This window comes from Pedobacter cryotolerans (assembly GCF_005116475.1).
GTDB classification, from domain to species: domain Bacteria; phylum Bacteroidota; class Bacteroidia; order Sphingobacteriales; family Sphingobacteriaceae; genus Pedobacter; species Pedobacter cryotolerans.
In genome coordinates this window covers 1-57,671 of record NZ_SWBO01000001.1, presented here as the reverse complement: position 1 = coordinate 57,671, position 57,671 = coordinate 1, and the positions used below count along the sequence as shown (strand labels likewise).

Below are 57,671 nucleotides of genomic sequence, written 5' to 3'. Positions count from 1 at the left end.
ATAAAACGATTAAAATTACAAGGATTATATTTTTCATTACAAAGCTTTTATTAAATATGCGATATCTGTTTTATTATGCCAACTACTTAAAACTATCCTGTTAATTTTGGGTCCATCTTTGTCTGGGTAAGCAAACGATGAAACCAAGACGTTTTTTGCGGCTAACTGGTGGCTAAGTTCAGCATTTTTAGATAAATAAACCGGGAAATTATCAATAAAGTGCCAATCATCATTTTTAAGCAAAGCTTGATTAACGATTTCCATACCTTGATTTAGCTTTTCTAATTCGTTTTGATATATTTTTTCTGCCTGCATAAAGGCAAAAAGACCAGCTGCAGCAGGCGGAGAGGCACCGAGAAATTCATGGCTAAGCTTAAGTTGATGAATTCGCTTAGTTGTACCTAAAATAATGCCGGCATCAACCCCGAGCGCTTTTGCCATAGATGCGATTACTAAAACCTCTACGTTTGCACAAGGTGGAATTGTTTTAAATACACCCAATCCTTCATTATTGATGCCTATTCCATGTGAATCATCAATGATTAGCAGTACTTTTTTATTCAATAGCTTGATGAAAGTGAAGTCGTAAATTTCTGGGAAAAGGTTATTCATCGAATTGCTAATGATTACCCAATTTTCTTTTTCGCTATTATTTATTTCATCAACTATGTTTTTTGCCCAAATAGTAAAAGAACCCAATACTTTGGGGATATTTTGATGCCATAAAGCAGGGTGTGTTGCTGGAGCGTACCTCACTTCGCCAAAATTAGCTAGATTTTTAACAGTTAATTGAGCGGCTAAATAACCGCTAGAGGTAATTAATGCCGCAGCAGCACCAAATTTGTGTGCTGCATATTGCTCAACCTCGTTGTAAATACCTAGTTGTACATTATTTGAGCGACTTGTGCCATTGTTTAATCCAAAAAGCGATAGTCCTTTTAGGTAAAATTTTAAAAAAGCCTCGTTTTGTGGAATACCCAAATACGCCGTACCACCAAAATAAAGGTATTCATCGCCTATGGCTATTATTTTGTTTGCCAATGGCGATTTAAGATGTTTATATTTTTCTTGCATTAATTATAGGATCTTCCCAATTGATCATTTGCAGCTTTAATCAATGAATTAGCAGAATTGCTATCATGAGAAAATTCCCAAAACATAATTCCATTACATCTATCTTTAGCTTTTTGTGCTTTAGCTTTAATTAATGTGGTACCATTATAACCATAAGTTTTTCCACTAACAGTTGCCACATTTAAAGTGATATCAGCTCCAGAAGCTTCAATGTCTCTGTAGCCGATGGAGGCACCAGCAGCATCTTTTCCATACAATGGCATTCCTAAGATAGCTTTTTCTTTAGGCATGCCTTTAGTGGTTAACCACATATTTAAGCTGGCATCTGTCATTTTCATAGATGCATGGTTTAATGGTTCTGCAGTATCGTAACCCGCTCCATCATATTGCATAATGTTAAAGAAATCTACGTATTGATAAACGTCTGCCTGTATGGCATCTCTATTTGTTGATGTATAAACTGCAGGTGTAATCGCTGCACTTAAAAATTTATTTAATTTGTGTAGTTCTGTTGATAGCTCTCTCATCAAAGCGGTAAAATCTGTATTTGGACTTCCAGACACAGTTCTTGGATATTCCCAATCCATATCAACTCCATCTAAATTGTTGTTTTTTGCAAAATCAACTATGTTTTTTACAAAATTAGCTCTTGCTGTTGGCGAAGCCGCAATGGCGGCAAAAGTAGCTTCGGTTGTACCAGAAGTAATGCCAACCGAAATACCGAATTTTACATTATTAGCTTTTGCTTTTTGTTGCACTGCTAAAAACCTCGATTGGCTTAGTAGCGGTTGCAGCGAGCCATCTGCACTTGCACTTGGATTTAAAAAAGCATAAAATAAATGCGTTATCATTTTATATTTAGCATCAGCAACAGTAGCAGGATCTCGGTAACTTGGCATATAAGCTATAATTTTAAAGCTATTGTCGGGCGTGTATGGCGTTGTTGAAACAGGCGGAGGAACTGGAGGAGGTGTTACTGGTGGTTCTACTGGAACAACCGTGCTTTTTTTACAAGCACTGAAACTTAGTACTAGTATGCTTAAATAAAGTAAATTTCTCAATTTCATAGGTTTAATTAATTTGACTTTTAAAATAGGCGAATTGTTGTTTGATAGATTTAGTCCAATAAGCCCTATTGTGAGCTCCTGGTTGAGAAATATAAGTTGCTTTCAATTTTAATTCGTCTGCCTTTTTCTTCAAATCATTATTGTAAGCGTAAAAGAAATCTTCAGAACCACAATCGAAAATGAAGGGTTTGTTGGTGTTTTGCAACTTATAAATGTTAGGCACAACAGAATACTCATCCCATATCTTATCATCTTCCTTTGGATTTCCTAGCAAAGCGCTCAAACCATATTTGGCAGAAAAATCTCTCAACATTACGCCTCCACTTGTGCTGCCTGCACTTGTAAATAATGCTGGTTTTTTAATAAACAAGTGAAGCGCACCATGGCCACCCATGCTTAGGCCCGAAATAAAAATGTATCTATCATCAACCTTATACTTTGATTTAATGTCTGGATAAAGTTCATCAAAGAAAAAGTTTTCAAATTGCCACTCTTTTTTAGCAGGGCTATTAATATACCAGCTGTCAAATAATCCATCCGGACATACAATGATAAAACCATATTCGTCTGCATATTTCTGTGCGTCCATTATATTGTTCCATTGCTTATAATTACCGCTATAACCATGCAACAAGAAAATAACGGGCAACTTTTGAACTTCGTTGTAATTTTTTGGTTTAAAAACCCAAGTAGTATCTGGTTTTGGTAAGTTTTTACTTTTGTAAATCAGGTTATCTTGCGCAAAAAGAGAACCACTAAGCAATAGAAGTAAAGTAACTAAGGATAATTTCATAATGTTTAAAACCTGCAATTTTTTGGATCAAAAATTTGTACTATCTAAATTGCACAAAATAATCATAAAAAGCTGCATCTTTTTTCGGCTATTTGTTTAAATCCCGCAATAACCCGCAAATTAAGCCATACTTATATTTTATGATTTCTTTTTTGGTAATACTGCTGTTAATTTGCCAATTGGATTACTACATGGCTAGTAAAAAGAGATGTAAATGATGATTAAAAATTATCGTGTATAAAGGTCATGATTCGAACCATTTCTTTCCTTACATCAGCAGTTGGATTAACGTAATTGTTATTCATAAAAGAAAATAGCAATGTTTTACCTTTTTTGGTTTTAATATAGCCACTTTGATTATGTACACCACTTAAAGTACCCGTTTTTCCATAAATAAAGGGTGCATCAGTTTTAGGATAGGCATTTCTTAGCGTGCCCGTTTTTCCTCCTGCTGGCATCATTTCAAAAAGTCTATTTTCATCACTAACCTCATCATAAATCAACTCCAAAAGCTTAATTATATCTCTTGGTGTAAATAAGTTCCCTCTAGACAAACCAGATCCATCAACCCATTTAGGTTTATCCGGCAAAGCCGATAAATAAGTAGTATTAATGTGGTTAATTACTTTTGTTGTATTTAATTCTACCCCTAAATTATTTGCATAAACAAGCAAAAGATGCTCGGCTACAAAATTATCGCTTGGCAACATCATTTGTTTAAAAACCGTATCGCTTTTTAAGTTGTAAATGGTTTTGGCGTTTAAAGGCATTTTCATGTCTACAACATCAACAAACTTGTTTAAAGTATCTACCAATAAATTAATTGTTGTTGGCAAACTTACTTTATAAGGCACTTGTTGTTCGTATTTAGCTGCGATAACAGCCGTATTGAAACGGAAATTGTTCGTGTTAAAATCTCTTATTACAGTAAAGTTTTTTGCTTTAGACAAGGTATCCTTAACAAAACATGAGGCGAATGTTTGCGGTAAAATATTCATGTTACCTGCAGTTTTTGCTGAGATTAAAACTACGTTGTCAAATAAGGGTAGTTCATTAATTTCTGGTTGATAATAAGCATTATAATCATCCCATTGCCAACCATTACCATAAAAATCTCCTGTATACCTACCTGGTGCAAAAAACAATTTTTTTGAAGATGATTTTAAGAAATCGAAGGCTTTTGTTCCCTTAAGCTGTGTATGTAAAAATGATGGGTCTCCTGTTCCCCAAAAAATTAATGAATCGCCTCTTTCAACATATCTTAATGAAGGAATGGAATCAGGTATCATTTTCAACCCGGCATAAAAAGTAAACAACTTGGTATTAGAAGCGGGCGAAAAATATTTTTCAGCATCTTTCTGAAAAATCATCTCTTTCTTTGTCCTATCATATAGTGCAAATCCAACTTGGTATTGCGCTATTAAGGTCGATTGCTTAAATTCTTTTTTTACTTTTTTGGCTATTTGCTGGTTAGTGCTACATGAGCTAAATAAAATCACTAACCCTAAAAGCAAATAGTTAATTTGAGATCTGTTCGAAAATAGGCAATTTTTCATTTATGAGTTTTAATCTACAAAATATGAGCCCTAATTTATTAATTTAGTTTCATGAAAAGTTGTAACAACCAAATAAAAGCTAGCTTTCTGATTTTAATTGTTACAGTATTAACATATTTAATTGGCTCGACTAATTATTTACATGCGCAAACTTTCTTTTTTGAACACAAAATAAAAAGAGATGCCATCTCTTTTACTAAGGTTAAAAATTTAATAGTTATTCCAGTATTTATCAATAACAAAGGTCCTTACAACTTTTTGCTTGATACTGGCGTAGACCCCTTAATTATTACTGACAGTTTATTGGTTGACGAGCTTAATTTCCAAAATACTAGACAAATAAAAATAAATGGCCTTGGTTCTAACGCCGAAATTGACGCCCTTTTTACTTCAGATAGTTTTGTGAAGATCAATCGAGCCTCCATGGCTTTTGTGCCCACTGTAATTTTAAAAAATGACATTTTCAACCTAGATGGTTATTTAGGGATGAAAATATCTGGATTAATTGGGTTTCATTTCTTTAATAGTTTTGTAGTAAAGGTAAATTATGAAACTAATCGAATAAGTTTCTCGCTTCCAAATTTTAATCAAAAAATAAAGGGCACCAAGGTTGATATTGAAATTTTAGGCAATAAGCCCTATATAAATACTATTTTAAAATCAGAGCAGTTAGGAGAAATACCAGTAAAACTTATTGTAGACTGCGGAGCTGGTCATTCTTTATCATTAGAAACATTAAACGCCGCTCCTTTTCCAATCCCTAAAACAAGTATAGTAGGCAATTTGGGCATCGGCCTTGCCGGAGAAATTAGTGGATACATTGGCAGAATCTTAAGCTTAAAACTCGGCAATTATGAAATGAAAAATGTGGTCACCAATTTTCCAGATTTTAATGATGTAGCTGCAAAAACCAATCAGAAAGATAGAAATGGAAACATAGGCTCTGGGATATTGAAAAGATTTAATATAACCTACGATTATGGTAATAATGCAATATATTTTAAAAAAAATTCATTGTTTGATAGTAAGTTTGAGCATGACATGACCGGAATTGAGCTTTTCGTAACGTCAGATTTAACTCAAAGATTAATCGTTAGTAGAATAGAACCACAATCGCCTGCAGAACTAGCAGGAGTAAAAATAAATGATGAAATTATCAGCATCAACTTTAAAAAAGCTGACACCTATACTTTAGAAGAAATTAACAATTTATTTAGAAATTCTGAAGGACAGACGGTTATTTTAGAGTTGTACAGAAAGGATGGGTTTACGGTTAAATTACTTAGGCTCAAAAGAAGGATATGATGGCCAATTAAAAAGCATTCGTAACATTTCTTTTACGCATACGAAATATCCGTAACACAGCTATACTTTTATGGCTCTAACACCAAATAACTAACAAATATTATGATTAAAACCCAAAAACTATTAACCGTTGCTGGTTTGGCAGTTTTATGTGCAATGGCAACAACGCCATCTTTTGCTCAAAAAAAGTCAGACAAAAAAACACCTCCAGCTACAGCCGCCACTACACCACCTGCTGCTGCAGCAAAAAAAGAAGGCATTAGACCCTATTCAGAAATTATAACCAATAAAGCAAAATCTAAAAAAGGCTTATTTAATACCCACAAAGTGGATGACAAGTGGTATTTCGAAATCCCTGATTCTGTTTTAAACCGTGAAATGCTTGTGGTAACTAGATTGGCAAAAGTACCAGCGGGCGTAAAAGTTGGCAACCAACAATATGGTGGCGAGCAATTAAACGAGCAAGTTTGGCAATGGGAACGTCGCGGTAAGCAAGTTTTTATACGCGTACCGAGTTATTCTATTAAGGCCGATAAAGGAACTGATATGTACGAATCGGTTAAAAACTCAAACCTTTCGAGCATTTTAGCTTCTTTTGATATTAAAGCTTACAATAAAGATACTACAGGTATTGTAATTGATGTTACCGATTTTTACAATGGAGATGTAATGGCAATTGGTGCAACTGATGCATTAAGAAAAGCGTACAAAACTACTACTTACGATGCAACCAGATCTTATTTAGATACGATTAAAACTTTCCCTATAAATATCGAGGTTGTTACTGCAAAAACGTATCGTTCGGTAGAATCTCCAATCGATAATTCTATCGGCGCAATAACCTTCGAATTTAATACTTCAATGTTGTTGTTGCCAAAAACACCTGTTAAAGCTCGTTTAATGGACGCTAGAGTAGGCTATTTTGGTCAAAGACAAACTGATTTTGGTACTGATGCGCAAAAAGCTGAGCAAACTGCTTACATTCACCGTTGGAATTTAGTTCCTAAAGATACTGCAGCTTATATGCGTGGTGAGTTGGTAGATCCTGTTAAGCCAATTGTAATTTACATTGATCCGGCAACGCCGAAAAAATGGGTTCCTTATTTAATTGCAGGTATTAACGATTGGCAAGTTGCATTTCAGGCAGCTGGTTTTAAAAATGCAATTGTAGGTAAAGAAGCACCAACTCCTCAACAAGATCCAGAATTTAGTGTAGATGATTCTCGCTATTCTGTGGTGCGTTATTTTGCATCTGATATTCCAAATGCTTACGGGCCACATGTTTCTGATCCACGTACTGGTCAAATTTTAGAAACACATATTGGCTGGTATCACAATGTGATGAATTTATTAAGAAACTGGTTCTTTGTACAAACTGCAGCAATTAATCCTGAAGCTCGTAAAGCTAAATTTAGCGACAATCAAATGGGAGAGTTGATCCGATTTGTATCATCTCACGAAATTGGACACACTTTAGGATTGCCACATAACTTTGGTTCGAGCTATGCTTACCCTGTAGATTCATTGCGATCTAAAACCTTTACTGATAAATACGCAACTGCTCCATCAATTATGGATTATGCTCGTTTCAACTACGTTGCACAGCCAGGAGACAATGTTTCTAAAATGTTCCCTAGCATTGGCGAATACGATAAATGGGCAGTAAAATGGGGCTATTCTTGGTTCCCGGGCAATTTAACTGCACAACAAGAAAAAGCAAAATTAGATGCATGGGTTAAAGAAAAAGCAGGTAATCCATTGTATTTTTATGGCCGCCAAGGCAACCAATACGATCCTCGCGACCAAAGCGAAGATTTAGGTGACAACGCAATGAAAGCAAGTACTTATGGTATTGCAAACTTAAAACGCATTTTGCCAAACATCGAAAAATGGACTTTTGAAGCGGGTAAAGATTACAGCAATTTAGGGGAGCTTTATAGCGAAGTTATTGGTCAGTTTAACAGATACATGGGTCACGTAACTTTTAACATTGGCGGTTTAAGCGAAAACTTTAAAACTTATGATCAAGCTGGTGCTGTTTACAAATATGTTTCGGAAGCTACACAAAAAGAAGCTGTTGCATTTTTAAATCAGCAGTTATTTACTAGTCCGTTATGGTTAATGAACAGTGAGCAATTAAATAAATTTGACAATGGTTCTTTATTAACCAGAATTAAATCTGTTCAAACGGGTACAATCAATAACATTTTTACTTCATCGAGATTGTTGAGAATGTTAGATAACGAAACCAAAAACGGCGCTAGTGCTTACACTATTCCAGAATTATTTACGGATGTAAGGGGAACTATTTTTGCCGCTACAAGACCAGATGCATTTAAACGTAACCTACAAAGAGGTTATATTGATAGATTAGGAAGCTTAATGGTGGATGCTCCTGCACCAACTGGTTTACCTCCAGGTTTTAGCTTTACGCCAATTAATGTTGGTGTTACAGATATCAGACCGTTGGTTAGAGCAGAACTGAAAACATTGGTAGCAACCTCAAAAGCTCGTGCAGCAGCTGGAGATGCAATGACAAAAGCACATTACGAAGATTTAGCGGTTAGGATTAATGATATTTTAGAGCCTAAAAAATAATTTTAAATTAATAACCAGCCCGCTCTATTTTTAGAGCGGGCTTTTTTATGTTTGTAAGATGTTAAAAAGAATCCTCTTTCTAAGTTTGCTTGCTTTTAGTGGTAATGTTAATGCACAAAATATCGATTCGGTTACTGTTGTTACCGCTAAATGGCAAAAACAAAAAATTGCAGCTAAAACAAAGTTGATTACCTATCATTTTAATGAAAAAAATCTTTTTGCTGTCAATCAGCACATTGCTTATATTGAGGTAAATAGAAAAGGTAATGCTCCATTTTTTGCTTTAGGAGCGGATGAAAAAGTATTAAAAACAACCGAAACTTTTGGAAAAGAACTTAATGCAGTTGCAGCCATTAATGGTACTTTTTTCGATATTAAAAATGGAGGATCTGTTGACTACATTAAAGTAAATGGAAATGTAGTTAATGAGAATAAATTAGATAAAAACGGCAATAGAGCTAGGCATCAACAAGCTGCGGTTGTAATTGAAAATGGTAAGCTTAACATTAAAAAATGGGATGGAAGTAAAAACTGGGAGCAAAACTTAACAGAAAAAGATGTGATGAACAGTGGTCCGTTATTAATATACAACCAGCAAGTTGAAGAACTAGATACCACAGCATTTACCAAGTTGCGCCACCCACGTAGTGCTGTTGGTATAAAAGCAGATGGAAAAGTTATTTTGTTAACCGTTGATGGCAGACAAGAAAATTCTGCAGGAATGAGTTTGCCAGAACTTACCAAACTGATGAAATGGCTTGGTTGTGTAAGTGCAATTAATTTAGATGGTGGCGGTTCTACCACTTTATGGGTTTCATCAGCGCCAGAAAATGGAGTAGTAAATTATCCATCTGATAATAAAAAATGGGACCATCAAGGAACTAGAAAAGTTGCAAATGTTATCCTGCTAAAAAAGAAACAATAATATATTTGCTGCTGTTTATTCTAAACAATTAAGAGATATGAAGCTTAAACATTATCAGATTTTCTTTTTCACCATCATCATGTTAAGCTTTGTTGCCTGTAAATCAGATAGGAAAAGGCAGAAAGAAACTCCAAAAACCGCATTAGAAAAAGCAGAAGATATACCAGCCAACAACCTTCAGTTTAAGGATGTAAATGGAATTCGCTTTTTTGAGGTAAAGCGACGATTTAAAAATGGACTTTCTTTTAATGAAGATGGTTTTCAGCAAGAGCCAACATGGATTATTGAGTTTAAAGCTCCAGATACCATGTTAGCTTACAGTCCAGAAATTAGCGGAATGGAATCTTTTTACCTGCACCATGATCATGGTAGAATTTACAATTTTGCTCGTGAGTTTTTTAGGGTAAGGATAATCTCTAAAGATAGTTTGGTTTTGCAGCGGGTACAGGTAGATGCGATGCGTATTGCAGGCGATGATGATCCTCGTTCTGATGTTTACTCAACTTATTACAGCAAAAAACACATTGATAAGTTAAACACTACCATTGGCGAATTACAAAAACCAACAAAAAGAGACACCGCCTTTATCAAAAAATTAACAGCAAATAGCGATAAAGATCCTGGCAACCCAAAAACGGCTTATCCCGCTAGGCAACCTGTAGTTTTTACACCAAATAGCAAAAATGTTAGCGTAAAGAAAGTGAGTACGATAGATAATTTAAATAACAGAAAATCTGCTGTAGATTATTTTTATCCGCATTACGATATTGAAATTAACAAAGCCTATAAAGATTTTGCCTACAGTTTTTCTGTAGTGGTTGATGCCAAAGGTAAAATGTACGTAACCAAAGGTTATGAATATGTGCTTGAAGAATATAGAGAGCAACGTAAAAGGCTACTACAAGGCATAGCCGATACATATTTGAGTAATCTATTTTACGTAATACCAGGTAAAACTTTAGATATACCTCACTCTAGCGAAATTAGTTTAAGAGTGATAGGAAAAGTTGGTAAATAACCGCTTTAAAACTGCCATTTGCCAAAAAATGAGGGATTTGCATTTATTAAATATTAATTATGTACCTTGCAGCCTTAATTATTAATATACAATACAATGCAAGAAGGAACAGTAAAATTTTTTAATGTAACTAAAGGTTTCGGATTTATCGTACCAGCTAACGGCGATAGCGAAATTTTTGTACACTCAACAGGTCTTATCGACGAAATTCGTGAAAATGATAAAGTTGAATACGATGTTGAAAGTGGTAAAAAAGGTTTAAACGCCGTTAATGTGAAAGTAATCTAATTATTATCATATTTTACCAAAAAGTCTCCCGATTTATCGGGAGACTTTTTTGGTTTTATACCTTTTTATTTCTGGTAAACCCTTACGTAATCTACCTTCATTGTTGCAGGGAAAACGCCATCATCTATGCCTTCTTTTCCTCCCCAATTACCACCAACGGCTAAATTTAGTAACAAATGAAAGTTTTGATCAAATGGCCATTCATCAATTCCTTTTTTGCTATTGTTAAAACTAAAATATTTATTGTCATCCATATAAATATCAATCCGATCTTCGAACCATTCCAATACATATACATGAAATTCATCGTAATGTGTTTCAGATTTAATTTGTTTACCAACCTGAGTGCCAATGGTATGGTTAAATGATTGGGTGTGTACTGTTCCGTGTATCGTATCTGCATCAAAGCCAACGTGTTCCATTACATCAATTTCGCCACTTCTTGGCCAGCTTCCGTATTTCCAATCGGTCGGCAACATCCAAATTGCAGGCCATAAACCTCTTCCTTTAGGTAACATTGCTCTCACTTCTAATCTTCCGTATTTCCAGTCGAATTTATTTTTTGTTGCAATCCTTGCCGATGTGTAGTTGTTGTTTTCTTTATCCGCTTTGAGAGCAGTTATATTTAAAACGCCTTTATCAATTTTGGCGTTTAAAGTGTCTGCATTGGTATAAAATTGTTTCTCATTATTTCCCCAGCCTTTGCCGCCAACATCATAAATCCAATTTTTGGGGCTAGGCAAACCATTCACGCCAAATTCATCTGCCCACTTTAATTTCCAACCTTTGGCAACGGTAGATTTTTTAATTAAATCAAAAACAAGCTCAGGTTCGTTGGTGGTAATAAAATCAGCTTCGTTAGCCAATAAATAATTTATTTCAGTCGGTAAATTAGCCGTCCAGCCATTAATTGAGATGCCTAATTTTTTAAACCTTGCTATATAATCCGGATTTTGTTGATAGATGGAGAAGTGGTAATCTACACCAGTAAAACCATCTGCTTTCATTTTTTCTGGCACAACATCGCCTCTAAGATAAGCAACTTTTGCATTTGGCTCATTTTTAATGATGTAAGTGCAAATGTCGTATCCAAAACTGATGTATTCTATCCATGGTTGGGCTTTATATTTTCTAACCAATTCTAAAGCCTTTTGGGTTAAAATCTGATCTCTATCTTTTCCTAAATTTTGAGGTTTAATCTCCAATATCAACTTTGTTTTTTTCTGTTTTAAGCCAGTTTTTAAAAATTCTTCTAATGTTGGTATCGATTCTCCGTTAGGTAATTTTTTTGCTAGCAATTGCTGATAAGTAGATTTTGAGATATTGATCCCTAAAAAAGTAGCATCATGGTTTACTACTACAATGCTATCAGCAGTTAAATGAACATCAAATTCAGAACCATAACAGTTCAATTTAAAAGCGTGTTTAAGCGATGCGATAGAATTTTCTGGTAAATTTTGTTTTTTCCATGCACCTCGATGTGCAATTACTTGATTTTTATGCCAAGTTGTAATCGGTTTTTGTGCCGTTGAAATAGAGCTGCCAAACATTACCATTAAAACTGCAATTGTTATTTGTTTCATAATTGTGGTTTGAAAATTAAAAGTAAGATTTTGAAACAGTATTTGTATTGATTTATTGTTAACTTATCAAAGTTTAAATGAAAACTATTAAATACTTGAAGCTTTGCATATTTAACCACACAATTTTTACCTTTATATGCGTTAACTTAACATGGGCAGCAACTACGACCTTTTAATTGCCAAAATAAATGAATTTACACAAAAGTTTTACCTCAATAAACTTTTGCGTGGAAGCATTTATGCTGCGGCAACAATATTAGGTTTGTATTTGGTTTTATTTGTGCTAATTTATTACACCTACCCAGGTGTTACTACCAAAACCTTGCTGTTTTTCGCCTTTCTTATAATTTCATTAGCAGCAGTAGTTTTTTGGATTGTTAAACCTGCACTTTCTTACTTTAAACTTGGTAAAACAATTAGTATAGAACAAGCTTCTGAGCTTATTGGCAATCATTTTTTTAACGTAAAAGATAGGTTGCTTAATACGCTTCAATTAAAAGCATTGGCTGATGTTTCTCCGCAAAATAGCGCACTAATTTTAGCAGGTATAGACCAAAAAATTGGAGATTTAAGACCAATTCCTTTTTCAAATGCTATTAATTTAAAGGAGAATAAAAAGCACATCAAATACATTTTATTGCCATTGGCTATTATATTACTGATTGGTTTAGTTGCCCCTGCCATTTTAAAAGAAGGTACAGCTAGTTTTATTAAGTACAACGAAGAAATTTTACCAAAAGCCCCGTTCGAATTTAAAGTTTTAAATAAAAATTTATCGGTAACGCAGGGCGATGATTTGACTTTAAAACTAAAGTTAACTGGCGATGAGTTTCCACAAGATATTTATGTGGAAGATGGCGCCAACACTTATAAATTAGCGAAAGAAAACATTAGTAATTTTACTTACACTTTTAAAAATATCCAAAAAAATAAAACGCTGCGTTTTTCTGGAGGAGGTTTTAATTCTGCTGCTTTTTTGGTAGAGGTTAAACCCCGCCCATCATTACTAAACATGACGGCTAAAGTAATTTATCCCAATTATTTGAACAGGAAAAATGATATTATAAATAATGTAGGCGATTTATTAATCCCGGAAGGAACTAAAATAACTTGGGAATTTAAAACCGAAAACAGCGAAAGTCTGGCTTTTATTTTGCAAAATCAAGCCTACAATTTAAAAGTAGAAGATGATTTGGCAAGCTTTACCTCTACCTTAAAAAAGAATAGCACCTATAGAGTTATTCCAAAAAATAATTATGTAAGCAATGCCGATTCTTTAACACATCAAATTGCGGTAATTGCAGATCAATTTCCTAATATCAACGTGGTAGAAACTGCAGATTCTATTAGCTCAAAAGCTTTATATTTTTCTGGTAGCATAGCTGATGATTATGGTTTTTCTTCATTAAAATTTAAATACAACATTAAGCAAGATGGAAAGCTTGTTGCACAAAAAAGCAGCACCATTGCCATTAAAAATAATGTGCTAGAAAACGCTTTTTTTTTCCTCTGGAATTTGAATGAGCTAAACGTTAAGCCTGGTCAGGTTTTAGAATATTATTTTGAAGTTGCTGATAATGATGGTGTAAATGGAGCTAAAATTTCTCGTTCTGAGGTTAAAACTTATCAAGTACCAACACAACAACAAGTTGCCGAAAAATTAGCGGAAGGAAGCGAAGCGCTAAAGAAAAAGATGGATGCTACCATTAAGTTGGCTCAAAAAATCGAAAAAGACAGCAAGAAACTAACACAAGATTTGCTCGATAAAAAGCAACTCACTTTTGAAGATAAAAAACAAATTGAGCAGCTTTTAGAAAAGCAGAAAGAATTAGAAAACGCGGTAAAAGACATCAAAGATCAAAACAATAAAAACAACCTCGAAAAACAAGAGAACAATAGCTTAAACGATGAGTTAAAAGAGAAACAAAAACAGATTGACGATTTGTTTAACAATGTTTTAGATGAAAAAACTAAAGATTTATTGAAAAAACTGCAACAACTAATGGAGCAGAACAATAAGGATTTAACAAAGGAAGAGTTATCTAAAATGCAAATGGACAACAAAACCTTAAAAAATGAGCTAGACAGAATTTTAGAGCTTTACAAACAGTTAGAATTTGAGCGAAATCTGCAAAATAAAATAGATCGTTTAGAAGAAATGGCTAAACAACAGCAAGAGCTAAGTAAACAAAGCAAAGAGAAAAATGCTGATGTAAACGACATTAAAAATAAACAAGATCAATTAAATAAAGATTTTAAAGATTTGCAGAAAGAATTAGCGAAGCTGGAAGAGAAAAATGAACAATTAGAAAAGCCCAACGACTTTAAAAATCCGGAAGAAGAAACTAAAGAAATTGAAAAAAACCAACAAGAGAGCAAAGAAGATCTAAACAAAAACGAAAAACAAAAGGCAGCCCAAAAACAACAAAAGGCAGGCGAGCAAATGCAACAACTTGCCCAAAAGATGAAACAAAACCAACAGCAGGGCGAAGAAGAGGAATCTAAAACCAATGCCGAGGAGTTACGTAGATTGTTGGAGAATTTATTAAGCACTTCTTTTGAGCAAGAGAAAGTAATGTTGGCTTTACGCCGAATGGCAAGTAACGACCCTGCTTATGTGCCAAACGTACAACAGCAAAACACAATCAAAGACAATATGAAAACCATAGCCGATAGTTTGTTTTCGTTGAGTAAACGTGTGCCCCAAATAGAAAGTACAGTAAATGCTGAGGTAGAGAAAATCAACTTTAATATTAATAAAGCGATAGATTTTTTAGGCGATAGAAGAACTGCAGAAGCCAACCGATCGCAACAGTTTGCCATGACATCATTAAACAATTTAGCCTTGATGATGAACGAGGCATTGGAACAAATGCAAAATGCACAGAAGAATGCTAAAGCTGGGAAGGGTAAAAAAGGTAAACAAAGCATGAAAGATTTGCAGAAAATGCAAGAACAGCTTAATCAGCGGATGCAAAATGCCAGAGATAAAATGCAAAAAGAAGGTAATATGGGTACTGTACCAAAAGGCCAGATGAGCCAAGAATTTGCAAAAATGGCGCAACAACAGCAAATGATTAGAGAGGCCATGCAAAAAATTAATAAAGAAGAAAATAAGGATGGCAAGGGCTCATTGGGTAATTTAAACCAAATGGCTGAGGAAATGAAAAAAACGGAAAATGATTTGGTAAACAAACGCATTAACGAAGAAACCATGAACCGTCAGAAAAATTTAAACACTAAATTACTTGATGCAGATAAGGCACAACGTGAGCAAGATGAAGATTCGAAAAGAGAAAGTAATGCTGCAAAAGAGTTTCCACCATCTTACAAACAGTTACTAGAGAAATTTAAAAAAGAACAGCAAAGTGAAAGCGAATTGATACAGAAATTACCGCCAAACTTAAATTATTACTACAAAAACAAAATCGCCGAATATTTTAAATTGCTAAATTCGCCAACTCGTTAGGTCGTCATTGCGAGGAACGAAGCAATCTCCTTTTTGATGAATCATTAGCGCATTAAGATTGCTTCGTTCCTCGCAATGACGTTTTAAATAAAAATTAAAATGCCAAAAATCAATTTTTTTACCGAAGAAGTTACTTACACGCTTAAACACAAAACCATTATTAAAAAATGGATTGAAGCAACTATTGTAGAAGAAGGTTTCAAATTAGAAGAACTTAACTTCATTTTATGTTCTGATGAGTATTTGTTGCGTATAAACCAAGATTTTTTGCAACATGACGATTATACAGACGTAATTACTTTCGATAACTCAGAAGAGCTTAAAACAATTGTAGGCGATATTTTTATCAGCATAGAAAGAATTAAAGAAAACGCTGCCAATTTTAAATCAGCTACGCTAAATGAGTTGTGTAGGGTAATTATACACGGAACTTTACATTTGCTAGGTTATAAAGACAAAACCAAAAAAGCTAAAACTTTAATGACAGAGAAAGAAGATTTTTATTTGGCAAAACTTTCGCTCATTTAATTTGAAGCAAAAATAAACTTGCCGAAAGTTATAATTCAGCCTTCGACAAGTTAAAATGAATAGGTATTAAGCTAAATTCCTTCCCGCATTAACAATACCATACACGGTTCTTATTGCCAATTTTTCATAGGCTTGGCGCTTTTCATCTGTTAGCTCGTGTTGCAATTTTTCTAAAGCATAATGCTGCACCAATACCAAAGGCATGATAATTTTCTCTCTCACAGCAATTGATCGTTTTTCTACCGGATAATTTTCCATTAAACTATGGTGACCAGCTAATTTCAATAACATCGATTTCGAAAGTTCAAACTCTTGATGTAGCATTTTCCAAAATTCACCGAATTTTTTGTCGTTGGCTAAATATTCGGTTATCGAGAAATCAGATTTGCTCATAGACATCATACAATTATCAATGATGGTTTTAAAGTAGCCCGATTGCTGGTATGTTTTTTCTACCTGAGCCCAGTTGCCAGCTTTTTCTTGGTTTTTTAAAGCTGTACCAATACCATAAAAACCTGGGATATTTTGTTTCAATTGGCTCCAAGAAGTAACAAAACTAATCGCTCTTAAATCTTCTAACTTCAAAGCTTCACCAGAGTTTCTTTTTACTGGGCGGCTACTTATGGTAATTTTAGATAATAAGCTTAATGGCGATAAAGTTTCTAAGTATGATAAAAACAGCGGATGTTTTCTTAATGCTAAAAATGAGTCATAACTATCGCTAGCCATTACTTCTAAAGTATCGTAATTTGCTTTGTCTAATAAAACATTATGTTTCTCTTTAACTCCAGATGAAATTCCGGCATTAATCAATTGCTCAATATTAAAAGCAGCACTATCAATAGAGCCATATTGCGAGCTTATTGTTTGTCCTTGTATAGTTAATTGAATGTTTTTGTTCGCAATTTCTTTACCCATAGAAGCATAAAAACGATGCGTTTTACCACCACCTCGAGAAGGAGGCCCTCCGCGGCCATCAAAAAAGGCTAATTTAATATTGTGTTTTTCGGCAGTTTCGGTTAATTCTACTTTAGCTTTAAAAATAGACCAATTGGCCATTAAATAACCACCGTCTTTTGTACTATCAGAAAAACCAAGCATAATATCTTGTTTTCCACCACGGCTTGCCAGATGTTTTTTATAAAATGGATGCGTATATAAGGTTTCCATAATTTCGGCTGCACCGGATAGATCATTAACGGTTTCAAAAAGAGGTACAAAATCAATTGTTAATTCATCTGCCTCCCAACCGTTCCATAAAAATAATTCAATCAGCTGCAAAATATCACTCGCTTGTTGGCAATTGCTAATAATAAAACGATGACAAGCCATTTCGCCATTGCTTTGTTGCATTTCTTTAATCTGAGCAATGGTTTGAAGTGTATCTTGGGTTAAACTGTCTTGCTCATCGGCATACTTAATTTTAGCATTTCTAAAAGAAAGAGCTTTAATTTTCTCTACCTCAGAAAGCTCATTATAATTTGCTGGAAACAATGAGTTAATAGGTTTTTGCTGACGGCAATACGTATGTACATCACGCAATATTCTACTATCTTGTCTAATATCTAACGATGCAAAATGACTACGGTATAATTCAACTTTTCGGGTTAAGTTGCTCACTAAATCAACAAATAAGCCATCATGTTCTTTAATTAAAGTATCATGAATTTTATTTAAATTTTCAATTATAAAACTCGATATATCTTGTGGTTCTAAATTGCTATCAAATGCATTTTTGTACAACACATCTTGCAAAAGACCCATTGCATCTTCTACACCTCTAAAAGTAATACGGCGTTTAATATTCCTAAAATCACGATAGTAACACCTAAACAAAATTTGGCGCAACATTTTAGAAACTTGCAACGTAGTTTCTGCATGTACATTTGGGTTGCCATCTCTATCGCCCCCTGGCCAAAAACCAAGTTCTATAATTTTTTTAGGGTCGATGTGGTATTCAGACAAAAGATTGTTTAATCCAGATTGAATATTTGCTGCGGCGAAGTAAAAAACATTTTCTAAATACCACGATAAACTTAAAGCTTCATCAACTGGTGTTGGCGCTTTTTTATTAAAAAATGGTGTTTTGCCCAATTGTTGCAATAACTGATTAATGGTGGTAATGTCGTTAATCTTAATTGCAGCAGTTAAATCGTTAATAATTGCCAATACACTGCCCGGATAAAACTGCGTAGGGTGTGCTGTTAAAACCAACCGCAAGGAAAAATCCTCAATCAGTTGATCTACTTTTTCATGTAAAATTTTATCATCATTTGCTTTTAAAAACAAGGCTCTTAAAGAACTTTGCTCATCGGCGATGTTCAGTTTATTAAAGGAAGCATCTTCAACAGCATCAAAAAGCACAACTTGGCGTTCAATGTATTGTATAAATCTAAACAGTAAGTCGATAATATCTTGAGTATTCGTATTTGGTGTATACTTGCCAAAAAAATCTTCAATCAGCTTTGCTGGAGTTTCGTGATTTTTAACGCCATCTTCACAACTTTTAATAAATAACGGTAATAAAGTACCCGTGTCTTTAACCTTATAAAATGGTAAGGTTAAAAACAAACTGTTATATAATTCGAAACGAGATATCACCTCATTATTAAAAACAGATTCTCTTTGACTAGTTGGTTGTAATGATTGCATGCTCAAAAGGTAAGAAAATTGTATCTAATAGCCAAAAAAATTACCAATTTACTTATGTAAATGACAATATGCTATCAATTTTTTAAAATATGTGATAACTATTTAATTCATCTAATTTTATAATTTTCAAATCATTATTTGCTTTGTAGTAATACTAACAAAATTTTTGCGAGGAAAAAGTTTTAAATTTTTGAAAAAAATTCTTACCTTGTATTTCATTAAAGGTTAAACAAATCTTTTAAAAGTATCGCAAAGTTTAGTGTAAGAGTAGCTTTGCAACTAATTGTTAATTTTTTGGGAAAAACGATCCTGGCATTATGTCGGGATCGTTTTATTTTTAAACAGATTTTTTCTTTTGCTACATAACTCTATTAGCTTAAACAGCTGTTCTAAATGTTAGCGTAGCGCATCTCGAGCTTTTGATAACGCGGATTTCAAATCCGTAAGATTACTCATTCAGATGCCTTTCAGAACATCTCGAATTGCTACTTGCCTTTAAGAGCACTAAAAATAGAATAGCTATCTTTAACTAACCAAAACGCAAATTGTAGCTTGATGAAAAATAAACCCTATCTAAAAGCATTGTTATTGATGCTTACATTAACTTCTTTCACCCCAAAACCCAACATCGATTCTACAAATAGTTGGGTAAGAATAAACTTATTAGGTTATCAACCTCAATCTAGTAAAGTTGCCATTTGGGCGAGTAAAACTAATCACATTCCAGAAAAATTTGAGTTAGTTGACCAAAGCGGTAAAGTAGTTCATACTTCAACAAGTGTTAAAACCTTTGGTGCATATGGTCCATTTAAAGCAACTGCTAGATTAAACTTCTCAGATTTTAAAACACCAGGAAAATATTTCATCCGCATTGCGGAAGTAAAATCTCCATTAATAATTATTGGCGATGAAGTTTACCGAAATACGGCAGACTTCGCCTTGCGATACATGCGCCAACAACGAAGTGGATTTAATCCTTTTTTGCAAGATAGCTGCCACACACACGATGGATTTGTAGTTTACGGAGCTAAAGCGGGCATAAAAGACAGCACCTATTTTGATGCAACTGGCGGATGGCACGATGCCAGCGATTATTTGCAATATTCAACAACATCGGCCAATGCCACTTATCACTTATTAATGGCGTATCGAGATTTTCCTCAGGCATTTGCCGATACTAAACAAGCAAATGGATTAGAAGGGAGAAATGGCACGGCCGATGTTTTAGATGAAGCCAAATGGGGATTGGATTGGTTGTTGAAAATGCATCCAAGAGACAACATCATGTTTAATCAACTGGCGGATGATAGAGACCATAGTTCGATGCGGATACCAAAAGAAGATAACCAATATGGAAAAGGTTTTGAGCGACCATTGTATTTAATTACAGGTGAGCCACAACAACGTGGAAAATTTATGAATAACACCAAAGGCACAAGCTCTACTGCAGCAAAATTTGCAAGTGCTTTTGCTTTGGGATCAAATATATTCTCAGCAACTGATGAAGAATACGCAAAAAAACTAACTCAGAAAGCTTTTAGTGCGATGAGTTACTCGCAGATCAAATTAGGTGTAACGCAAACAGCATCTGTAAAATCGCCCTATATTTATGCAGAAGACAATTGGGTTGATGACATGGAACTCGCGTATGCCTCAATGCATCTAGTAAAACCTCAATCGTTACAGAGAAATGTTAACACGGCTTTAACATACGCTAAACAAGAACCCATAACCCCTTGGCTTACAAAAGATACAGCTAATCATTATCAATATTATCCTTTTGTAAATATTGGGCATTATGAGTTGGCTAAACAATCATCGGGCAGTAACAAAAAACAGCTCATTAATTATTATAAACAAGGTATAGCGCAGGTTTGGGCTAGAGCTAAACAAAATGCATTTTATCGCGGTGTGCCGTTTATTTGGTGTAGTAATAATTTAACTGTTGCGTTTGCACAACAATGCATGTGGTATAAAGAGTTATCTGGCGATGAAAGTTTTAATGAACTCGAACAAGCGAATTTCGATTGGATTTTTGGTTGCAACCCATGGGGAACAAGCATGGTTTATGGTTTGCCAAGTTGGGGAGATACACCAACCGATCCGCATTCTGCTTTTACACATTTAAAACAATATCCAATTGATGGTGGCTTAGTTGATGGGCCAGTTTATACCAGTATTTATAAAAACTTAATTGGCATACAATTAACAAAACCAGATGCTTACTCAGATTTTCAGAGTGATTTGGCGGTTTACCACGATGATTATGGCGATTATAGCACAAACGAACCTACAATGGATGGCACAGCATCGTTAATTTACCTACTTGCTGCGTATGATAGTAGAGCAAAACAAACTAGCAACAATTTTAAAACAGAACTAGGCGCTATAACCAGAGGTGATATTAAACAAAAGAAAATTGCCTTAGTTTTTACTGGTGATGAATTTGCAGATGGTGGAGAAAGCATCAAAAAAACATTAATTAGTGAAAATATAAAAGCTTCATTTTTCTTAACAGGAAGATTTTACAATAATCCAAAATTTAAAAGCCTGATTAAAGATCTAAAAGCAAATGGTAACTATTTAGGTGCTCATTCTAATGATCATTTGTTGTATAACGATTGGACAAAAAGAGACAGTTTGCTGGTTACAGAAAATCAATTTAAAAAAGATTTAATGGATAATTACAAGGCTATGCAAATGTTTGGGATTAAAAAAGATGATGCTTCTTATTTTTTACCACCTTATGAATGGTATAATCAACAAATTGCAGATTGGACAAAAAGTATCGATTTACAGCTCGTCAACTTTTCTTCTGGAACAAGATCTAATGCAGATTATACTTATCCAGAATTGGGTAAAAGCTATCGCAGTAGCGATGAAATTTTAAATTCAATTACAACTTACCATAACAGCAACACAAATGGTTTAAACGGATTTGTGTTGTTGCTACATATCGGTACCGACCCAAGGCGTAAGGATAAATTTTACAACAAATTACCCCAACTCGTAAAATTTCTTAAAACTTCTGGTTATGAACTTGTCAAAATCAACGATTTATTAAAACCAGCGCTTTAAAACGTAAAATATTTTTAAATAAATATTTACCTTTGGCATAAATCAAAAAAAAATGAGTACAGAAAATAATAACAATTTTGAATGGGTTTGGTATGTAGTAGGGATTTTAGCAGGTATGTTAGTCGTATTTGCAGTTACTACTCACTTTGGATACATCCTTTTAGGCGGAATTTTCGGCTTAATTTTCGGTGCAGTATTTTTAAATAAAGTTGTAAAAGGGCGCCATTACTAGTTCTTTACCAAATTCTAAGCTTATGAAAAATATAGTTTTAGGTCTGTTTTTGGCGGTTATTAGTTTTTCGGCTAATGCCCAAACTACGGCAACGCCTGTAAAATACACAATTTTAGATGCTAGTCCGTTAGATGTTTTGTATTATCCTTTAAATGCTGTAAAAGTAAAAAAGGGTGATCCATCTATGCCAATTATTAAAATAGTTTACTCTCGCCCAGCAAAAAAAGGAAGAGAAGTATTTGGCGTATTAGAACAGTTTGATAAAGTTTGGCGTTTAGGGGCTAATGAAAATACCGAAATTAGCTTTGCAAAAACAGTTACTATAGGCGATAAAAAAATTAAAGCAGGCACTTATAGTTTGTTTGCTATACCAACAAAAGACAGTTGGACGATAATTGTAAATAAACAGACCGATAGATGGGGAGCTTTTAGTTACGATGAAGTAAATGACGTTGCTCGAGTTGTGGTTCCGATTACTAAAACCGAAAAGGTAGTAGAAAATTTTTCAATGACATTTGCAGAATCTACTGAAGGTGCAAATTTGTTTATGGCTTGGGATAAAACTCAGGTAATGCTGCCAATTGTTTTTAAGAAATAAAATATAGTGGTAACTAATATAATTGAAGGGAGTTTTTAAACTCCCTTTTTTTGTGTTAAACCTTTTCTGAGGTAGTTGTCTATAAAAAGCAAAACGAGAACAACATCTATCATTAAAAACGCCTTAAAAAATGTTGGGGTTATTAGTTTTTCAGTATCAAACTGGAAGTTAATTTTTGAAAATGAAGCCGATAAACTAAAATCGCTTTGCGAAATAACATAACCAACTATACCTAACATTGATACTAAAAAGAATGCCATTATGCTGTAAACAATTCGATTATCAACCTTGGTTTTTAGCGCAATAGGCTTAATTTCTAGGTTAATCTGCTCCATCACATTTCTACTAAAAGACATTGATGGTTCTTCAAACTCAAGATGATTTAAAGCGGCGTTAACAGCCAATAATTCTTGATAAATCTTTTGGTAATGCTCATTAGCTAAAAGCTCTGCTTCAATTTGATGACGCTCTTCTGCAGTACAATTACCATCTATGTAGTTCCAAAGTTGTTCTTCTATCTTGTTCATATCAATTCCTTAACTTCATCATTTAATAAATATTGTAATTTTTCTTTTAATCTTGTCCTTGCCCTATGCAATTTTACCTTAACTGTATTTGGCGCCATATTAAGTGTTTTTCCAATTTCTTCTAAACTTTGTTCGCCTTTATAAAAGAGGGTGATAATAGCTGCGTCATCAGGTAAAAGCATATCAATTGCTTGGTTTAAATAAAAGTAACTAGATTTTTTCTCAGCAAAATTGCTTGCATCAAAATCAGTTCCGTTATTGGCTATTTGCAATACATTTTCATCATCATTTATAGATTGCGTATCTAATCTTTTTTTGCGCAAAAAAGTCATTGCGGTGGTATAAGTTATGGTATACAACCAAGTTGTAAATTTAGCATTTTGCTTAAACGTTCCTAATGCCCTGTATGCTTTAACAAAACAATCTTGTGCTATTTCTTCTGCATCTTCTCTGCTTTTTGCAAAACGAATAGCCAATGTAAACACAAAACGCTGGTGGCGTTTAACCAATACCGCATACTGGGCAGTATGGCCAGCTAGCACAGCATTAATAAGTTCTAAATCGGTTTCTTTCTCTTGCATTTATACAACTAAGACCACATGATTTAATACAAGGTTACAGTAATTTTAAAAATTTTAATACTCGGTTAGGTTTAATGTTTAAAACAAATCACAAAGTTTTAGGGTTATGATGGTATCGCTCTGCCTATCATTTACCTTAAAAATAAATATTATGAAAAATGTAAACACCCCAAAAAACAATCCACATGTGCAAGGTGGTTCAGTTGCTGATAGAGCAAATCACGATGTAAAAGTAGACAAAAAGCAAAATGGCATTACAAATGCTGGCGGACAAAGATCTGATCAGACATCAAATAAAGATAACGAAAGAAAAAGAGGTCAATAAAGAAAGAAAGCCGATGAGTTGTTAAAACTCATCGGCTTTTTTATGCTTATTATGCTAGTGTTTTAATATCCTTTACTTCTACTATTTTTCTTTCATTTTGATAGTTTGAAGTGTTAATCATCGCTAATCCCATTTCTTTTAAGGTTACAAAGCTATTTTTATTGATGGCTTTTAATATGGGAAATAACCACATAAAAGCTTTGTAGTAAGGTTGTGTGTATTTTAATCCTTTGGTTGGCTTAATAATGCCTGGTCTAAAATTGAAAACCTGTTTAAAAGGTAATTTTATTAAATTGTTCTCTGTTTTTCCTTTTACAATTGCCCAGTTAATGCCTCCTTTTTCGCTGCTATTTGTACCTGCACCAGAAACATAACAGAAAGTCATATCGTTATTTAACCTGCTTAAAGTTTCTGCTACATGCATGGTTAGGGTGTAAGTCATTTTAAAATAAATATCTTTTGCGGTACCAACCGATGTAATACCTAAGCAAAAATAGCAAGCGTTATAGCCTGTCAATTCATTTTCAATAGCAGAAATATCAAAAAAATCTTGATGAATAATTTCCTTTAGTTTCGGATGAGTATAACCACAAGTTTTACGATTAATTACCAAAACTGACTCAACTTTTTCGCTTTGTAAACACTCATGTAAAACGCCCTCGCCAACCATTCCTGTTGTGCCTGTAATAATGGCTTTTATTTTTTCTGACATTAGCTAAAGGTAAGTATTACTTAGTGTTTAAACCAACATCCTCAATCTTGGTTGGCTTATTAAAACCCTTCATCTTGGTTATTGTTTTTTAAGTAGATGTTTACCTTTACAAAATGCCAGAGTTAATCCTTTTATCCGTGCTTTTAATCCCTCAATTAGTTGCGGGTATTTATGCAAAAAGTATAGGTAAAAGTTTTTGGTTCTGGTTTTTTATCTCCTTTCTTATTCCCATAATCTCCTTAATAGTACTTTTATACTTAGATAAAGATAAAAAAGGGAAAAGAACGAGCTATCAATTGGCGGATCATGTTAAAAAGCTAAAAGAAAAGGAAACGCTTTAACAAAAAAAATGCCGCCAAATAATTTGACAGCATTTTTTGGTTAGTTTTATTCTTAGTTTCTAGCTGCACCCATTTTATAATCATAAGGTGGCGGCGCATTTAGCAAATGTTGTACAAAATAATCCCAGCGCCTACGCATCATATAAGGTGAGTATGGCCCAAAACCATGTGCGCTATTTGGAAATAACAATAAATCGAAGGTTTTATTGGCTTTAATTAATGCATCAACAACTAACATCGTGTTTGATGGGGGTACGTTATTGTCCATCATTCCATGAGCCAACATCAGTTTTCCTTTTAGATTTTTAGCATAAATTTGATTGGCTTGTTTTTCGTAATCAACATTTTCGGCTAAACCATTATAGCGTTCGCCCCAATCATCCTCATAGTTTCTATTGTCATGATTTCCCGATTCGGCTATGCCTACTTTAAAGAAATCGGGAAACCTAAACATAGCCGCTGCGGTTGCAAAACCACCTCCAGAATGGCCCCAAATACCTACTTTATTGGTATCTATCGGATAAGTTTTAGCCAATTGCTTAATTGCAGTTATCTGATCAGGCAAAGTGTTTTCTGCCATGTTTCCATAAGCCATATCATGAAAACTTTTAGAACGAAATGGATTGCTTGTACCTTCAATTACAACCACGATAAAACCCAATTCGGCCAATGCCTGATGATCTCCTCTTGAAGCGTTAAAAGACCAACTGCCAACACTTCCGCCCTGCGGACCAGGATAAATGTAATCGATAACAGGATATTTTTTATTGGCATCCATTTTGGTAGGTGTAAAAACTAAGCCATAAATATCTGTAGTGCCATCATGCGCTTTTACGCTAACTGGAATTGGTGCTTTCCAACCTGTAGCAGCTAATCTCGAAACATCGGTTTTACCAACTTCAGTAATTAATTTACCTGCTAAAGTTCTGTAATTCATTACTGCAGGTATATTTGGCTGCGAGTAAGTATCGATAAAATTATTACCTGATGGAGAAAATGCAATGCTGTGATTACCCTGTTCTGGAGTTAACAATGTTAAGCCTTTTCCATCAAAACCAATTTTGTATAAGTATTGGAAGTATGGATTGCCGGCTTCTCTACCACAACCCATAAAATAAAGTAATCGATTTTTTTCATCAACCCTAAGTAAACGCGTTACTAACCAATCGCCTTTGGTAATCTGATTTTTTAATTTGCCACTTTGCGAATCATATAAGTACATGTGGCCCCAGTTATCACGTTCAGAATACCACAAAATTTCTTTTGTATTCGGTAAATAACGCCAGTTAATTGCTCCTCTACCAGATTCGAACTGCGTCTTAACGGTTTCTTCAAAAACTTCTCTAACGGTTCCGGTTGTTGCATCTGCAATACGAAACTTAGAATTTTTATGATCTCTAGAAGTGGATAAAAAAGCCATTTCTGAGCCGTCAGCTTTCCAATCAATGTCATCAAAAGTGCCGCTGCTTGCAATATCATCACTTAAACTAGCACGATGTGGATCTGCAGGAATGTTTAAACTGATTACTTTTGTATTCTCTACATCAATAATCACCCTTCTAATCGTCGGGATAACTTTATCGCCTGGCAAAGGATATTTCCAAGCTTCTAAAACCGGAGCACCAACGTTTGTTGTAACCAAATACATATCGCTCACTTCGCGTTGATCTTGCTGAAAAGTAGCAATTTTTTTAGAATCAGGAGACCATCTAACAATTGGGCCATCACTCATTGTCCAGCCAGCATTATCAGTAGCGTAACCGTAATTTTTTATGCCATCAGTGGTTAATTGAGTTTCTTTTTTACTTTCAACATCCCTTACGTATAAGTTCCAATCTTTAATAAAAACAGCTTTTTTGCCATCGGGCGATAAAACTTCATTTCTATTCCCGAAACGTCTTCCGCCTGTTGATGCCGTTTCTTTGTATTCGGTTGTGAGTGTTTTAGTTTTCTTTGCAGGGTCGATTAAATAGGTTTCTGTTCCGGTTTGAATTTTTACGGTAAACCAGAATTGATCGTTAGCTAACCAGTTTATTCTGCCGGGTGTGCCATCAATATATTTTTCTGTGTTATAGCTCATAAAGCTTTCTGCTCTTTCGTAATCTTGGGCAGTAATGCTTACTTGGGCATTTGCTGATACCAAAAAAGATAAACCAGCAAGGGTAAGTAGATATTTATTCATATACTTTAATTTTCATTAAGCCTAAAATTAATATCTTTTAGCCATTTGCATTTTATCGTATTAGTAATAATACAGAATAGAATTATTAAAGTAGTCTATTTGCAATTTATCTGCATAAATTTTTGAGTACTTACGCATCATTACATTGATCCAAGAATGAATTATATTCAGTAATTTAATCGTAAAATTAGGGTGTAATTAATCTTTAAGAATTAGCTCTCAAATTTCGTATTTGCTCAAGTGCTAATACATCAAGTTGGTCTTTTGGTCTATTTACAATCTTTTTATTTTGGATTAATTGATTGATGTGGAGGAATGGGATATTAGCATCTTCGATATTGGCAACTGAGGCCATTTCTAAACATTCATCGAAAGTGTAACCTTCAAGTCCTTTCATGTTGATGAGTATGTCTAATCTCAGCCCATTATTTAGATGAAAATCAGTCCATCCAGGAATAAATTGCATATAATCGATCATTGGATAGTTTCCCATTCCGCATTTTATGAAGCGCTGCGTAAGGCTTTTCTTTTCTCTAAATCATCCTTAAGCCAAATGTCTAAATCTCCTGTAAATCGTTGATAGCCATGTAAGTTTATGGCATAACCCCCGACTAAAATATATTTAACATTAAATTCTTCAAGAGCTTTCCAGAAATTTAAAATTTCCTCATCAAATATATCCACAAACTATTTGCTTATAAACGGTTTATGAGTAATAGTTGCCTTGCTCATCGTTTTCTGAATTTTATAAAGCAGCGTTGCCATTTCAAAGCGTTCTTTATAACTACGGTTTAATCCTTCCTTTAAAAGATCTAATTCAGCTTTATCAAATGATTTTTTACTTTTTTCCATGGATATATATATATCTCGAAACTAACTCAAATTTATGCAAAATGTTTGCTATTAACAATCTGTTATTTTTAGGGAAAATTAAGAGTTGAATAAATAGCTTTAATCAACTCTTTGAATTTCAAATAGCTATTTTTTAGCTGGTATAATTGTAGTTGGTAATACTTGAGTAGTTTTATTCATTACAGAAGTTATACTAGAAATTACGCCGGCAATATCAGATAAATCTGCAGGTACTATCATGGTATTGTTGGTTTTAGCCAATTTACCAAACTCATTTAAATATTGCTCGGCAACACGTAAATTAACCGCATTCATACCGCCTTCTGCATTTATAGATTTAGCAATTTCTGTAATACCTTTTGATGTTGCTATGGCAACCATTTCAATTTCTGATGCAGTACCACTCGCCTCGTTAATTTTACGCTGTTTTTCACCTTCAGATCTGGCAATCATTTCTTGTTTATCACCTTCTGCACGGTTAATTTTTGCTTGTTTATCACCCTCAGATTCTGCAATCATCGCTCTTTTTTCTCTTTCGGCACGCATTTGTTTCTCCATCGCATCTCTAATGCTTTGTGGTGGTGAAATATTTTTTACCTCGTAACGAGATACTTTTATGCCCCAAGGCTCACTCGCTTTGTCTACAGCACTAACAATGGTTCCATTTACAGTTTCACGCTCTTCAAAGGTTTTATCAAGCTCCATACGGCCAATTACACTTCTCATGGTGGTTTGAGAAATTTGTATTACTGCAAAGCGATAATTATCAATTCCGTAAGAAGCTTTTTGAGGATCCATTACCTGCAAGTACAAAATACCATCAACCTCTACAGCAATGTTATCTTTAGTAATACAAATTTGTGAGGCTACATCAATAGCTTGTTCTTTTAGGTTTTGCTTGTAAGCAATTTTATCAATAAAAGGAATAAGAATATGGAAGCCTGCTTCGAGCGTACGGCTATATTTACCTAATCGTTCTACAATAAAAACGGATCTCTGTGGTACAACTTTAAAAGTAGATAAGAAAGCTACTAATACAAATAATATTAATACGATTAAAATAATTGTTGATGACGTCATAGTTTTAGATTTGTTTTACAATTAATAAGATACTTCTGGTTTCGATAATTTGTACTTTTTGTCCAGGGACAATGTAGTCATCAGATTTGGCATCCCAGCTGGCGCCTTTAAATTCTACCTTGCCATTGTCTTGAGGTGTTATTGCTGTTTCTGCTAATGCAATTTTGCCTATATATTCATCTTCGAGCACACGCGGACCTTCTCTGTACATGCCTAGTTTGTCTTTTAATACCTTTCTTAAAAGAATTACACTAACAATTGCAGTTATTAAAAAAATAATCAGCTGGGTATTTAAGCCTATATCCGTAAAAAGAGTGAGTATAGCCACTAGCCATGCGGCAATGCCAAAAAAGAATAAAATAAAGCCAGGTACAATAAATTCAAGTAGAAAAAATATAAATCCTACAATGAACCAAAGTACGGTAATGTTCATAAATTCATCCATATTTAGAGAGTTTGATTTGTTGTAAAATACGGCTAAATAGTTGTATTTCAAAATAAAAACGTATTAAAAGCAACAGGGTTAAACAAAAAATGCCCAAGCTTTCGCAAGGGCAGATTTAATTAACTTTTAGTTATAATCTTATTCTACAACGGTAACTTTAATCATATTAGTTTTACCTTTTGCTTGCAATGGAATAGAAGCAGAATTGATAATGATGTCACCTTTTTTAATTAATTTATTCTTTTTCAACACATCATTTACATCAGCAATAGTATCATCAGTAGTTTCAAATTTATCGTAGAAAAACCCTCTAACACCCCAAATTAAGCTTAAAGTATTTAAAATAGTTTTATTACTTGTAAAAATAAAAATTGGTGCTTGTGGCCTATGACTAGATAATTCGAAAGCAGTATAACCGCTTGATGTCATAGAAACAATACCTACCGCATTAGTTTGTTTAGCTAAGAAACAAGCCGAATCGCAAACAGCATCGCTTAAAAAGCTTTTAGAGCTTTTGTTTAAGTATTTTTCTACGTGAAAAGAATAATTGTTCTCTTCAATGTTATTGATGATTTTTTGCATCGTTTCGATAACGATCAAAGGAAATTCGCCAACTGAAGTTTCGCCACTTAACATTACTGCATCAGCGCCATCTAATACTGAGTTAGCTACATCATTTACCTCTGCACGTGTTGGGCGAGGAGTAGTGATCATGCTTTCTAGCATTTGTGTCGCAATAATTACAGGTTTAGAAGCTGCTCTACATTTTTTAACAATCATTTTTTGCAACAAAGGCACTTCTTCCATCGGCATTTCTACCCCAAGATCTCCACGAGCAACCATAATTGCATCAGAAACAGCAATAATTTCGTCGATATTTGCAATTGCTTCTGGTTTTTCAATTTTTGCAACAACTCTCGCTGTTTTGCCTCTAGCTTTAATGATATCTTTTAACTCGATAATATCTTCGGCGTTACGTACAAAAGATAAACCAATCCATTCTACATCATTTTCTAAAACAAATTCTAAGTTATTTCTATCTTCAGGGGTTAAAGAAGGAATAGAAACTTTAGTATTTGGTAAGTTTACTCCTTTTCTAGAAGTTAAAATACCACCATGTACAATTTCACATACAACTTCATCTTTGTAATTGGTTTCAATTACACGCATTTGCAGTTTACCATCATCTAAAAGGATAATTTCTCCTGCTTTCACATCTTGTGGAAAGTTTTCGTAAGTAATGTAAATACGCTCTTCGTTACCCACACATTCTTGTGTAGTAATTACAGTTTTTGCTCCGTTAACTAAGTGAATACCACCATCTTTAACGGTTCCAATTCTAATTTTTGGGCCTTGTAAATCTGCTAGTATACCAACATTGTAATTGTATTTTTTGTTGATGCTGCGAATAGTATCTAAAACTTCTTGATGATCTGCTTGTGATCCATGAGAGAAATTTAATCGACAAACATCTAATCCAGCGTTAAACATACTGTATAAAACATCTGGCTTAGCAGATGCAGGGCCTAATGTGGCTACAATTTTAGTTCTTGAATGAAAAGGTTTCATTTATTATTTTGTTTATTGAAGATAAAATCAAAAAGCTCGAATTAATATAAAACAGCGCTGTTTTATCTTTTTGTTTAAATTATTTTCAGTTTGATATAAGATTCAAATATAGTGTATTTACTACACTAACAATATAAAATTTACATTACTAAATTCTCTTTCGATTTTAGTTTAAGCGGATTTATTTGTGCAGCTACCTGAATATCAGGTAGTTTGTTTAATCTGGTTAAAATAAAATTGAGATCTTCTTTATCAATATATTGATGAATTATGATAAAAAAATCTACCTTATTCATTTCAGGAATTAAAAACCCTTCTGGATTTCTGTTGTTTACTAAATAATATTCAATTTCGCCTTGCTCAACAAAATAATAAAACTTAGAAAATGCCAAAGGATCTTCGTCAATATTATAGTAAACCTCGTGATCATCAGTCTTTTCGAAATCAAATTCTAATGCTTTGTTTATTTTATGGCAAAGGATATAATCCTTTGCAGCAGCTGTTATGGCTATTAAAACAAAATCAAGGTCTAACGATAGTTTTAGGTAAGTTTTATTCAAATCGAAATATTTTTTTAGAATTACGAAATTATAAAACTAATTTTACATAAAGTTTGAAATAAAAAGATTAAAATTGATTGAGAAATAAAAACATTTGAATTTGTTCAAATTTTATTTTTCTTTGCACAGAATTATTTAACCATTAAATTATAAAATTATGTCTGATATTGCTTCAAGAGTTAAGGCTATTATCGTAGAAAAACTAGGTGTTGATGAAAGCGAAGTTACGCCAGAAGCGTCTTTCACTAACGACTTAGGTGCAGATTCTTTGGATACTGTAGAATTGATTATGGAATTCGAAAAAGAATTCAACGTTGCAATTCCTGATGATCAGGCTGAAACTATCGGTACTGTAGGTCAAGCAGTTGCTTATTTAGAAAAAAACGTTAAGTAGTAAATACGCTTTACGTACAATACTTATAAATGGAACTAAAAAGAGTAGTAGTTACAGGTTTAGGTGCGCTCACTCCAATTGGTAATACAACCCAAGAATTTTGGGAAGGATTGATCAATGGTGTGAGCGGCGCTGGACCAATTACCGGTTTTGATACTGAAAAGTTCAAGACAAAATTCGCGTGTGAGCTTAAAAATTTCAATGCAGAAGATCATTTGGACAAAAAAGAGGCTCGTAAGTTAGACCCTTTTGTACAATATGCCCTTGTCTCTACAGCTGAAGCTGTAAAAGATGGTGGCTATGATTGGGAAAAAATTGATACCAACCGAGTTGGTGTAATTTGGGGCTCAGGCATTGGCGGATTTAAAACTTTTCAAGAAGAGATGAAAAATTTCTTTTTGGGTGATGGTACGCCTCGTATTAATCCTTTCTTTATTCCAAAAGTAATTATTGACATTGCTCCAGGTCATATTTCAATGAAATATGGTTTACGTGGTCCAAACTTTTCTACTGTTTCGGCATGTGCATCTGCAACAAACGCTATGATTGATGCTTTTAACTATATTCGTTTGGATATAGCTGACATCATTATTAGTGGTGGTTCTGAAGCCATTATTAACGAAGCTGGAATTGGTGGATTTAACGCAATGCATGCCCTTTCGACAAGAAATGATGATCCAAAAACTGCTTCGAGACCATTTGATAAAGACCGCGAAGGCTTTGTTGCTGGTGAAGGTGCAGGTACAATTATTTTAGAAGAATTAGAGCATGCGAAAGCACGTGGTGCCAAAATCTATGCAGAAATTGTAGGTGGAGGTATGAGTGCTGATGCAAATCACATTACAGCACCACACCCTCAAGGTTTGGGCGCAAGATTAGTTATGGCTAATGCCTTACGTGATGCAAAATTAACCACTGCTGATATTGATTATATCAATGTTCACGGTACTTCAACACCTCTTGGTGATGTTAGCGAAAGCAGAGCGATTGTAGATTTATTTGGCGAAGATGCTTATAAATTAAATATCAGTTCTACTAAATCGATGACTGGTCACTTATTGGGTGCAGCGGGTGCTATTGAAGCTATTGCTACAATTTTAGCGGTTAAAAATGACATCGTTCCACCAACAATTAATCACTTTACTGACGATCCTGAATTTGATCCGAAATTGAATTTTACATTCAATAAAGCTCAAAAACGCGTAATTCGTGCTGCTCAAAGTAATACTTTTGGTTTCGGTGGTCACAATGCATCCGTAATTTTCAAAAAATACGAAGGTTAATCTAAAAAACTATCTTTGTTGATATTTGATTGTATATTAGATTTACTTTTATACCTTATTTTTTGTAGATTAAATTAATGCCATTTTTCGATTTATATAAGCTTTATTTATCACCGCACAAAGAGTTTGTTGTAAAACTCAAAAATATACTGGGTTTTGTACCCGGTAATGTCGTGCTGTACAGAATGGCTTTCAGACATCGCTCTGTGGCAAAAGTTTTAAAAAACGGAAGTAGAAGCAGTAACGAAAGATTAGAATTTTTAGGTGATGCCATTTTAGGATCTGTAATTGCAGAGCTGTTGTTTAAAAGCTATCCTTACAAGGAAGAAGGCTTTTTAACAGAAATGCGCTCAAAAATTGTAAATAGAGCTAATCTAAATCAACTAGCTCGCAAAATGGGTTTCGATCAGTTGATAGTATTCGATCAAAAAACAGTTAGCGTACAAAGCAAACATCACTCTATGCTGGGTGATGCTTTTGAAGCTTTAATTGGTGCCATTTATCTCGATAAGGGCTACAACTTTACCAAAAACTTCCTACTTAAACGCATTGTAAAACCTTACATTGATATCCATACTTTAGAAATGACGGAAACCAATTTCAAAAGTAAATTGATAGAATGGTGCCAACGCCATGGTAAGGATATTTCTTTTGATATGGTGCAAAATGGCGAAGGCGAAAGCGCTAAGCTCTTTACCGTACATGCTATTGTTGATAGTGAAAACCATGGAATAGGCAGAGACTACAATAAGAAAAACGCAGAAAAGTTAGCTGCAGAAAAGGCTTGTGAGTCGCTAGCGATTTAATTAGTAATTAATATTTACCAGTTTTGGGTTCAGAACTGTAAGTTGAAAACAGACTAATTTTTCTTCAACGTATCTGTGTATTCCTTATACGAATCCTTTATCCACTTTGTGGCATCATAAACCGTCCAGTTTTTGGCTTTATCGTAATCAGGGCGATAATTAACCATAAAATTTTCAAGCTCTTTTCCCTCTAAACCAGTATTTTTATTAATGGTTGATTTATTAAAAAGCTGGTCTACCTCATTATTTTGTAATTCGGTAACATACATTTTATTAAATCGGCGAGCATTATTAGGCGTGCGACCAATCAATTCGTACAAAGCGGTTAATGGTGTAAAAAAATAGGAAAGTAAAGGCGGCTTGCCGGCATAATATGACCCTTTATTTCTAAAGTCTTGTCTAATGGCGTCTAAGGTTTGCTTTTTACTTTGTCCATTAATAACCACCTCGTTTAAGGTAGTTTCACTTCTAGTTAAATTTACAATAACATCTTTTGTTTCTGTTATAACTACTGTTTTATCTCTAAAACCTCTTTTTGATATAATTAAGGTATCTCCAACTTTTGCTCTAATTTGAAATATGCCCATATCATTACTGCCTACACTGTATTTATTTCGTGTATTGTAAACTTCAGCTAATGCCAATCTAATTTTAGCTCCGTTTTCTAAAATAGCTCCGTTTAGCATAAATTCTTGTGCTAAAACTGGCGAAGCAACAAAAATAGAAGCAAAAAAGATGAATAAAAGAGTTAATCGAGTCATCTCAATACAGAGTTAGATTTTAATTTTGTAAACTTAAGGATTGTTTACTATTGATTTAAGTTAAAAAACGTTAATTGATGAGGAAAGTTTTAACCGCATTGTATCTTTTATATGCTGCGTTAATTTTTATTGGACTAATGCTTATTGTGCTGCCGCTAGTTTTAATTGCTTCGGCGGTATTTAATCAACATACGACTAAAAAGATCATTTTATTTTTTTTGCGCTGTTGGGCTTTTGGCTTTAGTATCCCAACTTTCTTTTGGGTAAAAACCATTAATCAGCACATCATCAACCAAAACCTTCCTCATATTTACGTAGGTAATCACGGATCTTACTTAGACGCAATTGCGGTTTGTTTAAGCATTCCGCAATATTTTAGTCCGCTAGGTAAAGTAGAAATGACTAAAATCCCCGTGTTCGGGCTAATTTACAAACGAATTGTTGTTTTAATTGATCGGAGTAGTAAAGAAAGTAGAGCGCAATCGGTAAATGCGCTAAAAGAAGATTTAGTCAAAGGTGAATCGATTCTCATTTTCCCGGAAGGAACAATGAATAAAACAAACCAGCATTTGAGTGAATTTTACGACGGCGCTTTTAGAATTGCCATTGAAACGCAGACCACTTTAATGCCTTTTGTAATGATTAATAACAGCACATTATTGCCAAGAATAAATCCTTTAAAAGCACGCCCAGGTATTATTAAAACTGTTTTTATCACCCCTGTGGATGTAAAAGGGTTAACATTGGATGATTTACCAATGCTGAAACAAAAAGTGTTCGATTTAATGGAAGAAGCCATGATAAAGCATGCGTAATATGGGGTATGCTAAGCCTTAAACCTTTTGCCTTTTAACCCTCTACCTTTTTTGCTATCTTTGCACATGATAAAATCAATGACAGGCTTTGGCTTGGCGGCTACTGATTATGAAAACGTTAAGTTTGCCGTAGAGATCAAATCTCTAAACTCAAAATTTTTAGAGTTAAATTTAAAATTACCGAGAGCATATTCAGATAAGGAGCTTTTATTGCGCAATGTTTGTAGTAAAGATATTGAGCGTGGCAAAGTTAATGTATCAATAAACATTGAACGTAGCGACGACACCCAAAAAGGCGCTACCATAAATACTAAACTATTAACAAAATATTACAAACAGTTAGAAGAAATCAATGCTTCATTAGGAGCGCCAAATGCAGCTAACTTACTACAAACTGTGTTAACTTTTCCAGAAGTTATTACTTATACAGAAGAACAGGCTGATGAGAATGAATGGAATGTTTTGCAGGAAACTTTTTTAAAAGCATTAAGTAATTTTAATCAGTTTAGGGCAGATGAAGGTAAAGTTTTAAGAACCGATTTAGAACTTCGTATCCAGAACATTTTAGATTTTTTTGCCGAAATAGACAAACTTGCACCTTTAAGGGTACCACAGGTTAAGGCAAGATTGTTACAGTTTTTAGAAGAAACGGTTGGTAAAGTAAACTACGATCAAAACCGTTTAGAGCAAGAGCTGATTTATTATATTGATAAATTAGACATTACCGAAGAAAAAACCCGCTTAAAAAGTCACTGTGATTATTTTATGGAGACTTTAAAAAGCAAAGATGCCAACGGTAAAAAACTAGGTTTTATCTCTCAAGAAATTGGTAGAGAAATAAATACCATGGGTGCAAAAGCTAATGATGCCCATATACAGCAGTTGGTTGTGGGAATGAAAGAAGAATTAGAAAAAATTAAAGAACAGTTATTGAATGTGTTGTAGCGATAAGCGTTAGGCGATAAGCGCCCAACGCAGAACGCCCAACGCAAAACACATATTATGCAAGGCAAACTCATTATATTTTCTGCACCATCAGGAGCTGGTAAAACCACTATTGTTAGACATTTATTAAAGAAATTTCCCTCTTTAAGTTTTTCTATTTCGGCTACTACCCGCGAATTAAGAGGAAGTGAAACTCATGAAAACGATTATTATTTTATAAGTAAGGAAGACTTTTTGCATAAGATTGCTCACCAAGAGTTTGTAGAATTTGAAGAGGTTTATTCAGGTACTTTTTACGGTACCTTACGTTCAGAAATACAACGTATTTGGGATGAAGGCAAGCATGTAATTTTTGATATTGATGTAGAAGGTGGATTACGTTTAAAAAGAAAATATGAAGATGATGCTCTGGCTATTTTTGTACAACCACCATCGTTGGAGGTATTAAAAGAACGTTTAACGGGTAGAGGAACTGATAGCCAAGAAAAATTGCAAGAGCGTTTTGTAAAGGCAGAGAAGGAACTTTTATATGCAGATAAGTTTGATATTGTTCTAAAAAACTATGATTTAGAAACTGCTTGTGCCGAGGCAGAAAAGATTATTGGAGAATTTCTTTCAGTTGGCAGTTAACAATTTTCTGTTCTCAGTTATGGATTCATAACCTATATATTTAATAAAACATTGATTTTTATGGGTGATTTCAACGATCTTCTAGTTTACAAAAAATCATTTGATTTAGCGATGTCAATTTTTGAGTTGAGTAAATTTTTTCCAAAAGAAGAAATGTACTCATTGACAGATCAAATTAGACGGTCATCAAGGTCTACAAACATATGCTTGGTTGAGGCTTACAGAAAACGAAGATATAAAGCTCATTTTATTAGCAAACTAACCGATAGTGATATGGAAAATAGCGAAACAAAAGGTTGGCTTAAATTTGCTTTATCATGTACTTATATTTCACTAGATAAATATAATGAGCTGGTTGGGCAAAGTGAAGAAGTTGGAAGGCTACTTAACCACATGATTAATCATCCTGAAAAATACGGAGTTTTATAGTTTATTGTAAACTGAAAATTTTAAAAATGTTAATTAGGACACAAGAACTGAAAACTGAAAACCGAAAACTGAAAACAGGCCTCTTTTTCGGTTCTTTTAATCCAATTCATATAGGGCACTTAGTTATTGCCAATTATATGGCAACTTTTAGTGGGTTAAAAGAAGTTTGGTTGGTGGTTTCACCGCACAATCCATTAAAGCTTAAAAGCGGCTTAGCTAACATGTACGATCGTTTAGAAATGGCTAAACTTGCTACAGAAAATGCACCTCAAATAAAAGTTAGCGATATTGAGTTTAAGCTTCCACAACCATCATACACCATAGATACGCTTACGTACCTACACGAACGTTACCCAGAAAAGGAGTTTGTGCTCATCATGGGAGCGGATAATCTAGTATCGCTAAAAAAATGGAAAAACTACGAGCTGCTTTTGCAAGATTATCATATTTACGTTTATCCTCGCCCAGGTGCAGATGTTAGCGAATGGCAAAATCATCCATCAATTACATTTACTGATACACCAGAAATGGAAATCTCATCAACATTTATCCGCAAAGCGATAAAAGATAAAAAGAATGTTCAATTCTTCACGCCAGATGCGGTGTTAGAATTTATTGAGCAGAAAAATATGTATCGATAAGTCTTCGAGTAACAAGCTGATGCAAGCAAGCGCTCAATGTTATTAAGCAAAGATTGTTAAAATGTTGGCGGGAGGCCAACATGAGAAAACTCCAACGTTGGCGTCACCGCCAACGCTTAAATTAGTATTACAATAATAATCTTTGTCATTCCGAGGAATCTCCTTTGTAAATTTATTGTAGAGATCCTTCTCCGCCGCGGCGGATCTGGATGACAAAGCGAGTTAAAAGTCTTTTACCAAATCAAATTTCCTTAATACAACAGAGAATTACAACCCATTACCCTTTATAAATCAAAAACACAGTTGGCTTTTTGTGTAGATCAATTCTTTCGCCTTTCCAAGCGCCAACAGTCATGGTTTTAATAAATTCATTTTCACCGTTAATATTACAAGCCACACAAAGCTGAGTGCTACCACTGCAGTTTTTTAATACATCTTCAAACAAATGGTTGTTTCTAAAAGGTGTTTCCATAAACAACTGTGTTTGTTTATTTTTTAGAGATAGCGCTTCTAATTCCTTAATCCTTTTTGCCCTATCAGTTTTATCAATTGGCAAATAACCATGAAAAGTAAAACTTTGTCCGCTAAAACCAGAGGCCATTAAAGCTTGTATCATCGAATTAGGGCCAACTAAAGGAACAACTTTAATCCCACGTTTGTGGGCTTCGGCAACAATTTCTGCACCTGGATCTGCAACGCCAGGGCAACCGGCCTCACTCATTAAACCCACATCTATACCAGACATTAATTGCGTAAAGTAGGGTACCAAAGAGTTTCCACGCTTATGTTTGCCAAAATCATGGATCAACAATTCACTTTGTGGTGTTTTTAACCCAGCCTCCTTTAAAAACTTACGAGCTGTTTTCTCATTTTCAACAATGTAGGTTTTAATTACATTAATGGTGTCAATTAAAAAGGGAGTGTAAGATTTATTTTCGGCATTTTCTGCCAATGGTACGGGTATTAAAAACAAGGTGCCTCTTTGCATAGCAATAAATTAAGCTACAAAAGTAAGGTTTTAAGCTTATAAGTAATGCTTTTAAAATTTAGTAAAGGTTTTGCCAAACAGTTGTATAGCAAAATTGTTTTAATGGGTTTTGTAAATTGTAGCAAATTTAGTTCTGCCCGACTTATTTTTTACACATTAACGGAGTTGTTTATTTAGCATTATAAAACACTTAATTGTCAAGAAATGCGTTAAAACAGGTAATTGATAAACATTATGGTTTTACGATTAATCCTTTTAAAAAAATGGTGTTCAAATTGATATACACAAAGCGTTAGGTTAATTATAAATTTAAAACACACACAAAATGAAAACCATGATCAAATTGCCAGCAATGCTGGTAGGTCTCATGCTCCTTTTCGTTGGAACCACACAAACAGCAAAAGCACAGCAAGAAGACGTTTCACTACAATCGTTTTACGATGAACTTTCTCCCTACGGAACTTGGATTCAAGATCCGCAATATGGATATGTTTGGCGTCCGGATGTAGACCAAAATGAGTTTAGGCCATATTACAGCAATGGTAGATGGGCTATGACAGAGTACGGAAATACTTGGGTAAGTAATTACGAATGGGGATGGGCTCCTTTCCATTATGGCCGTTGGGTTTACAACCGTTACAATAACTGGGTTTGGTTACCAGATACCGTTTGGGGACCAGCTTGGGTAAGTTGGAGAAGCGGCGGTGGAAATTATGGTTGGGCGCCTTTAGGACCAAGCATTAACATCGGAATAAATATTGGCAGAGGAGGATATAGAGTGCCAGATATGTGCTGGAATTTTATTCCGTACAACAACATCTATGTCAATAACTTCCCACGTTACAATTATGGTAGAAACAGGGTATATATCCAAAATACGGTAATTATTAACAACACTTATGTTCGTAACAATAGAACCTATTATACTGGGCCACGAGTTGATGATATTAGAAGACATACTAACCAAAATGTAACTGTTTACAATGTAAATAGAAGCAGCAGACCAGGTGCGTCGAGAATTGATAACAATTCGGTTAATATTTATAATCCTCGTCCGAGTAGAGGTTCGGTTAATAACGCACAAGCTGCGCCAAGAAATGCAGTACAAGGCAGCATTAACCGAGGTGTAATTGCCAGTAGAGATGGTAGTGTGCCTACAAGCAGAGGCGAAAGAGGAAGTAGCAATAATGGAAGCTTTAACCAAGGTGATAGAAACGGAGTGAGTGGTAGAGGTGATGCTAATGTTTCAAACCGTCCATCAAGAGGAGAAGGGAATACGGTACAAGGCAGAGATAACAACCGAGTTGGTGCAACTCCAAATACAGACAGAGGTACAGTTGGACAAAGACCAAGCACTTTTGAGAGAAGAGGAGAGAACAGCAGTTCACCATCTAGGGAAAATAGCAGAGTTAGCGTAACGCCAAATGCAGATAGAAATGCAGTTGGACAAAGACCAAGTACTTTCGAAAGAAGAGGAGAAAGCAATAGACAGCCTCAAAGAGTAGAAAGAAATCAAAGCGAAGCACAACCTCAACAAAGGGTAGAGCGAAGCAGAGAGGTGCCGCAACAAAGAATGGAACGCCCTCAGCCACAAGTTGAGCGTCAACAACAAGCGCCACAACGTATGGAGAGATCTCAGTCTCAACCTCAACGTGTTGAGCGTTCTCAACCACAAAGAACAGAACGTGTGCAATCTGCACCGCAAAGAAGTTCAGGTGGTTCTGAAAGTAGAGGCGAAAGAGGTAGCGGTGGTAGACCAGGAAGAGGTTAAATAAGTATATAGAAGGAGAGAGTCGGTTTTTAATCGGCTCTTTTTTTATGAAAAAATATTAGCGCGAAAATGATAAACTCGTACTGCTTTACATTTCAAGCCTTTCTCCGCCTAGGCAGAGAAAGGCTTTCATTAATATAAGGTTTAAAAAAACAGCGAATTATGGCACTATTAAAGGTTGGTCTATGCTGCTTTCTAAATTGAGAGGCTCAAAAAATTAACGTAATGAATTTTTCTATTGCAAAACGCTATTTTCTTAACTCCAAATTTTTCAGTTCGTCCCAATACTCAACAGCTCTTCTGTAATGCGGAATAACAATTGAACCGCCTACTAAATTAGCAATCATAAATACCTCATTTATTTCTGCATTATTAACGCCTTCATTATGGCATTTTTCTAAGTGATATTTTATACAATCATCGCAACGTAAAACCATTGATGCTACCAAACCCAGCATCTCTTTTGTTTTTACATTTAAAGCACCATCTGCATAAGTTGTAGTATCTAAGGCAAAAAATCTTTTGATATTTGTATTCGCAGTTTCCATAATTCTATCGTTCATTTTTGTACGATAGTCATTAAACTCTTCTACTAAATTTCCCATAATAAATATATATTAAATCTTTTTAATGTGTTTCGTTGTTTTAAATTAAACGCAAAATTATGAAAGTCATCTCTCCAAAGTTACATGCCGTATTAGATTATCTTACCGTTATTTTTTTATTCGCTTCACCTCAAATATTCTTTCTATCTGATGTGGCAAAAACAATTACCTATTTATTGGCAGGCTTGCACCTTTTAATTACCATTTGCACTAACTTTTCGGGGGGCTTATTTAAGGTTATACCATTTAGAGTTCATGGATTGATAGAGTTTTTTGTAGCACTCGGTTTAGCAACAGCATCATTTACCTATTTTAAGCATAATAAGGTCGATCAAATCTTTTTATCTAGCTTAGGTATTGTAATTTTGGTTGTATTTTTATTAACAAATTATAGCCAAAAGCAGGTTAAATAAGTTCTTCTAACGGGTTCCAAAATACAGTTTTAAAGTTTTTTACTCTATCATCAATTACAATAACACCCTCATTTTCTAATAACTCTTGCATTAGTTCTGGTGGCGAAAAATGAAACTTGCCAGTAAGTAAACCACTGCCATTAACCACTCTATGTGCCGGAACTTTTGGGTGTGCAATTCCTGCATTACTCATGGCATAACCTACCATCCGAGCCGAACCAGCCGAACCCAATGCTTTTGCAATTGCTCCATAAGAAGTTACTCTTCCTTCTGGTATTAAACGAGCAATTTCAAATACTTGTTCATAAAATGAATCTTTCATTAACTAAACGAAAATTGAATATAATTGATGTTTTTATCGTGTTTCAAATAAATTCTTTCGTAGTGTGTTTTTATAGATAAAACCTCATCCGCAAATTCAGATTGATAAAGATGATTGGTTTTTTTATGGATGATTAGCTTATGTTCATCAACTTTTTCGCAAGTATAATCGTACAAACCATCGTTATCAGTTTTTAAATTTACTTTACCGCCATTTTTTAATAAAATCTTGTATTTCTCTAAAAACCCAGGGAAGGTTAGTCTTTTCTTCTCTCTACTTTCTTGCGGTTGTGGGTCTGCAAAAGTGATCCAAATTTCGTCTACTTCTCCAGCTGCAAAATACTCTAATATATCTTCAATCTGAATGCGTAAAAAAGCTAAATTTTTAATGCCTTCATCAACTCCAGTTCTAGCTCCACGCCAAATTCTATTGCCTTTTAAGTCTACGCCAATAAAATTTTTTTCTGGAAATAATTTAGCCAAATTAACGGCATATTCACCTTTACCACAAGCCAACTCTAGCACAATTGGTTGTTCATTTTTAAAATGTTCGCTTGCCCATTTACCCTTCATTACCTTGCCTAAATGTAATTGATAAACATTCGGAAAAGTATCAATTTCAGCAAACTTTCTTAACTTATCTTTACCCACTTTTTATTTTTTAAAGCACAAAAGTAAGATTTTTAATCATCAGAAATTAGTAACATTTTAAATTGGCATTAGCTTTAACCTAAGGGTAACATTTTTTGAAAAGCAATTGCAGTGATCAATCGAAAAAATCAGCCCTGCTGTCCGTTTTACTACAGGTCAACCGCGAGGGTTGCCCCTACGTGTTCACTGCCATCAGGTTTAGCTAAATTAGGTTTGTACAATTATTTAGGGTTGCAAAGTCTTTTAAGAAATAACCACATAGAAAGATAGGTTACATAGAATTTTATCTATGTTAACCATGTGGTAGAAATAATTTAAAGTTCCAACCAACACTAAATAAGAACACATTTAATCAAAGTGCTAGATAAAAATATTGATGTATTAATTGATTAAAATTTCTTAACTTTAATTTATGAGTATATCAGAATTGAAAGAAATTATTCAGCAAAAAATCATGCAAACTAATGACGAACAGTTGTTAGCTGCAATCGACACAATTTTAACTAAAAGCGACCCTGTTTTTGTTATATCAGAAAAATGGCAAAAAGAAATAGAAAGTGCAAATGAAGATGTAAAAAAGGGGAATTTCTATACTTTAAACGATTTCGAAGAAAAATATAATACGTGGTTAAAAGACTAATTATTTCTCAGGCTGCATTTGCAGATATTGATAGAATTGTAATCTTTAATAACGAAAGAAATCAGTCTGATTTGTACTCTAAAAAATTTATTAAATCATTGTTCAACAGATTTAATAAAATTTTAATTACTCCAAAACTAGCAAGAAAAACAAACCTAAATAATCAATTTGTAATAATCTGGAATGATTATTACATCTTCTATTATATTGAAAAAGAATATATTATAATCTCTAAAATATATCACCAAAAAGAAGATATTTCATTTTAAGTTATATTTATCTATTTAGTAAAATTATAGTTGTGCCACAAATTCTTTTATCGCTTTACCCGGATCATCAGTTTTCATAAAATTTTCGCCGATTAAAAAACCATTATAGCCAACTGCTTTTAATTCTTTAATAACTTGTGGATTATCAATCGCACTTTCAGAAATTTTTAAAAACTCATCAGGTATTTTATTTACCAAATCGAATGAAGTTTGAATGTTTACCGTAAAATCTCCTAAATTTCTGTTATTTACACCAATAGCATCCAAATGTGGGCAAATTGATCTTTCCAGCTCTGCTAAATCATGTACTTCTAACAAAACACTCAAGCCTAAACTTTGCGCCAACTTGCCAAAATCTACAATTTGCTTCGGCGTTAATATAGAAGCAATCAATAAAATAATATCTGCACCCCAAGCTTTGGCTTCCAAAATTTGGTATTCATCAATCATAAAATCTTTACGCAAAATAGGAATTTGATTTACCGCTCTGGCTTTCAGCAAATCATCGGCTTTGCCACCAAAAAAATCAGTATCTGTTAACACTGAAATGGCAGAAGCACCAGCTAAATTGTAAGCTTGTGTAACTTGTGCAACATCGGCTGTGCCGTTGATTAAACCTTTAGATGGCGAACGCCTTTTAAATTCAGAGATAATTCCCGTTCTACCTTTATCCAATAAAAAATCCTTAAAAACTAATGGTTTTCTATCAAAATTTGGGTTAGCTTCTAACTCAGCAACCGAAACTTTTTGTTTTGCCTCGGCAACTTCTTCTAATTTACGGGAAACTATTTTACCTAGAACCCCTAAATCCCCTAAAGGGGACTTTTCCGTTCCAGTTTTCATATCTTTTTGCATCATAGTTATTTTAGGTTTTCAACTCCCCCTTCAGGGGGTTGGGGGGTTAACCAATTCTTCATCATTTGTTTTCCATCTGGTGTAAGTACACTTTCTGGGTGAAATTGTACACCACAAACATCGAACTCTTTGTGTCTTAATGCCATAATTTGGCCATCGCCATCAATTGCAGTAACAGTTAGGCTTGCTGGTAAATCTGCAGGATTAACCACCCATGAGTGGTAGCGGCCAACTTCAATTGGTGCAACACATCCTTTAAAAGCAGCATCATTTTCATCTAAAACAGTAATTGGTGTTGCAATGCCATGCATTGGTCTACCCAAATTTAATAAACTTCCGCCAAAAACTTCAGCAATTGCCTGCTGACCTAAACATACGCCCATGATACTTTTTGTTGGTGCATAGGTTTTTATTACCTCCAACAGTAGCCCAGCTTCTTCTGGTATGCCTGGTCCGGGCGATAACAAAATTTTATCAAAAGCCTCCACATCTTCAATTGCGAATTTATCATTTCTCCATACCACAGCTTCATAACCTAATTCGTTAATTAAATGCACTAAATTATAGGTAAAGCTATCGTAGTTATCTATTACTAAAATTGTCCCTTTGTTATCTTCTCTTTTCATTTTTATATCCTATCGCTTCGCGGTTGATTTCACTGATTAAAATGATTTCACCGATAAGCATTATTATCCACATATTACAAAGCTCCCAACTGAAAACTGTTGACTGGAAACTAGATTTCCTCTCCCATTACAATTGCCTTACGCAATGCCGCTATTTTGTTATTTACTTCGTTTAATTCATTTTCGGCGATAGAATCTGCTACAATTCCTGCACCTGCTCGGTAATGTAAATGGTTATTTTTGCTCATAAAAGTTCTAATCATAATAGCATGGTTAAAATCTTCGTTAAAGCCCATGTAACCTATCGCCCCTGCGTAAAAATTACGGCCTAATTTCTCATATTGATCTATCAATTGCATAGCCTTATATTTTGGCGCACCGCTTAATGTTCCGGCTGGATAGGTATCTGCAACTACTTTAAAAGCACTTACATTTTCCTTTAAGTTTCCGCTTACTTTAGAAACCAAATGTATTAAATGCGAATAATATTGAACTTCTTTAAAAGATTTAACCTCAACAGCGCTGCAATGTCTGCTTAAATCATTTCTAGCCAAATCTACCAACATTACATGTTCTGCACTTTCTTTTGGATCTTCTTCTAGCTTTTTGGCTAAAGCTACATCTTCCTCATCGTTTCCAGTACGTTTAAATGTACCAGCAATAGGGAAAATGTTTGCTACATTATTGTTAATTGTAATTTGTGCTTCTGGCGATGAGCCAAAGAGTTTAAAACTTCCATAATCAAAATAAAATAAATATGGAGATGGATTGATGGAACGTAAACAACGGTAAACATTAAATTCATCACCCAGAAAAGACTGACTAAAAGCTCTTGATGGTACAATTTGAAAAACATCGCCACGGTAAATGTGCTTTTTCATTTGCTCTACAATGTCCATAAAACCTTGATCGGTTAAATTAGATTGCTCATCACCGTTAGTTTTAAAACTGTATTCAGGGAAGTTTTTATTTTGGATGATGTATTCAATTTTCGATAAATCTTCATTTTCATCTTCATTAAAAACATTTTTAACCAAAGTTATTTCGTTCTTAAAGTGGTCTATCGCGATGATATATCTGTACACATGATATTGCATTATCGGAATTTTATCTTCATCTGGCGTAGCCGAAGTAAATTTTATATCCTCAAAATGCTGAACGGCGTTCCATGTAAAATATCCAAACAAACCAGTTGAGATATGTTTTTCTTTGGTTTGTTTTAGCGGATTAAACTTTGTTTTAAAAGCTGCAATCTCTTCGGTTAATACAAATTCGGTTTTGCTGTCTTTTGTACCATCAGGATAATAAGTCTGTAACAATCCATCTTGCAAAATTATACCAGCCACTGGCTCGGCACAAACGTAACTTGTTGCATTTTCCCGACTGTGGTAATCCGAACTTTCGAGTAAAATAGTGTTTGGAAAAACATCACGCAGGCGTAAGTAAATGCTAACTGGCGTTGTAGTGTCTGCTAATCGCTTTTTGGTGTGTGATTGTATGTTGTACAGCCCCACCCCAACCCTCCCCAGAAGGGAGGGAGTGCCTAAATTAGATTTAATATCTTCTTTCATTTATTTTGCTTTTTGTCATCCTGAGCGAAGTCGAAGGGTCTTATATTAAGATTGCCTGCGGTAGGCAGGCTTCGCTTTGCTCGCAATGACGAATTAATTTATAAATAAAAAAACCCGGCGTGTGGTTACGTCGGGTTTTTAAATGTGGTTTAAGTTTAGGTTGATAAACTATAATGTGCACAAAGCTACGACGAAACTCTTTTCAGAATAACCACGCCATTGCCAAGTGTTTGTTTTATTGCTAATCATTGTGCAGCAAAAATATACAAAAAGTTAAGAAATCAAAATATTTTAAACTTTTTATTAAAATTAAGACATTCCAAAAAACGAAGCAATCTGCCCAGTTTTAACAATCATAAAAATACCAACAATTAATAAAACTAAAGCAACGCCGAAAAACACAGCAATGTTTTTATGTTTAGCAACTGAATCTGTTACTTTTTTAGATTTGGCATTACCAATTGTGATTAATACAATGGCAATAATCATGATGCTAATGTGTTCTACTTTCCAATGGCGGTAAATTGGATCGCTCATTGGCCCTTTAGTTAGCGGACTTAAAAAATACAATATCGCACCAAATACCAATTGAATGTGTGCGCTGATTAAAGTAAAAACATTGAGCTTTCTATTTCCTTCGGTGTAAGCTTTTTTACCAAACCAACCAGATAAAGCTTGCACAACTGCAAAAACCAATAATGCTAAAACCAAATATCTCCAGCCAGAGTGGGCACTTTTTAAAATCTCGTACATATTCTTTAATTTTTTATTTCAAAAATAGCAAATAATTAGATTTAAAGGAGAGCTAAAAAATCCTTAACATAATTTATATTCTTTCTTAACATAACCTTAGTTTAAAGTACAAAACCAATGATTCGCTTTACAATTTGATAACTAAAAAATGTAATCAACTTCATTTTTAGAAAGGACTTTTGCGACAAACAAAATATCCCATATCATGATTAAACGATTACTCTATTTTTCTTTTTTCATTTTGTTGTTTGTAAGCAATACTAATTTATTTGCGCAAACTACACAAGCATCAATTTCTGGTGTAGTAACCGATGAGCAGAACAAACCTATTCCGGGTGTTGCCATTACGGTTCGAAATGAATCTACTGGTTTTACCACTAAAACCGGAACAAATAATCAAGGCGCATATACTTTTAAAGAACTTCCATTAGGTGGGCCTTACACAGTAAAAGCAGCATATATTGGTTTTGGCGAGCAAACTCGTTCTGGCTACAACCTAAACTTAGGCGATTTAGCCAAAGTAAACATTAAAATGACTGAAGGTTCTCAAACCTTATTAGCTGTAGAAATTAATGGTAATGGATTGAAAAACAAATCTCAACAGTTTGGTGCTTCTACAGAAGTTTCATCAAAAACGATGAATCAATTGCCAATTAACGGTCGTAATTTTTCTAGTTTAACAGATTTATCGCCATTAAGCAACGGCGGAGGAATTTCTGGTCAACTAGGTTCATCAACAAACTTTACAATTGATGGGATGACGGCAAAGAACCCTACTTCTGCCGGATCTACAACAAGTAGAAGTGGTGCGCCATATTCAATCTCTATTGAAACTGTGCGTGAATTTAAAGTAGTCACCAACCAATACGATGTAACTTTAGGCAGAGCTGGTGGTGGTACAATTAGTGCGGTAACTAAAGCTGGTACCAACCAAATTACTGGTAGCGCTTTTGGTTACACTCGTGCAGATTGGTTATCTAGTCCGAATGACATTAGAGGCAACAAACGCGTTAACGATTTTTCTACTAGCCAATACGGTTTTACTTTAGGAGGCCCGATTATTAAAGATAAACTACATTATTTTGTAGGTTGGGATCATCAAAGAGATGCTCGCCCATTGATTATTGCAGATATCAATTCTGCTGCTGATGAAGCAAGATTTAACATTACCAACGCAACTTTAGAAAGCTTTGCAGCTATTGCGCAATCAAAATACGGCGTTGCCAGTACGCCACAGTACGGTTCATTTAATAAAAAGCGTGGTTCTGATGCAGCATTTGCTCGTTTAGATTATCAAATTAACGATAGAAACTTATTAACTATTCGTGATAACTATACCAATGATAGAAATCCGTTAGGTTTGGGAGATAACACTGCGATTAATTTTTTAGAGAGTTATGGTGATGATAAAAACGTTGATAATAGTTTGTTAGCAACCTTACGTACTACGGTAAACAGCAAAATTACCAATGAGCTAAAAGTTCAGCATTTATATACTTATCAAGCGAGTACACAAGGTGATCAATTGAATTTTGATATTCCTAGAGCGGTTGTTGGAAACATTGGTTCAACTATTGGTGGTGCCAATAGAACTACTGCTATTCAAATTGGTGGGCATCGCTTTGCGCAAGAAGGCTTTACCAATAATGTTTTCCAGTTAGTTGATAATTTTTACTACAACACAGATAAAGTAAAATATACATTCGGTGCTGATGTAATGTATACAGATGCTAAATCATTATATGGAAGTGAAGTAAATGGCCGTTTTGAATTTACCAATAGCGGAACTGGTGCTACTGCACAAACTTCTTTGCAAAACTTTAATAATTTAATTCCTAACCGTTTTTATCGTGAAGTGCCATTATTGGCAGATCCGACTGTTAATGCAGGTATTTGGAATGCAGCAGTTTACGGACAAATGCAAACTAAATTGGGTATTGGATTAGATTTTACTGGAGGTTTACGTTTAGATTATAGCAGTTATCCAAAATCGCCTTTAAACCAAGAGCTATTTAATGCAATTGGTGTAAGAACGGATCATGAATTAAAACAATTGGTATTACAACCACGCATTCAATTTGATTGGAATATTAATGAGAAGAATACTGATTATTTACGTTTTGGTGCGGGTATTTTCGGGTCTGATGTAAATAATTATGTTACCATTAACAACTTAAGTTTTGATGGTAAGCACTTTGCCACAGTTGATGTTTTTGGGGCAGATGTGCCAACACCAAACTTTGCAGGTTATAGAGATGGGACAGTGAGCTCGCCAACATTGGCTGCATTCCAAGTGCCAACAATTAATACTTATGCCGAAGATGCTAAACTTCCGGTAGTTTACAAAGCTAACTTATCTTACAGTAAATTAATTAACCAAAAACTTCGTGTAGGTATTACTGGTTATGCAACTTTAGCTCGTAATAACTATATGTATGTTGATAGAAATATGGTTGCAAATCCTTTCTTTACTTTAGCAAATGAAGATAATAGAGGGGTATTTGTACCTGCTGTTGGATCAAATGGTGTTTCTGATTGGAAAACAGGTCGTTTAACGAATGCTTTTGGTCGTGTTTTAGAATTGAATAGTAAAGGTAAAGTAAACCAATTTGCAGTAGTGGTTGATGGAACTTGGCAATATTTTAAAGATGGAGAAATTTCTGCAAGTTATACCTGGAATGACTCTAAAGATAACACTTCATTTAACGGTAACGTAGCCAACTCTGCTACGCTTTCTTTACCAGTGGTTGATGATCCAAGAGATTTAAGCAATATCAGTTATTCGAATGGTCAGTTCCGTCATAAAGTAGTTATTTATGGTACTTTACCAACATTTTATGGCGTAAAAGTAGGCTTTAAATACTCAGGTATTGGCGGTACAAGATATAGTTTGCTATCGGGAGCTAACAATAACGGCGATTTTGTAACCACCAATGATTTGGCTTATGTTTTCGATAGAAGTAATACCAACGTTCCGGATAGAGTTAGAAATGGTTTACAAGCTTTGTTAGACAATCCATTAGCAAGCCAAAGCCTTAAAGATTATATTTTAAAATACGAAGGGGCTATTGCAGAGCGTAATGGTGGTATCAATAATTTCTTTGGTCAGGTTGATTTAAGAATAAGCAAAAAAATTAATTTAGATAAAAGACACAATGTTGAAGTTTCTGCAGATTTCTTCAACTTCGCTAATTTGTTAAGCAAAAAATGGGGTGTAACCGAAACCTTAGGTACACAAGCACTTTATGGTTTGGGTGTACCTAATGCAAATCCTGCGTTAGTAATACCAAATTATGATACTGTAAACAGACAATTCAATTACCGTATCAATAATACTGGTGTTGTAAATCCATCTGGTAATCCATGGCAAATACAATTAGGATTGCGTTACGGATTTTAATAACATAACCTACACAAAAAAGCTATTCATTGCAAAATGATTAGCTTTTTTAGTTTTAAAACCTTGTTTCACATCAATATATTGTTTGTTTAATGTTGTTTTTAGCCTGAGTTTGATTTCTACTCAACGAAATTACCGCTATAGGATGTCAATCTTGCCTCGGCTTGTCATGTTGAAGAAGAATAATTAATTGCAGGCGCAAGGTTTCTTTTGGCAGGTGCAAGATTTCTTTTGGCAGGCACAAGAATTCTTTTGGCGGGTGCAAGATTTCTTTTTGCAGGCGTAAGATTTCTTTTTGCAGGAGTTTACTTTCTTTTAGTCTTGTGGTTGGTGATAACACCATTAGTGTTCGGGAGATTAAAAATTAAACACATAGGCACATAGTTAATATAGGAAATGATGCGCTAGCCTATGTTTTCATTGTCTATTTATGGTTAGAAAATTAAACGAAGGGTTAAATTATCCCAGCGGGATAACATCTGTATAGCAATTGCAAGGCATACATTCGACCCCAGCTGGGGTCGCACACCATAATTGCACATTAGCTATAGATATAAGACCTCTCTGAGGTCTAAAAATAACTTCTAATAAATATTAATTGCACTCGTAGTCCGTGTTTTTATCAATTTTTCTAAATCTCTATATGATAAATAATCATTAAAAAATTTGTTCCGAACAGTTATGGTGATAACACCAACCAGAAAGTTAATTAAAATATAAAGATGCATTACGATGCCCAGTCGAGCTACCATTGACGTTATTTGTTAAGTGTTTATAAATCAAAATTTTATAAAAATTATAAACTCCTAGTTTTGTCATTCCGACTTCGGAGGAATCTCAAATAATAAATACTATCATAGAGATCCTTTGCTGCACTCTGGATGGCAAAACGAGCTAAAATTAGCGTCATTTATATTGATTTTTATAAAATAAATTACCCCTGGGTATGACGACCTTTCAGCATATTTTTGCAGGCACTAGCTTTATTCTTGTGGTTGGTGTTATCTTGTTCTATTGCTTGTATCCTTAGCCAATTGAATGCTGTAGCTGCTCAATTTTGTAATATCTAAGATAGAATTTATTTAAATCTGTATTTATCAATAGATTTAGGGAATAAAACAACCCTAAACATTATGAAGAAAATTCTACTAGCGTTAACGTTGGTGTTTTCTACTACATTTTTGTTTGCTCAGCAAACTTATCCTGTTAACGGTTCTTACGATGTAAGATCTGGGCAGTATGCTTTTACTAATGCAACTATTGTAGTTAACGCCAACCAAACCATTAGCAACGGTGTTTTGCTAATTAAAGACAAAATTATTCAATCTGTAGGCACAGGAACTTCCATCCCGAAAGGTTATGTAGTAATTGATTTAAAAGGAAAATATATTTATCCTTCGTTAATTGATGCCTTTACCTCTTATGGTATAGCAGAAGCGCCACGTGCTGCAGGAGGTGGTTTTGGTGGCGGACGCCAATCTATTTTTACCTCAACAAAAAAAGGTGCTTACAATTGGAACGAAGCCATTAGACCAGAAACTGAAGTAAGAACTATTTTTGCTATCGATGCCAAAAAAGCAGATGATATGCGTAAAGCAGGTTTCGGAAGTGTAAATGTAGTTAACCGTGATGGTATTGCTCGTGGCACATCTGCTGCGGTAACTTTAAACGATGCAAGCGAAAACCTCGTTTTACTTAAAGACCAAACTGCAGCAAATTATTCGTTTAGTAAAGGAACATCTTCAAATGACTATCCAACATCTTTAATGGGTTCAATCGCGTTGTTACGCCAAACTTATTTAGATGCAAATTGGTATAAAAACCAAAAAGAAGAATACAATATTTCGTTAGAAGATTTTAATAAACAACAAGCTTTACCTCAACTTTTTGAGGCCGATGGCTGGCAAAATATACTTCGTGCGGTTAAAATTGCAAAAGAGTTTGGTAAAGAATATATCATCAAATCTAATGGCGATGAATACCAACGAATTGATGCTGTAAAGGCAACTGGCGCAAGTTTAATTATACCAATTAACTTTCCCAAAGCTTTTGATGTTGAAGATCCGGCAGAAGCTAGAAGCATTAGTTTAGGACAAATGAAAGCTTGGGAGTTGGCGCCAACTAACCCATCTGTTTTAGAAAAAGCTGGTGTTAACTTCGCATTAACTACTTTTAGCTTAGACAACCCTAGAGAATTTTGGACCAACATCCGCACTGCGATAGAAAATGGCTTAACTGAAAAACAAGCTTTACTTTCTGTTACAGATGTGCCTGCAAAAATGTTAGGCATTAGCGATAAAGTTGGCTCGTTAGAAAAAGGTAAATTCGCTAATTTTTTAATCACCTCAGATAATTTATTTAAAACAGGAAACATTATTCACGAAAACTGGGTACAAGGAAAACGTTTTGTAGTTAGCAAAATGGATGTAACCGATTTACGTGGCGTTTACAATTTAAATGTTGATGGAATTGGTGCTTTAACCTTAAAAATTACTGGTACTGGTGCTGGTACTGCAGCAGCTATTGAAAGAACTGGTGTTGATAGTGTTAAAACTACTGCAACTTTTGTGCGCAATGGCGATTGGGTAAGCATCAACTTTAATTTAAAGAAAAACCCTAAAGGTGATGTTCGCTTAAGCGGATATTTAACTTCGGCAAGCCCAATTGCATTTAAAGGCGAATTTGCTTTAACCGAAGGTACAACAGGTAAATGGACAGCCACGTATAAAGAAGCTAACAAAGAGACGCCGAAGCGTGAAGAACCTAAGCCTGTAATTGCCAATGGTACTTTAATCTATCCTATGGTTGCTTTTGGTAACGCCATACAACCAAGTGTTGAAACTGTGTTGTTAAAAAATGCAACCGTTTGGACTAACGAAAAAGAAGGTATCCTTAAAAATGCTGATGTACTTTTAGAAGGTGGAAAAATTAAAGCAGTTGGCACTAATTTATCTGCTGGCTCGGCAAAAGTAATTGATGCAACAGGCAAACACATTACCGCAGGTTTAATTGATGAACATTCGCACATTGCAGGTACAGGAGGCATTAATGAAGGTGCTCAATCTTCGTCTGCAGAAGTTCGCATTGCGGATATCATCAACTCAGAAGATGTAAATATTTATCGCCAATTGGCTGGTGGGGTTACCACATCTCAAATTCTACATGGTTCAGCTAATCCAATTGGTGGGCAATCGCAACTGATTAAATTGCGTTGGGGTAAATTACCCGAAGAATTGAAATTTGCAGGTGCAGATGGTTTCATCAAATTCGCCCTTGGCGAAAACGTGAAACAAAGTAATTTTGGCTCTGGTGCTCGTTTTCCAGTAACACGTATGGGTGTTGAGCAAAGTTTTGTGGATGGTTTTACTCGTGCCAAAGAATACCAAAAAGCATTAACTGTAAAAGGCAACAATGTGCGTAGGGATTTAGAATTAGATGCTTTGGTTGAGATTTTAAACAACAAACGTTTCATTACTTGTCACTCTTACGTACAAAGTGAAATTAACATGTTAATTCATGTTGCAGATAGCTTAGGTTTTAAAATTAACACCTTTACGCATATTTTAGAAGGGTATAAAGTAGCTGATAAAATGAAAGCACATGGCATTGCTGCATCAACCTTTTCTGATTGGTGGGCTTACAAAATGGAAGTGCAAGAAGCAATCCCGTACAACGGTAAAATTATGCACAACGTAGGTATTACTACAGCTTTTAACTCTGATGATGCTGAAATGGCTCGTCGCTTAAACCAAGAAGCTGGTAAATCTGTTTTATATGGTGGCGTTTCTGAAGAGGATGCCTTAAAATTTGTAACCTTAAATCCTGCAAAAATGCTGCATATTGACAACAAAGTTGGCAGTATAAAAGCTGGTAAAGATGCAGATGTGGTGGTTTGGTCAGAACATCCATTATCAATTTATGCAAAAGCAGAAAAAACTTTTGTAGACGGTATTGCTTATTGGGATTTGGAAAAAGATGCTCAAGTTCAAAAAGCACAACAAACTGAAAAAGCTAGATTAATTCAAAAAATGTTAGACAGTAAAAACAAAGGAGGCAGAACACAACGCCCAGTTGGAGTTGCAACTACATTATACAACTGCGAAACTTTAAGTGAATATACAATGGATGCTTATGAAGCAGTAGAAGGAGGACATTCTCATGAATAAATATATTTTAACACTGTTTTTTGCTTGTGCCGCAACAGTTTCTACTTTTGCTCAAGCAAATATTTCGCCAGCAAAACCTCAAACTAAAAGAACAGTAATTTTTGGTGCAACAGTACATGTGGGCAATGGTCAGGTTATAGAAAACGGCTACATCATATTCGATAAAGGCAAAATTACAGGTGTTGGTGATGCAACCGTGGTTAAACTAAATTTAACCGATGCTGAAGTAATTACAGCAAATGGTAAACACGTTTATCCAGGTATAATTGCACCTATAAACAACCTAGGTTTAACAGAATTCGAATCGGTTAAAGCTACTTTAGATTTTACGGAGATTGGTAATATGAACCCACATATTCGTTCTATTGTGGCCTATAATACAGATTCTAAAGTACCAGCAACATTACGTAGCAATGGTATTTTAATGGCTCAAATTACGCCGCAGGGCGGAACAATTTCAGGAAGTTCATCTGTTGTACAGCTTGATGCTTGGAACTGGGAAGACGCAGCTTTAAAAATTGACGATGCACAGCACATGAGCTGGCCAACAACACCGCGTTTTAGAGGTGGCTTTGGCGGTGGCCGACCAGGTTTTTCTGCTGATGCTATTGCCGAAAGAACGCAAAAAGCAATTGCAGATTTAGAGGAGATTTTTTCGCAAGCACAAGCTTATGCCGAGGGCGAAAAACCCGCAACAAGTAATGCTCGTTTAGCAGCAATGCAAAACCTATTTAATGGTAAACAGAAATTGTTTATTACTGCAAATAGCCAAAAAGACATTATAGCAGCTTTTAATTTTGCAAAAAAATATAAAATTACACCCGTAATTGTTGGTGGCGATGAAGCATATCTGATAACAGATTTTTTAAAAGACAATAATATTTCAGTTGTAGTTAAACAACCTCATGCTTTGCCAAACAATGTTGATGATGATGTAAATATGCCTTACAAAAATGCTTCAATTTTAGCAAATGCAGGTGTTAATGTTGTAGTTAGTATAGATGGTTATTGGCAACAAAGAAACTTGCCTTTTATGGCCGGTACAGTTGCAGCTTGGGGTTTAGGAAAAGAAAAAGCTTTGCAAACCATTACTTTAAACACGGCAAAAGTTTTAGGTATAGATAAAACTACCGGAAGTATAGAAATGGGTAAAGACGCAACTTTGTTTATTTCTGCTGGCGATGCTTTGGATATGAAAACCAATAAAGTAGAACAAGCTTTTATACAAGGTAGATCGGTTAGTTTAGATAACTTACACAAACAATTAGACAAAAAGTTTAGCGATAAATACGGCATCAAATAGCCAATAATTTAGCAAAGTTTAAGCCGCTGATTTGCAGATTATAAATCTGCAAATCAGCGGCTTTTTTATTTTAAAAATTGCGTATTATTTTAAAATTAGAAGCGCAATTACAGAGGAGCTATTTAAGTTAGTCCCGTTTTACGCTATATCTTTTTTTGATGTCCTTCGACAAGCTCAGGATGACATCAAAAAAAAGGATATCGCTCCAACCGGGGCTATATAACAAAGGGCGGTGCAAATCAAACCCCTCATAGCTGTACAAGCTTGAGTAAAATAGACCCGATAGAACGAATGCTATTTTTCATAGCAGCAGAGATAGCGGGAGTACTATAGCTTATGAATCACTTCAAATGCTTTTCAAATATTCAGTTAAATTTTATATAAAATCCGCTGTAATCTTGGATCAAGCGTAAAAGTTGGGGAGGATTTAGCCATATATCTTTGATAGCCTGAACAGGAAGAATTTTACGTTTCTAACCCCTCTAAATTGAGACCTGAAGGCTTTGATTTTAGCATTAAAAGATTCTGCTGATGCGTTTGTGGATTTATTATCAAAGTAATTTAATATCGTTTCGTAGTTATTTTGGATAGTCCTTGCTATTGTGTTAAATGATTTAAAACCTGCCTCTTCTATCTTGTTGTACCATAAAGCCAGTTTTTTAAAGGCAATCATTCTAGACTTGGAGTGGCTGAGTAT

56 protein-coding genes (1 of these 56 running past the window's edge) are annotated in these 57,671 nt (G+C 34.5%); 27 read left to right on the top strand and 29 right to left on the bottom strand.

Annotated features, from left to right (window positions below; genetic code table 11):
- From FA045_RS00270 to FA045_RS00250, 5 genes are all read right to left on the bottom strand, one after another.
- Positions 1–37: the beginning of a phosphoglycerate mutase family protein gene (locus FA045_RS00270; RefSeq protein WP_136873245.1), read on the bottom strand. 518 nt of this gene lie to the left of the window's left edge; 37 of the gene's 555 nt are visible here — the first part of the coding sequence; it begins with the start codon at positions 35–37; its stop codon lies beyond the left edge, outside the window.
- Positions 37–1,074 carry an aminotransferase class I/II-fold pyridoxal phosphate-dependent enzyme gene (locus FA045_RS00265; RefSeq protein ID WP_136873243.1) on the bottom strand — a complete coding sequence of 346 codons (1,038 nt, stop codon included), beginning with the start codon at positions 1,072–1,074 and terminating at the stop codon, positions 37–39. The genes FA045_RS00270 and FA045_RS00265 overlap by 1 nt, the downstream gene beginning before the upstream one ends.
- Positions 1,074–2,141: a glycosyl hydrolase family 18 protein gene (locus tag FA045_RS00260; RefSeq protein WP_136873241.1), complete on the bottom strand. Its 1,068-nt coding sequence runs from the start codon at positions 2,139–2,141 to the stop codon at positions 1,074–1,076. Before FA045_RS00260 ends, FA045_RS00265 begins: the two co-directional genes overlap by 1 nt.
- 4 nt (positions 2,142–2,145) lie before the next feature.
- On the bottom strand, positions 2,146–2,934 hold the full coding sequence (locus FA045_RS00255) for an alpha/beta hydrolase (RefSeq protein WP_136873239.1): 789 nt from the start codon (positions 2,932–2,934) through the stop codon (positions 2,146–2,148).
- A 221-nt stretch (positions 2,935–3,155) separates the two neighbouring features.
- Positions 3,156–4,490, bottom strand: coding sequence for a D-alanyl-D-alanine carboxypeptidase/D-alanyl-D-alanine-endopeptidase (locus FA045_RS00250; RefSeq protein ID WP_136873237.1), 1,335 nt, complete (start codon positions 4,488–4,490; stop codon positions 3,156–3,158).
- Positions 4,491–4,541: 51 nt separating this feature from the next.
- On the opposite strand from FA045_RS00250, the gene FA045_RS00245 reads away from it, so the two are divergent.
- The 5 genes from FA045_RS00245 to FA045_RS00225 all read left to right on the top strand — a co-directional run bounded on the left by FA045_RS00245 (position 4,542) and on the right by FA045_RS00225 (position 10,624).
- Positions 4,542–5,795, top strand: coding sequence for an aspartyl protease family protein (locus tag FA045_RS00245; protein ID WP_136873235.1), 1,254 nt, complete (start codon positions 4,542–4,544; stop codon positions 5,793–5,795).
- Between the two features lie 102 nt (positions 5,796–5,897).
- Positions 5,898–8,393 (top strand): zinc-dependent metalloprotease, encoded by a 2,496-nt coding sequence (locus FA045_RS00240; protein WP_136873233.1) that lies wholly within the window; start codon positions 5,898–5,900, stop codon positions 8,391–8,393.
- A gap of 58 nt (positions 8,394–8,451) precedes the next feature.
- A complete protein-coding gene (locus FA045_RS00235) occupies positions 8,452–9,318 on the top strand; it encodes a phosphodiester glycosidase family protein (RefSeq protein ID WP_136873231.1) in 867 nt (288 codons plus the stop codon).
- Positions 9,319–9,355: 37 nt separating this feature from the next.
- A complete protein-coding gene (locus tag FA045_RS00230; RefSeq protein WP_136873229.1) occupies positions 9,356–10,336 on the top strand; it encodes a hypothetical protein in 981 nt (326 codons plus the stop codon).
- Positions 10,337–10,432: 96 nt separating this feature from the next.
- Positions 10,433–10,624, top strand: coding sequence for a cold-shock protein (locus FA045_RS00225; protein WP_055133843.1), 192 nt, complete (start codon positions 10,433–10,435; stop codon positions 10,622–10,624).
- 65 nt (positions 10,625–10,689) lie between these two features.
- Here FA045_RS00225 and FA045_RS00220 read toward each other — a convergent pair whose 3' ends face one another.
- Positions 10,690–12,207 (bottom strand): family 16 glycosylhydrolase, encoded by a 1,518-nt coding sequence (locus FA045_RS00220; RefSeq protein WP_136873227.1) that lies wholly within the window; start codon positions 12,205–12,207, stop codon positions 10,690–10,692.
- Between the two features lie 151 nt (positions 12,208–12,358).
- Here FA045_RS00220 and FA045_RS00215 point away from each other — a divergent pair, with 151 nt between their 5' ends.
- Entirely contained in the window at positions 12,359–15,676 is a 3,318-nt protein-coding gene (locus FA045_RS00215) for a DUF4175 family protein (RefSeq protein ID WP_136873225.1), read from the top strand.
- Positions 15,677–15,775: 99 nt separating this feature from the next.
- The gene (ybeY, locus tag FA045_RS00210) at positions 15,776–16,204 is read left to right on the top strand and encodes an rRNA maturation RNase YbeY (protein ID WP_136873223.1); all 429 of its coding nucleotides are present in this window, start codon (positions 15,776–15,778) and stop codon (positions 16,202–16,204) included.
- A 66-nt stretch (positions 16,205–16,270) separates the two neighbouring features.
- Here ybeY and FA045_RS00205 read toward each other — a convergent pair whose 3' ends face one another.
- Positions 16,271–18,856 carry a phosphoenolpyruvate carboxylase gene (locus FA045_RS00205; protein ID WP_136873221.1) on the bottom strand — a complete coding sequence of 862 codons (2,586 nt, stop codon included), beginning with the start codon at positions 18,854–18,856 and terminating at the stop codon, positions 16,271–16,273.
- 555 nt (positions 18,857–19,411) lie between these two features.
- Here FA045_RS00205 and FA045_RS00200 point away from each other — a divergent pair.
- The 3 genes from FA045_RS00200 to FA045_RS00190 are packed head-to-tail and all read left to right on the top strand — an operon-like array spanning position 19,412 to position 22,764.
- Positions 19,412–21,934, top strand: a complete 2,523-nt coding sequence (locus FA045_RS00200; RefSeq protein WP_136873219.1) for a glycoside hydrolase family 9 protein — start codon at positions 19,412–19,414, stop codon at positions 21,932–21,934.
- A gap of 52 nt (positions 21,935–21,986) precedes the next feature.
- Positions 21,987–22,166, top strand: a complete 180-nt coding sequence (locus tag FA045_RS00195) for a hypothetical protein (protein ID WP_136873218.1) — start codon at positions 21,987–21,989, stop codon at positions 22,164–22,166.
- A gap of 22 nt (positions 22,167–22,188) precedes the next feature.
- Positions 22,189–22,764, top strand: coding sequence for a DUF2911 domain-containing protein (locus tag FA045_RS00190; protein WP_136873216.1), 576 nt, complete (start codon positions 22,189–22,191; stop codon positions 22,762–22,764).
- A 35-nt stretch (positions 22,765–22,799) separates the two neighbouring features.
- Here the strand turns inward: FA045_RS00190 and FA045_RS00185 are convergent, their stop codons facing one another.
- Positions 22,800–23,291, bottom strand: coding sequence for an anti-sigma factor family protein (locus FA045_RS00185; RefSeq protein WP_136873215.1), 492 nt, complete (start codon positions 23,289–23,291; stop codon positions 22,800–22,802).
- Positions 23,288–23,872: an RNA polymerase sigma factor gene (locus FA045_RS00180; protein WP_136873213.1), complete on the bottom strand. Its 585-nt coding sequence runs from the start codon at positions 23,870–23,872 to the stop codon at positions 23,288–23,290. The genes FA045_RS00185 and FA045_RS00180 overlap by 4 nt, the downstream gene beginning before the upstream one ends.
- 151 nt (positions 23,873–24,023) lie before the next feature.
- Between FA045_RS00180 and FA045_RS18780 the strand changes: the two genes are divergently transcribed.
- Entirely contained in the window at positions 24,024–24,197 is a 174-nt protein-coding gene (locus tag FA045_RS18780) for a hypothetical protein (protein ID WP_169304992.1), read from the top strand.
- 49 nt (positions 24,198–24,246) lie between these two features.
- Here the strand turns inward: FA045_RS18780 and FA045_RS00175 are convergent, their stop codons facing one another.
- The gene (locus FA045_RS00175) at positions 24,247–24,909 is read right to left on the bottom strand and encodes an NAD-dependent epimerase/dehydratase family protein (RefSeq protein ID WP_136873211.1); all 663 of its coding nucleotides are present in this window, start codon (positions 24,907–24,909) and stop codon (positions 24,247–24,249) included.
- A gap of 113 nt (positions 24,910–25,022) precedes the next feature.
- On the opposite strand from FA045_RS00175, the gene FA045_RS00170 reads away from it, so the two are divergent.
- Entirely contained in the window at positions 25,023–25,250 is a 228-nt protein-coding gene (locus tag FA045_RS00170) for a hypothetical protein (protein ID WP_136873209.1), read from the top strand.
- 52 nt (positions 25,251–25,302) lie between these two features.
- Here FA045_RS00170 and FA045_RS00165 read toward each other — a convergent pair whose 3' ends face one another.
- The 8 genes from FA045_RS00165 to FA045_RS00135 form a co-directional block, all read right to left on the bottom strand.
- Positions 25,303–27,432 (bottom strand): S9 family peptidase, encoded by a 2,130-nt coding sequence (locus FA045_RS00165; RefSeq protein WP_136873207.1) that lies wholly within the window; start codon positions 27,430–27,432, stop codon positions 25,303–25,305.
- 205 nt (positions 27,433–27,637) lie between these two features.
- Positions 27,638–27,925 carry a hypothetical protein gene (locus FA045_RS00160; protein ID WP_136873205.1) on the bottom strand — a complete coding sequence of 96 codons (288 nt, stop codon included), beginning with the start codon at positions 27,923–27,925 and terminating at the stop codon, positions 27,638–27,640.
- Between the two features lie 8 nt (positions 27,926–27,933).
- On the bottom strand, positions 27,934–28,116 hold the full coding sequence (locus tag FA045_RS00155) for a hypothetical protein (RefSeq protein ID WP_136873203.1): 183 nt from the start codon (positions 28,114–28,116) through the stop codon (positions 27,934–27,936).
- A 3-nt stretch (positions 28,117–28,119) separates the two neighbouring features.
- On the bottom strand, positions 28,120–28,284 hold the full coding sequence (locus FA045_RS18775) for a hypothetical protein (RefSeq protein ID WP_169304991.1): 165 nt from the start codon (positions 28,282–28,284) through the stop codon (positions 28,120–28,122).
- Positions 28,285–28,410: 126 nt separating this feature from the next.
- The gene (locus FA045_RS00150) at positions 28,411–29,364 is read right to left on the bottom strand and encodes an SPFH domain-containing protein (RefSeq protein ID WP_136873201.1); all 954 of its coding nucleotides are present in this window, start codon (positions 29,362–29,364) and stop codon (positions 28,411–28,413) included.
- Between the two features lie 4 nt (positions 29,365–29,368).
- Positions 29,369–29,860 carry an NfeD family protein gene (locus tag FA045_RS00145; RefSeq protein ID WP_136873199.1) on the bottom strand — a complete coding sequence of 164 codons (492 nt, stop codon included), beginning with the start codon at positions 29,858–29,860 and terminating at the stop codon, positions 29,369–29,371.
- A gap of 87 nt (positions 29,861–29,947) precedes the next feature.
- On the bottom strand, positions 29,948–31,378 hold the full coding sequence (gene pyk, locus FA045_RS00140) for a pyruvate kinase (protein ID WP_136873197.1): 1,431 nt from the start codon (positions 31,376–31,378) through the stop codon (positions 29,948–29,950).
- Between the two features lie 140 nt (positions 31,379–31,518).
- A complete protein-coding gene (locus tag FA045_RS00135; RefSeq protein WP_136873195.1) occupies positions 31,519–31,938 on the bottom strand; it encodes an IPExxxVDY family protein in 420 nt (139 codons plus the stop codon).
- Positions 31,939–32,095: 157 nt separating this feature from the next.
- Here FA045_RS00135 and FA045_RS00130 point away from each other — a divergent pair, with 157 nt between their 5' ends.
- The 3 genes from FA045_RS00130 (at position 32,096) to rnc (ending at position 34,421) form a co-directional block, all read left to right on the top strand.
- Entirely contained in the window at positions 32,096–32,332 is a 237-nt protein-coding gene (locus FA045_RS00130) for an acyl carrier protein (protein ID WP_031266521.1), read from the top strand.
- 29 nt (positions 32,333–32,361) lie between these two features.
- A complete protein-coding gene (gene fabF / locus FA045_RS00125; RefSeq protein WP_136873193.1) occupies positions 32,362–33,615 on the top strand; it encodes a beta-ketoacyl-ACP synthase II in 1,254 nt (417 codons plus the stop codon).
- Between the two features lie 77 nt (positions 33,616–33,692).
- Positions 33,693–34,421 carry a ribonuclease III gene (gene rnc, locus FA045_RS00120; protein ID WP_136873191.1) on the top strand — a complete coding sequence of 243 codons (729 nt, stop codon included), beginning with the start codon at positions 33,693–33,695 and terminating at the stop codon, positions 34,419–34,421.
- Positions 34,422–34,474: 53 nt separating this feature from the next.
- Here rnc and FA045_RS00115 read toward each other — a convergent pair whose 3' ends face one another.
- A complete protein-coding gene (locus FA045_RS00115) occupies positions 34,475–35,182 on the bottom strand; it encodes a peptidase associated/transthyretin-like domain-containing protein (RefSeq protein WP_136873189.1) in 708 nt (235 codons plus the stop codon).
- A 77-nt stretch (positions 35,183–35,259) separates the two neighbouring features.
- On the opposite strand from FA045_RS00115, the gene FA045_RS00110 reads away from it, so the two are divergent.
- The 5 genes from FA045_RS00110 (at position 35,260) to nadD (ending at position 38,642) form a co-directional block, all read left to right on the top strand.
- Positions 35,260–35,997, top strand: coding sequence for a lysophospholipid acyltransferase family protein (locus tag FA045_RS00110; RefSeq protein ID WP_136873187.1), 738 nt, complete (start codon positions 35,260–35,262; stop codon positions 35,995–35,997).
- Between the two features lie 78 nt (positions 35,998–36,075).
- Positions 36,076–36,942 (top strand): YicC/YloC family endoribonuclease, encoded by an 867-nt coding sequence (locus FA045_RS00105; RefSeq protein WP_136873185.1) that lies wholly within the window; start codon positions 36,076–36,078, stop codon positions 36,940–36,942.
- Between the two features lie 54 nt (positions 36,943–36,996).
- Entirely contained in the window at positions 36,997–37,572 is a 576-nt protein-coding gene (gene gmk, locus FA045_RS00100; protein WP_136873182.1) for a guanylate kinase, read from the top strand.
- A 60-nt stretch (positions 37,573–37,632) separates the two neighbouring features.
- On the top strand, positions 37,633–38,001 hold the full coding sequence (locus tag FA045_RS00095; RefSeq protein ID WP_136873180.1) for a four helix bundle protein: 369 nt from the start codon (positions 37,633–37,635) through the stop codon (positions 37,999–38,001).
- Between the two features lie 68 nt (positions 38,002–38,069).
- The gene (gene nadD, locus FA045_RS00090; protein ID WP_136874368.1) at positions 38,070–38,642 is read left to right on the top strand and encodes a nicotinate (nicotinamide) nucleotide adenylyltransferase; all 573 of its coding nucleotides are present in this window, start codon (positions 38,070–38,072) and stop codon (positions 38,640–38,642) included.
- A 277-nt stretch (positions 38,643–38,919) separates the two neighbouring features.
- Here the strand turns inward: nadD and FA045_RS00085 are convergent, their stop codons facing one another.
- On the bottom strand, positions 38,920–39,630 hold the full coding sequence (locus FA045_RS00085) for an SAM-dependent methyltransferase (protein WP_136873178.1): 711 nt from the start codon (positions 39,628–39,630) through the stop codon (positions 38,920–38,922).
- Positions 39,631–39,955: 325 nt separating this feature from the next.
- On the opposite strand from FA045_RS00085, the gene FA045_RS00080 reads away from it, so the two are divergent.
- Complete coding sequence (locus tag FA045_RS00080; RefSeq protein ID WP_136873176.1) at positions 39,956–41,401, top strand: DUF6600 domain-containing protein; 1,446 nt, start codon at positions 39,956–39,958, stop codon at positions 41,399–41,401.
- Between the two features lie 248 nt (positions 41,402–41,649).
- Here FA045_RS00080 and FA045_RS00075 read toward each other — a convergent pair whose 3' ends face one another.
- Entirely contained in the window at positions 41,650–42,006 is a 357-nt protein-coding gene (locus FA045_RS00075) for a carboxymuconolactone decarboxylase family protein (RefSeq protein WP_136873174.1), read from the bottom strand.
- A 59-nt stretch (positions 42,007–42,065) separates the two neighbouring features.
- On the opposite strand from FA045_RS00075, the gene FA045_RS00070 reads away from it, so the two are divergent.
- Positions 42,066–42,419 carry a hypothetical protein gene (locus FA045_RS00070; protein WP_136873172.1) on the top strand — a complete coding sequence of 118 codons (354 nt, stop codon included), beginning with the start codon at positions 42,066–42,068 and terminating at the stop codon, positions 42,417–42,419.
- On the opposite strand, the gene FA045_RS00065 is transcribed toward FA045_RS00070, so the two are convergent.
- A complete protein-coding gene (locus FA045_RS00065; RefSeq protein ID WP_136873170.1) occupies positions 42,412–42,741 on the bottom strand; it encodes an MGMT family protein in 330 nt (109 codons plus the stop codon). The two genes, FA045_RS00070 and FA045_RS00065, sit on opposite strands and share 8 nt — an antisense overlap.
- Positions 42,741–43,391, bottom strand: a complete 651-nt coding sequence (trmB, locus tag FA045_RS00060) for a tRNA (guanosine(46)-N7)-methyltransferase TrmB (protein WP_136873168.1) — start codon at positions 43,389–43,391, stop codon at positions 42,741–42,743. The genes FA045_RS00065 and trmB overlap by 1 nt, the downstream gene beginning before the upstream one ends.
- A gap of 412 nt (positions 43,392–43,803) precedes the next feature.
- On the opposite strand from trmB, the gene FA045_RS00055 reads away from it, so the two are divergent.
- The gene (locus tag FA045_RS00055; protein WP_136873166.1) at positions 43,804–44,031 is read left to right on the top strand and encodes a hypothetical protein; all 228 of its coding nucleotides are present in this window, start codon (positions 43,804–43,806) and stop codon (positions 44,029–44,031) included.
- On the top strand, positions 44,016–44,300 hold the full coding sequence (locus FA045_RS00050) for a type II toxin-antitoxin system RelE/ParE family toxin (protein WP_136873164.1): 285 nt from the start codon (positions 44,016–44,018) through the stop codon (positions 44,298–44,300). The genes FA045_RS00055 and FA045_RS00050 overlap by 16 nt, the downstream gene beginning before the upstream one ends.
- A gap of 24 nt (positions 44,301–44,324) precedes the next feature.
- Here FA045_RS00050 and trpC read toward each other — a convergent pair whose 3' ends face one another.
- From trpC to FA045_RS00030, 4 genes are all read right to left on the bottom strand, one after another.
- Positions 44,325–45,158, bottom strand: a complete 834-nt coding sequence (gene trpC, locus FA045_RS00045) for an indole-3-glycerol phosphate synthase TrpC (RefSeq protein ID WP_225871228.1) — start codon at positions 45,156–45,158, stop codon at positions 44,325–44,327.
- 2 nt (positions 45,159–45,160) lie between these two features.
- Positions 45,161–45,781 (bottom strand): anthranilate synthase component II, encoded by a 621-nt coding sequence (locus FA045_RS00040; RefSeq protein ID WP_136873162.1) that lies wholly within the window; start codon positions 45,779–45,781, stop codon positions 45,161–45,163.
- Positions 45,782–45,891: 110 nt separating this feature from the next.
- The gene (locus FA045_RS00035) at positions 45,892–47,352 is read right to left on the bottom strand and encodes an anthranilate synthase component I family protein (RefSeq protein ID WP_136873160.1); all 1,461 of its coding nucleotides are present in this window, start codon (positions 47,350–47,352) and stop codon (positions 45,892–45,894) included.
- A gap of 309 nt (positions 47,353–47,661) precedes the next feature.
- Complete coding sequence (locus FA045_RS00030) at positions 47,662–48,105, bottom strand: cytochrome B (RefSeq protein WP_136873158.1); 444 nt, start codon at positions 48,103–48,105, stop codon at positions 47,662–47,664.
- A 205-nt stretch (positions 48,106–48,310) separates the two neighbouring features.
- Between FA045_RS00030 and FA045_RS00025 the strand changes: the two genes are divergently transcribed.
- Positions 48,311–51,505 carry a TonB-dependent receptor gene (locus tag FA045_RS00025; RefSeq protein ID WP_136873156.1) on the top strand — a complete coding sequence of 1,065 codons (3,195 nt, stop codon included), beginning with the start codon at positions 48,311–48,313 and terminating at the stop codon, positions 51,503–51,505.
- Between the two features lie 148 nt (positions 51,506–51,653).
- On the opposite strand, the gene FA045_RS00020 is transcribed toward FA045_RS00025, so the two are convergent.
- Complete coding sequence (locus FA045_RS00020; protein WP_136873154.1) at positions 51,654–51,848, bottom strand: hypothetical protein; 195 nt, start codon at positions 51,846–51,848, stop codon at positions 51,654–51,656.
- A gap of 790 nt (positions 51,849–52,638) precedes the next feature.
- On the opposite strand from FA045_RS00020, the gene FA045_RS00015 reads away from it, so the two are divergent.
- Positions 52,639–55,671 (top strand): amidohydrolase family protein, encoded by a 3,033-nt coding sequence (locus FA045_RS00015; protein WP_136873152.1) that lies wholly within the window; start codon positions 52,639–52,641, stop codon positions 55,669–55,671.
- On the top strand, positions 55,664–56,974 hold the full coding sequence (locus FA045_RS00010) for an amidohydrolase family protein (protein WP_136873150.1): 1,311 nt from the start codon (positions 55,664–55,666) through the stop codon (positions 56,972–56,974). Before FA045_RS00015 ends, FA045_RS00010 begins: the two co-directional genes overlap by 8 nt.
- A gap of 427 nt (positions 56,975–57,401) precedes the next feature.
- On the opposite strand, the gene FA045_RS00005 is transcribed toward FA045_RS00010, so the two are convergent.
- Positions 57,402–57,671: transposase (locus FA045_RS00005; RefSeq protein WP_136873148.1), on the bottom strand; the 270-nt coding region annotated here is incomplete at its 5' end.

Coding starts and splice junctions, on each gene's coding strand:
- FA045_RS00220 (WP_136873227.1), bottom strand. CDS start 12,207: ATGAAACAAATAACAATTGCAGTTTTAATGGTAATGTTTGGCAGCTCT.
- FA045_RS00165 (WP_136873207.1), bottom strand. CDS start 27,432: ATGAATAAATATCTACTTACCCTTGCTGGTTTATCTTTTTTGGTATCA.
- FA045_RS00195 (WP_136873218.1), top strand. CDS start 21,987: ATGAGTACAGAAAATAATAACAATTTTGAATGGGTTTGGTATGTAGTA.
- FA045_RS00215 (WP_136873225.1), top strand. CDS start 12,359: ATGGGCAGCAACTACGACCTTTTAATTGCCAAAATAAATGAATTTACA.
- FA045_RS00020 (WP_136873154.1), bottom strand. CDS start 51,848: ATGGTGTTATCACCAACCACAAGACTAAAAGAAAGTAAACTCCTGCAA.
- FA045_RS00075 (WP_136873174.1), bottom strand. CDS start 42,006: ATGGGAAATTTAGTAGAAGAGTTTAATGACTATCGTACAAAAATGAAC.
- FA045_RS00250 (WP_136873237.1), bottom strand. CDS start 4,490: ATGAAAAATTGCCTATTTTCGAACAGATCTCAAATTAACTATTTGCTT.
- FA045_RS00205 (WP_136873221.1), bottom strand. CDS start 18,856: ATGCAATCATTACAACCAACTAGTCAAAGAGAATCTGTTTTTAATAAT.
- FA045_RS18775 (WP_169304991.1), bottom strand. CDS start 28,284: ATGGAAAAAAGTAAAAAATCATTTGATAAAGCTGAATTAGATCTTTTA.
- FA045_RS00170 (WP_136873209.1), top strand. CDS start 25,023: ATGCCAGAGTTAATCCTTTTATCCGTGCTTTTAATCCCTCAATTAGTT.
- FA045_RS00255 (WP_136873239.1), bottom strand. CDS start 2,934: ATGAAATTATCCTTAGTTACTTTACTTCTATTGCTTAGTGGTTCTCTT.
- FA045_RS00235 (WP_136873231.1), top strand. CDS start 8,452: ATGTTAAAAAGAATCCTCTTTCTAAGTTTGCTTGCTTTTAGTGGTAAT.
- FA045_RS00115 (WP_136873189.1), bottom strand. CDS start 35,182: ATGACTCGATTAACTCTTTTATTCATCTTTTTTGCTTCTATTTTTGTT.
- FA045_RS00110 (WP_136873187.1), top strand. CDS start 35,260: ATGAGGAAAGTTTTAACCGCATTGTATCTTTTATATGCTGCGTTAATT.
- pyk (WP_136873197.1), bottom strand. CDS start 31,378: ATGAAACCTTTTCATTCAAGAACTAAAATTGTAGCCACATTAGGCCCT.
- FA045_RS00175 (WP_136873211.1), bottom strand. CDS start 24,909: ATGTCAGAAAAAATAAAAGCCATTATTACAGGCACAACAGGAATGGTT.
- FA045_RS00230 (WP_136873229.1), top strand. CDS start 9,356: ATGAAGCTTAAACATTATCAGATTTTCTTTTTCACCATCATCATGTTA.
- FA045_RS00240 (WP_136873233.1), top strand. CDS start 5,898: ATGATTAAAACCCAAAAACTATTAACCGTTGCTGGTTTGGCAGTTTTA.
- FA045_RS00160 (WP_136873205.1), bottom strand. CDS start 27,925: ATGGGAAACTATCCAATGATCGATTATATGCAATTTATTCCTGGATGG.
- FA045_RS18780 (WP_169304992.1), top strand. CDS start 24,024: ATGAAAAATGTAAACACCCCAAAAAACAATCCACATGTGCAAGGTGGT.
- FA045_RS00180 (WP_136873213.1), bottom strand. CDS start 23,872: ATGCAAGAGAAAGAAACCGATTTAGAACTTATTAATGCTGTGCTAGCT.
- FA045_RS00150 (WP_136873201.1), bottom strand. CDS start 29,364: ATGACGTCATCAACAATTATTTTAATCGTATTAATATTATTTGTATTA.
- FA045_RS00040 (WP_136873162.1), bottom strand. CDS start 45,781: ATGAAAAGAGAAGATAACAAAGGGACAATTTTAGTAATAGATAACTAC.
- FA045_RS00265 (WP_136873243.1), bottom strand. CDS start 1,074: ATGCAAGAAAAATATAAACATCTTAAATCGCCATTGGCAAACAAAATA.
- FA045_RS00080 (WP_136873176.1), top strand. CDS start 39,956: ATGAAAACCATGATCAAATTGCCAGCAATGCTGGTAGGTCTCATGCTC.
- FA045_RS00130 (WP_031266521.1), top strand. CDS start 32,096: ATGTCTGATATTGCTTCAAGAGTTAAGGCTATTATCGTAGAAAAACTA.
- trpC (WP_225871228.1), bottom strand. CDS start 45,158: ATGATGCAAAAAGATATGAAAACTGGAACGGAAAAGTCCCCTTTAGGG.
- FA045_RS00055 (WP_136873166.1), top strand. CDS start 43,804: ATGAGTATATCAGAATTGAAAGAAATTATTCAGCAAAAAATCATGCAA.
- FA045_RS00095 (WP_136873180.1), top strand. CDS start 37,633: ATGGGTGATTTCAACGATCTTCTAGTTTACAAAAAATCATTTGATTTA.
- FA045_RS00245 (WP_136873235.1), top strand. CDS start 4,542: ATGAAAAGTTGTAACAACCAAATAAAAGCTAGCTTTCTGATTTTAATT.
- fabF (WP_136873193.1), top strand. CDS start 32,362: ATGGAACTAAAAAGAGTAGTAGTTACAGGTTTAGGTGCGCTCACTCCA.
- FA045_RS00015 (WP_136873152.1), top strand. CDS start 52,639: ATGAAGAAAATTCTACTAGCGTTAACGTTGGTGTTTTCTACTACATTT.
- FA045_RS00200 (WP_136873219.1), top strand. CDS start 19,412: ATGAAAAATAAACCCTATCTAAAAGCATTGTTATTGATGCTTACATTA.
- rnc (WP_136873191.1), top strand. CDS start 33,693: ATGCCATTTTTCGATTTATATAAGCTTTATTTATCACCGCACAAAGAG.
- FA045_RS00035 (WP_136873160.1), bottom strand. CDS start 47,352: ATGAAAGAAGATATTAAATCTAATTTAGGCACTCCCTCCCTTCTGGGG.
- FA045_RS00025 (WP_136873156.1), top strand. CDS start 48,311: ATGATTAAACGATTACTCTATTTTTCTTTTTTCATTTTGTTGTTTGTA.
- FA045_RS00085 (WP_136873178.1), bottom strand. CDS start 39,630: ATGCAAAGAGGCACCTTGTTTTTAATACCCGTACCATTGGCAGAAAAT.
- FA045_RS00030 (WP_136873158.1), bottom strand. CDS start 48,105: ATGTACGAGATTTTAAAAAGTGCCCACTCTGGCTGGAGATATTTGGTT.
- ybeY (WP_136873223.1), top strand. CDS start 15,776: ATGCCAAAAATCAATTTTTTTACCGAAGAAGTTACTTACACGCTTAAA.
- FA045_RS00010 (WP_136873150.1), top strand. CDS start 55,664: ATGAATAAATATATTTTAACACTGTTTTTTGCTTGTGCCGCAACAGTT.
- FA045_RS00260 (WP_136873241.1), bottom strand. CDS start 2,141: ATGAAATTGAGAAATTTACTTTATTTAAGCATACTAGTACTAAGTTTC.
- FA045_RS00190 (WP_136873216.1), top strand. CDS start 22,189: ATGAAAAATATAGTTTTAGGTCTGTTTTTGGCGGTTATTAGTTTTTCG.
- FA045_RS00065 (WP_136873170.1), bottom strand. CDS start 42,741: ATGAAAGATTCATTTTATGAACAAGTATTTGAAATTGCTCGTTTAATA.
- FA045_RS00105 (WP_136873185.1), top strand. CDS start 36,076: ATGACAGGCTTTGGCTTGGCGGCTACTGATTATGAAAACGTTAAGTTT.
- FA045_RS00070 (WP_136873172.1), top strand. CDS start 42,066: ATGAAAGTCATCTCTCCAAAGTTACATGCCGTATTAGATTATCTTACC.
- FA045_RS00185 (WP_136873215.1), bottom strand. CDS start 23,291: ATGAACAAGATAGAAGAACAACTTTGGAACTACATAGATGGTAATTGT.
- FA045_RS00225 (WP_055133843.1), top strand. CDS start 10,433: ATGCAAGAAGGAACAGTAAAATTTTTTAATGTAACTAAAGGTTTCGGA.